46 protein-coding genes (1 of these 46 running past the window's edge) are annotated in these 57,671 nt (G+C 46.0%); 21 read left to right on the forward strand and 25 right to left on the reverse strand.

What is annotated here, in order from left to right:
- Positions 1 to 367: 367 nt before the first annotated feature.
- From EII32_RS07255 to EII32_RS07325, 16 genes are all read right to left on the reverse strand, one after another.
- Positions 368 to 2,203 (reverse strand): hypothetical protein, encoded by a 1,836-nt coding sequence (locus EII32_RS07255; RefSeq protein ID WP_125234772.1) that lies wholly within the window; start codon positions 2,201 to 2,203, stop codon positions 368 to 370.
- Between the two features lie 8 nt (positions 2,204 to 2,211).
- Complete coding sequence (locus EII32_RS12140) at positions 2,212 to 2,385, reverse strand: hypothetical protein (RefSeq protein ID WP_158611147.1); 174 nt, start codon at positions 2,383 to 2,385, stop codon at positions 2,212 to 2,214.
- A 534-nt stretch (positions 2,386 to 2,919) separates the two neighbouring features.
- Positions 2,920 to 4,224 carry a tyrosine--tRNA ligase gene (gene tyrS / locus EII32_RS07260; protein WP_125234773.1) on the reverse strand — a complete coding sequence of 435 codons (1,305 nt, stop codon included), beginning with the start codon at positions 4,222 to 4,224 and terminating at the stop codon, positions 2,920 to 2,922.
- A gap of 70 nt (positions 4,225 to 4,294) precedes the next feature.
- A complete protein-coding gene (gene yidD / locus EII32_RS07265) occupies positions 4,295 to 4,534 on the reverse strand; it encodes a membrane protein insertion efficiency factor YidD (RefSeq protein WP_125234774.1) in 240 nt (79 codons plus the stop codon).
- Between the two features lie 19 nt (positions 4,535 to 4,553).
- Positions 4,554 to 4,979, reverse strand: a complete 426-nt coding sequence (locus tag EII32_RS07270; protein ID WP_125234775.1) for a ribonuclease P protein component — start codon at positions 4,977 to 4,979, stop codon at positions 4,554 to 4,556.
- A gap of 18 nt (positions 4,980 to 4,997) precedes the next feature.
- The gene (locus tag EII32_RS07275; protein ID WP_125234776.1) at positions 4,998 to 5,744 is read right to left on the reverse strand and encodes a uroporphyrinogen-III synthase; all 747 of its coding nucleotides are present in this window, start codon (positions 5,742 to 5,744) and stop codon (positions 4,998 to 5,000) included.
- A gap of 4 nt (positions 5,745 to 5,748) precedes the next feature.
- Positions 5,749 to 6,831, reverse strand: coding sequence for a DUF4271 domain-containing protein (locus EII32_RS07280; protein ID WP_125234777.1), 1,083 nt, complete (start codon positions 6,829 to 6,831; stop codon positions 5,749 to 5,751).
- A 24-nt stretch (positions 6,832 to 6,855) separates the two neighbouring features.
- Positions 6,856 to 8,160, reverse strand: a complete 1,305-nt coding sequence (gene metK / locus EII32_RS07285) for a methionine adenosyltransferase (protein WP_125234778.1) — start codon at positions 8,158 to 8,160, stop codon at positions 6,856 to 6,858.
- Positions 8,161 to 8,357: 197 nt separating this feature from the next.
- Positions 8,358 to 11,183 carry a M16 family metallopeptidase gene (locus EII32_RS07290; protein ID WP_125234779.1) on the reverse strand — a complete coding sequence of 942 codons (2,826 nt, stop codon included), beginning with the start codon at positions 11,181 to 11,183 and terminating at the stop codon, positions 8,358 to 8,360.
- Positions 11,184 to 11,608: 425 nt separating this feature from the next.
- On the reverse strand, positions 11,609 to 12,514 hold the full coding sequence (locus tag EII32_RS07295) for a TraB/GumN family protein (RefSeq protein WP_125234780.1): 906 nt from the start codon (positions 12,512 to 12,514) through the stop codon (positions 11,609 to 11,611).
- Between the two features lie 18 nt (positions 12,515 to 12,532).
- Complete coding sequence (locus tag EII32_RS07300; protein WP_125234781.1) at positions 12,533 to 12,850, reverse strand: heavy metal-binding domain-containing protein; 318 nt, start codon at positions 12,848 to 12,850, stop codon at positions 12,533 to 12,535.
- Positions 12,851 to 13,061: 211 nt separating this feature from the next.
- Entirely contained in the window at positions 13,062 to 13,271 is a 210-nt protein-coding gene (locus EII32_RS07305; protein ID WP_125234813.1) for a helix-turn-helix domain-containing protein, read from the reverse strand.
- A 52-nt stretch (positions 13,272 to 13,323) separates the two neighbouring features.
- Positions 13,324 to 13,941, reverse strand: a complete 618-nt coding sequence (locus EII32_RS07310) for a DUF2975 domain-containing protein (protein ID WP_158611148.1) — start codon at positions 13,939 to 13,941, stop codon at positions 13,324 to 13,326.
- A gap of 304 nt (positions 13,942 to 14,245) precedes the next feature.
- Positions 14,246 to 15,298, reverse strand: coding sequence for a hypothetical protein (locus tag EII32_RS07315; RefSeq protein WP_125234783.1), 1,053 nt, complete (start codon positions 15,296 to 15,298; stop codon positions 14,246 to 14,248).
- 438 nt (positions 15,299 to 15,736) lie between these two features.
- Positions 15,737 to 17,227 (reverse strand): cysteine--tRNA ligase, encoded by a 1,491-nt coding sequence (gene cysS, locus EII32_RS07320; RefSeq protein WP_125234784.1) that lies wholly within the window; start codon positions 17,225 to 17,227, stop codon positions 15,737 to 15,739.
- Positions 17,228 to 17,341: 114 nt separating this feature from the next.
- A complete protein-coding gene (locus EII32_RS07325; RefSeq protein ID WP_233582343.1) occupies positions 17,342 to 18,343 on the reverse strand; it encodes an acyltransferase family protein in 1,002 nt (333 codons plus the stop codon).
- Positions 18,344 to 18,432: 89 nt separating this feature from the next.
- Here EII32_RS07325 and EII32_RS07330 point away from each other — a divergent pair, with 89 nt between their 5' ends.
- Complete coding sequence (locus tag EII32_RS07330) at positions 18,433 to 18,627, forward strand: hypothetical protein (protein ID WP_125234785.1); 195 nt, start codon at positions 18,433 to 18,435, stop codon at positions 18,625 to 18,627.
- Between the two features lie 43 nt (positions 18,628 to 18,670).
- Here EII32_RS07330 and EII32_RS07335 read toward each other — a convergent pair whose 3' ends face one another.
- Positions 18,671 to 19,717: a glycosyltransferase family 9 protein gene (locus tag EII32_RS07335; protein WP_125234786.1), complete on the reverse strand. Its 1,047-nt coding sequence runs from the start codon at positions 19,715 to 19,717 to the stop codon at positions 18,671 to 18,673.
- A 5-nt stretch (positions 19,718 to 19,722) separates the two neighbouring features.
- Positions 19,723 to 20,328, reverse strand: a complete 606-nt coding sequence (locus tag EII32_RS07340) for a DUF4254 domain-containing protein (RefSeq protein WP_125234787.1) — start codon at positions 20,326 to 20,328, stop codon at positions 19,723 to 19,725.
- A 219-nt stretch (positions 20,329 to 20,547) separates the two neighbouring features.
- On the opposite strand from EII32_RS07340, the gene EII32_RS07345 reads away from it, so the two are divergent.
- From EII32_RS07345 to rnc, 3 genes are all read left to right on the forward strand, one after another.
- Entirely contained in the window at positions 20,548 to 20,784 is a 237-nt protein-coding gene (locus EII32_RS07345; protein WP_125234788.1) for an acyl carrier protein, read from the forward strand.
- Between the two features lie 117 nt (positions 20,785 to 20,901).
- Positions 20,902 to 22,164 (forward strand): beta-ketoacyl-ACP synthase II, encoded by a 1,263-nt coding sequence (fabF, locus tag EII32_RS07350; protein WP_125234789.1) that lies wholly within the window; start codon positions 20,902 to 20,904, stop codon positions 22,162 to 22,164.
- Positions 22,154 to 23,203 carry a ribonuclease III gene (rnc, locus tag EII32_RS07355; RefSeq protein WP_125234790.1) on the forward strand — a complete coding sequence of 350 codons (1,050 nt, stop codon included), beginning with the start codon at positions 22,154 to 22,156 and terminating at the stop codon, positions 23,201 to 23,203. Before fabF ends, rnc begins: the two co-directional genes overlap by 11 nt.
- A 212-nt stretch (positions 23,204 to 23,415) precedes the next feature.
- Here the strand turns inward: rnc and EII32_RS07360 are convergent, their stop codons facing one another.
- Positions 23,416 to 23,769 (reverse strand): PAS domain-containing protein, encoded by a 354-nt coding sequence (locus EII32_RS07360; RefSeq protein WP_233582344.1) that lies wholly within the window; start codon positions 23,767 to 23,769, stop codon positions 23,416 to 23,418.
- Between the two features lie 221 nt (positions 23,770 to 23,990).
- Between EII32_RS07360 and EII32_RS07365 the strand changes: the two genes are divergently transcribed.
- On the forward strand, positions 23,991 to 28,478 hold the full coding sequence (locus EII32_RS07365) for a carboxypeptidase regulatory-like domain-containing protein (protein ID WP_125234791.1): 4,488 nt from the start codon (positions 23,991 to 23,993) through the stop codon (positions 28,476 to 28,478).
- A gap of 99 nt (positions 28,479 to 28,577) precedes the next feature.
- Here EII32_RS07365 and EII32_RS07370 read toward each other — a convergent pair whose 3' ends face one another.
- From EII32_RS07370 to EII32_RS07385, 4 genes are all read right to left on the reverse strand, one after another.
- Positions 28,578 to 30,752, reverse strand: a complete 2,175-nt coding sequence (locus EII32_RS07370) for a leucine-rich repeat protein (protein ID WP_125234792.1) — start codon at positions 30,750 to 30,752, stop codon at positions 28,578 to 28,580.
- Between the two features lie 134 nt (positions 30,753 to 30,886).
- Entirely contained in the window at positions 30,887 to 31,540 is a 654-nt protein-coding gene (gene trhA / locus EII32_RS07375) for a PAQR family membrane homeostasis protein TrhA (RefSeq protein WP_125234793.1), read from the reverse strand.
- 9 nt (positions 31,541 to 31,549) lie between these two features.
- Complete coding sequence (locus EII32_RS07380; RefSeq protein ID WP_125234794.1) at positions 31,550 to 32,356, reverse strand: hypothetical protein; 807 nt, start codon at positions 32,354 to 32,356, stop codon at positions 31,550 to 31,552.
- A gap of 105 nt (positions 32,357 to 32,461) precedes the next feature.
- The gene (locus EII32_RS07385) at positions 32,462 to 34,699 is read right to left on the reverse strand and encodes a ribonuclease R family protein (RefSeq protein ID WP_125234795.1); all 2,238 of its coding nucleotides are present in this window, start codon (positions 34,697 to 34,699) and stop codon (positions 32,462 to 32,464) included.
- Between the two features lie 150 nt (positions 34,700 to 34,849).
- Here EII32_RS07385 and EII32_RS07390 point away from each other — a divergent pair, with 150 nt between their 5' ends.
- The 8 genes from EII32_RS07390 to EII32_RS07425 all read left to right on the forward strand — a co-directional run bounded on the left by EII32_RS07390 (position 34,850) and on the right by EII32_RS07425 (position 45,778).
- Positions 34,850 to 35,842 carry an NAD-dependent epimerase/dehydratase family protein gene (locus tag EII32_RS07390; RefSeq protein ID WP_125234796.1) on the forward strand — a complete coding sequence of 331 codons (993 nt, stop codon included), beginning with the start codon at positions 34,850 to 34,852 and terminating at the stop codon, positions 35,840 to 35,842.
- Positions 35,843 to 35,849: 7 nt separating this feature from the next.
- Positions 35,850 to 36,809: a phosphatase PAP2 family protein gene (locus tag EII32_RS07395; RefSeq protein ID WP_125234797.1), complete on the forward strand. Its 960-nt coding sequence runs from the start codon at positions 35,850 to 35,852 to the stop codon at positions 36,807 to 36,809.
- 332 nt (positions 36,810 to 37,141) lie between these two features.
- Entirely contained in the window at positions 37,142 to 40,015 is a 2,874-nt protein-coding gene (gene leuS, locus EII32_RS07400) for a leucine--tRNA ligase (protein WP_125234798.1), read from the forward strand.
- Positions 40,016 to 40,057: 42 nt separating this feature from the next.
- Positions 40,058 to 41,035: a YitT family protein gene (locus EII32_RS07405; protein WP_125234799.1), complete on the forward strand. Its 978-nt coding sequence runs from the start codon at positions 40,058 to 40,060 to the stop codon at positions 41,033 to 41,035.
- A 5-nt stretch (positions 41,036 to 41,040) separates the two neighbouring features.
- Entirely contained in the window at positions 41,041 to 41,646 is a 606-nt protein-coding gene (locus tag EII32_RS07410; protein WP_125234800.1) for a non-canonical purine NTP diphosphatase, read from the forward strand.
- Entirely contained in the window at positions 41,643 to 42,548 is a 906-nt protein-coding gene (locus tag EII32_RS07415) for a glycosyltransferase family 2 protein (RefSeq protein WP_125234801.1), read from the forward strand. Before EII32_RS07410 ends, EII32_RS07415 begins: the two co-directional genes overlap by 4 nt.
- Positions 42,549 to 42,580: 32 nt before the next feature.
- Positions 42,581 to 44,713 carry a two-component regulator propeller domain-containing protein gene (locus tag EII32_RS07420; RefSeq protein ID WP_125234802.1) on the forward strand — a complete coding sequence of 711 codons (2,133 nt, stop codon included), beginning with the start codon at positions 42,581 to 42,583 and terminating at the stop codon, positions 44,711 to 44,713.
- 21 nt (positions 44,714 to 44,734) lie between these two features.
- Positions 44,735 to 45,778 (forward strand): acyltransferase family protein, encoded by a 1,044-nt coding sequence (locus tag EII32_RS07425; RefSeq protein ID WP_125234803.1) that lies wholly within the window; start codon positions 44,735 to 44,737, stop codon positions 45,776 to 45,778.
- 56 nt (positions 45,779 to 45,834) lie between these two features.
- On the opposite strand, the gene EII32_RS07430 is transcribed toward EII32_RS07425, so the two are convergent.
- Positions 45,835 to 47,208 (reverse strand): hypothetical protein, encoded by a 1,374-nt coding sequence (locus EII32_RS07430; RefSeq protein WP_125234804.1) that lies wholly within the window; start codon positions 47,206 to 47,208, stop codon positions 45,835 to 45,837.
- Positions 47,209 to 47,936: 728 nt separating this feature from the next.
- On the opposite strand from EII32_RS07430, the gene nadA reads away from it, so the two are divergent.
- The 8 genes from nadA (at position 47,937) to EII32_RS07470 (ending at position 56,666) form a co-directional block, all read left to right on the forward strand.
- Positions 47,937 to 48,926, forward strand: a complete 990-nt coding sequence (nadA, locus tag EII32_RS07435; protein WP_125234805.1) for a quinolinate synthase NadA — start codon at positions 47,937 to 47,939, stop codon at positions 48,924 to 48,926.
- Positions 48,927 to 49,017: 91 nt separating this feature from the next.
- Positions 49,018 to 50,127, forward strand: coding sequence for an acyltransferase family protein (locus EII32_RS07440; RefSeq protein WP_158611150.1), 1,110 nt, complete (start codon positions 49,018 to 49,020; stop codon positions 50,125 to 50,127).
- 94 nt (positions 50,128 to 50,221) lie between these two features.
- On the forward strand, positions 50,222 to 50,866 hold the full coding sequence (locus tag EII32_RS07445) for a hypothetical protein (RefSeq protein ID WP_125234807.1): 645 nt from the start codon (positions 50,222 to 50,224) through the stop codon (positions 50,864 to 50,866).
- 5 nt (positions 50,867 to 50,871) lie between these two features.
- On the forward strand, positions 50,872 to 52,374 hold the full coding sequence (gene rpoN / locus EII32_RS07450; RefSeq protein ID WP_125234808.1) for an RNA polymerase factor sigma-54: 1,503 nt from the start codon (positions 50,872 to 50,874) through the stop codon (positions 52,372 to 52,374).
- Positions 52,374 to 53,003, forward strand: coding sequence for a phosphatase PAP2 family protein (locus EII32_RS07455; RefSeq protein WP_125234809.1), 630 nt, complete (start codon positions 52,374 to 52,376; stop codon positions 53,001 to 53,003). The genes rpoN and EII32_RS07455 overlap by 1 nt, the downstream gene beginning before the upstream one ends.
- Before the next feature lie 36 nt (positions 53,004 to 53,039).
- Complete coding sequence (purE, locus tag EII32_RS07460; protein WP_125234810.1) at positions 53,040 to 53,546, forward strand: 5-(carboxyamino)imidazole ribonucleotide mutase; 507 nt, start codon at positions 53,040 to 53,042, stop codon at positions 53,544 to 53,546.
- 1 nt (position 53,547) lies between these two features.
- Positions 53,548 to 54,945: a (E)-4-hydroxy-3-methylbut-2-enyl-diphosphate synthase gene (gene ispG / locus EII32_RS07465; RefSeq protein WP_125234816.1), complete on the forward strand. Its 1,398-nt coding sequence runs from the start codon at positions 53,548 to 53,550 to the stop codon at positions 54,943 to 54,945.
- A 71-nt stretch (positions 54,946 to 55,016) separates the two neighbouring features.
- Positions 55,017 to 56,666, forward strand: coding sequence for an RluA family pseudouridine synthase (locus EII32_RS07470; protein WP_125234811.1), 1,650 nt, complete (start codon positions 55,017 to 55,019; stop codon positions 56,664 to 56,666).
- 359 nt (positions 56,667 to 57,025) lie between these two features.
- On the opposite strand, the gene EII32_RS07475 is transcribed toward EII32_RS07470, so the two are convergent.
- Positions 57,026 to 57,671, reverse strand: partial view of a hypothetical protein gene (locus EII32_RS07475; RefSeq protein ID WP_125234812.1) — the 3' portion only. Its footprint extends 125 nt past the window's final position; only the last 646 of its 771 coding nucleotides appear in the window; the start codon falls outside the window, past its right edge; it ends in the stop codon at positions 57,026 to 57,028.

Here is a 57,671-nt window from a genome sequence, read left to right on the forward strand (position 1 = left end):
TGGCTGCGCAGATGGCAGCAAGCGGGCTAAAGCAGTTGGGAAGCGTAACGGCAATGGCAAATCTAAGCAAATGCGGTCTAATGACCGATTTGGGTTAAATGTAGAAAAGCATTAGTACAAAACTTTATAATGGCTCATAATCCCAATAGATGGGGGGGGGATTTTCAGATTTCTTTTTGAATATTAAGCCTGTAATTCCGAATATCATAGTTTTTGGTGTAATGGACATTTGGTAGGCTGGCACTTCCGACCTACCAAATGTCCATTACACCAAAAATACCAAGAAAAAATGCACTCCTAACCCGAACCGGAGTATTTACACCAACCTTTAGGCAGTTAAAAATATTTGCACAATTCTTGAACACTTTTAGAATGCAATGACAGGACGGGCTGCGTAGCCATTTTCCTGTGTACTTCCTGCAGTTTTGCTTAAATAAGTGAAACTGATTTCCGTATCTGTAATGTGCACACAGCATGCAGAACCATCACTTTTTGCTTCATCGCAGGCCCATAAATACCAATCTATCTGTCCTTGATACGGTAGATAAAAAGTAGCTTGTGGTATATAATTGTTGTTATAATACCAATTAAGAATAGGATTGTCGTAACTATTGCATTTATTATAAAAATCACGCAAATATGTATTTTTTTCTTCTGAATTACGGAATAGCCAACTCATGGAATAAATATCACCATAACCATTATTGGCTCTATTGAATACCAAATTATTCGGATTTAATCCTGCAAGTTTCGTAAAAATAAGATACCATTGTCCGAGGCTTGGCAGATACCAACCACTGGTATGTGGAGGTGCAGGTACATCAACTTCAACATCGGTATAAGCTCTTCGCCATGCACTACTCCCATACTCCATTGCAACGGGTATTGCTGCAGTTGGTACACTGTTATCATAATGAGCATTCCAACCATATCCCTTTAAATATTTATTATTTAAAGTTTCACACAGAGTCAATCCATCCAAATTATTCATCATTGTAAGTGGTGCAGTGGCTTGGATATTTTCAAACAAATTGGGAGCTTCTTGATAATCATTATAATCTGGCCCCCATGCAGTAGGCCATGCAGCATCACGCAAAGCCATTGCATATCCATGTACAAAACCTTTCTGTCGATCTGCGAGACTTGTATAATTACTGAATATTATCGCTACAGGATATTCACCATATTTGGAGTATTCTAATGGTCCCCATGTTCCATCACTATACAAATAGTCGCCAATGACAGGTACTCGCTCTGCCGGTTCTCGCAACTTAATACTTTTAACTTCCACCATCTGTGCGGCAAATAGTTTGTTCTTTAATTTGATATTTTTGCGGTATGCCACACCTTTGTTATCCTTGACTTTAATGGATAATTCACCAGTAAGTTTATCGTTTATTTGGTGTGGAGGCAGAACGGCATATACTTTATTACCCGATGTATAGATGTCAGACAACGTGAGGAACGTATTACCTTTATAACTATTTGTTTTTTCGTTTTCTCCGAACTCGAACGATACAGTCTCGGCAAACACACTACTTTGAGTAGAAGTGATGGGAACAAAACTAAAAGATACCTCCGAGAGTTGCCTTCCCAATTTTGTACCATCGGTTTGGAAATCCAATCGCATCACACACATCTGATGGGTAAAACAAAGAGTAGAGCCCGCATTTCCTTTTGCATAAAGAAGATCGTATTCGGCTATACCTGCCGCCGTACCTTTTTGCCCTTCAAGGTCTACTTCAACTTTCAGTTTGTTGGCATCCACTTTGGTTGTAATTTTGCTTGTTTTATTAACAGCGTAGAGTGTGCTGTGATTGAATGCTTCTGCATCTTGCGAAGTTTCTACTTGCCCGGTAAATGTTGCAGAGTTGCCTTCTTTACTTTTTACGGTAAGTTCAGCCGTTTTCATTGTTCCATTGCTCGTATAGGCTACTGTAAGTTTATCGTTATCATTCCATGTAGTTTTTAGACCTTTTGAAATATCTTCATCCACTGCGACACGCGTCATGGAGTATTTTGGCGAGATAGACGAATGGGCATCTATCTCTACATTGAGTGACACTTTATAACCCTGTTTATCCGCTTTTCCAGTTTCTACCATATCATCTTGATTGGAACAAGCTGAAAACACTAATATTATCAATATGAAGCCACATATCAATGTTATTCGCACAATTTTTGAATAATTCATTAATTTCATAAGTTCATTTATTTACTGTTACTTGTATTGTTGTCATCATTCCATTCATCATCGCCAGACCGATCTTCATGCAGATTCCAATCTTGAATATCTCCTTTTGTGGGTGATGCACAAATAAAACTCTCATTTTCTACTACAATAATCTCTGTCGTAGGTTTCTGATACTTATTTCTTTTTATCATTGTTATATAATTAATTAGGTAAGATGAAAAAGTATTTCTCCATAAATTGTTCACCTATTAATAAAATTGGACGCAAAGGTAATAAAAAAATGGAATCGGACAAAAATATTATTGTTTTTTGCATTGCAATAAATTCCAATAATCTCATTATATAGTCGTTCCTTAAAAAGCCCACTTCACCGAAAAGTTATTTCAATCTAACTTTTCGGTGAAGTGGGCTTTTTAAGGAACGACTAATTACTTATCCCGAACCGGAGCATCAAATACAATCAACTGCGGAAATTGTCGTATCTTTTATGATTGTTTTGAAATTCAATTAAGATACAAACAAAATCCGCTGTGATTTACAATAACGGTGTTATTCGCCGGCTCAAGGAAGCCGGGGATTGTTCCGTATTGTCCCCGGAATTGAAAAATACCAAACATTGAACCGGATAAAAACAGTTTTACCTTTCTGTGATGACAAGCGAAAAGCATTGCCTTAACATAATGGGTAGACTGTCCGAGAACGAGTTCATTCAATAAGTCGTAGTGTCAACCTTTTACCGTGAGCAGGAAATAGTTCTTTTTTCCTTTCTGCACGAGCAGGTATTTTCCGTCAATCAGGTCATCGGCTGTCACGATACGGTCAAAGGTTTGTAGTTTTTCTTTGTTCAGACTCACTCCTCCTCCCTGCACCATCTTGCGCATTTCACCTTTTGACGGGAATATAGGAGCAGCCTGCGTAAACAGTTCCACCGCCGGCAATCCCAGCTTATCTGCGGAGATGTCGTAGTGCGGCACACCGTCGAATACATCGAGGAATGTCTGTTCGTCAAGTTTCTGCAGTCCCTCTTTCGTGGCTTTGCCGAAAAGAATGTTCGATGCCTCCATTGCCGCATCAAGGTCTTGGCGCGAGTGTACCATTACCATCACCTCTTCGGCGAGCCGTTTCTGCAGCATTCGCCTTCCCGGGTCTTGCTTGTGTTCTGCGACAAGCGTCTCTATCGTGGTGCGGTCGAGCGAGGTAAATATCTTGATGTATCGTTCTGCATCGTCGTCGCTGGTGTTGAGCCAGAACTGATAGAAGCGGTACGGGGTTGTTCTTTTGGGGTCGAGCCATATATTTCCGCTCTCCGTCTTACCAAATTTCTTGCCGTCTGCCTTTGTTATTAGCGGACATGTCAGCGCGAACGCCGGTTCGGATTCGCTACCGAGTGTTCGTCGGATTAGTTCTGTTCCCGTCGTCATGTTTCCCCATTGGTCGTTTCCTCCGAGTTGCAGTCTCACTCCGTTGTTCTTGTATAGGTGTAAGAAATCGTACCCTTGCAACAGTTGGTATGTAAATTCGGTAAACGATAATCCGTCTCTTGCCGTTCCGTTGAGTCTTTGTTGCACGCTTTCCTTTGCCATCATGTAATTCACGGTGATATGCTTTCCCACCTCGCGTGCGAAATCAAGGAAAGTAAAATCCTTCATCCAATCGTAGTTGTTTACGAGTTCGGCTCTGTTCGGAGCATCGCTATCAAAGTCAAGAAACTTGGCAAGTTGCTTTTTGATACACTCTTGGTTGTGCCGTAGTGTCGCCTCATCGAGCAGGTTGCGTTCAAGATTTTTCCCCGAGGGGTCGCCTATCATTCCCGTCGCACCCCCCACGAGTGCTATCGGTTTGTGTCCGCAGTGCTGCAGGTGTCGCAACATCATCACTCCGCACAGGTGTCCGATGTGCAACGAGTCGGCAGTGGGGTCTGTCCCCAAATATGCCGATACGAGGTGGTCGTTGAGATATTCTTCTGTTCCCGGCATTATCTGTGACAGCATGCCGCGCCATTTCAGTTCTTCTACAAAGTTTTTATTCATTGTCATGATGGGTTATTGGTGTTATAGGGAAGATTTGTCCGGAGTATTCCGTAGAGACGTCTTTATCGTGTCACGGAACCGGGTCGTAACCGCTTCCGCCCCAGGGGTTACACCTGAGAATGCGCCACACGGCGAGTGCAAGTCCCTTTATCGGACCGTGTTTCGTTATCGCCTGCCGTGCATACTCGGAGCATGTCGGCACGAATCGGCACGAGGGCGGTGTGTATGGTGTAACGAAATGTTGGTAGAATATTATCGGACGTGTAAGCAACCATGACAAAGCACGGGATATGTCTTTCAGTAGTTTCATCTTGTTGAGCCTCCTACCCTTATGCCTTCGGCATCTTCCCGTTCGATATTCTTTCCGCAATGCGTTCCAATATGTTCCGCACTTTACGATGCACATGTGCCGAAGTGTGCAGTTTGTCGTCTATCCATATAAATGCCACGAGCAATTGTTTGTCGGCAATATTTTCAAGAACGCCTGCCAGTACTTTCTTGTTTAGGCGGTATGCCTCGCGCACCTGTCTTTTCACCCGGTTGCGTTTCACGGCTCTCTTGAACATTCTCTTCGACACGCTGACCATCATTGCCGCCTCGGCATCTCCTTTTTCTCTCGCCATTACGGCATATACCGCCCTTAGCGGGAAGGCAGACATCGATTTGCTGTGCCCTCCTCCGAAGAGACGGTCTATTTTTTTCTTACTACTGATCCGTTCTCCCTTGCCAAGTGTAGGAGCATCGGTAATTGCCATTTTCGTTTCCGGTCTTTATTATTCTTCGCACTCCAGCAGGTAGTGTCTCAGTGCCCCCGTCATCGACGGGTATTCCTTTGTCGGTGCTTCAATGGCCACCGACAGTCCCGCATCATGTGCAGCCTTTGCCGTCGAAGGACCGAACGTCGCCACCGATATGCCGTTGAACTTGTCTCCGAAATTCTTCTTGAAAGCCGTTATTCCCGACGGACTGAAGAATACTACCATGTCATAATCGAAAGCAGCGGTTTCTTCTTCCGTGAAATCGTTGCTTACCGTACGATACATTATACACTCCTTATGGTTCAGTTTCTTCGAATCGAGCAATTCCTTCACGCTGTCGTCGTGTACGTCGCTCATCGGTATGAGATACTTTTCTGTCTTGTGTTTTACCATGCTCGGCACGAGGTCGGTTATTTTTCCCGTGCTTCCGAAGAACACTTTGCGCTTGCGGTACTGCACATATTTCTGTATATAGTGCGATATTGTCTCCGTTACGCAGAAATATTTCATGTCCTCGGGTATCTCTATGCGCAGTTCGTTTGCCAGTTTGAAATAGTTGTCGATGGCATGCCGCGACGTAAATACCACCGCCGTATAGTTTAGCAGGCTCACTTTCTGCTGCCTGAACTCCCTCGATGAGAGTCCCTCCACTTTTATGAAAGGGCGGAAAACGAGTTCTACTCCGAAATCTTCGGCAATGTCGTAGTATGGCGATTTTTCGCTTGAAGGCTGAGGTTGTGATACCAATATCTTCTTTACCATCTGTCTAATAATTTATTTTCAAATTGTTTACAATCATCATCATTCCTCCGACAAGGGTCAGAAGGGGTACTATTTCAAGCGTGCAAAAGTACAAAAAAATCTGCAATTTAAAGTCGTTATTCCGAAAAAATGTTACATAACACTTGTAAAAGGATAGCATTTTGAAAAGGAATAACACCGTGACAGTGTAAATCAACATTGTCTGTACAGGTATGTTGAAATAGATGAGCAACACAACTGCCGGGAAGAGCAGAACTCCCGCCATCCCCGTCAGAAAGAGTTGCGACTTTATCCATGCTACATTGGAAGCCCTGTCGAAAAAGACAAGGTTCACCATAGAATAGAGTGCCGCCTTAAACAGGAAATAAGTTAGGCACAATGCGAGAAAAATTGCTATCAGCGTGTAATGTGATTTCAGAATGAGTGGGTTGCTCACAGTTTCTTCCACATAGAAAAAAGCGAGCAACGATAGCAGCAAACTCGTTACGAATACGAGGAAAAACTGGAAGCGCAGTTCCGAAGTGGTCTCGTTCTCGACTGTGGTGTTGCCACGCCTGACACGGAAAAAATTCTTCGCTTGTCGGAAAATGAAATCACGCGAACGCGAGAATGCTATCATTCCGAGAATGAAACATGCGAGCAACAACCCCGTTATCAGGTCGTCTCCCCGCATATTGTATGGCACGGGGTCGCCGGACACTCCGTATCTTCCACCCGACAGTTCTGGGTGAAACATTGAATCGCGGTCGAAGAACGACTCTTCGAAGAACGGTTTTTGTTCGTCTTTTGCCGCAATCGAGTCGAACGGCATTCGCAGTGTGTCCGGACAAGTGCTCAGGTGTTCCCTTGCAGGCTTGAAATGTGCTTGTATTGCCGAGTCTTGTTGTGCCGGCGTGGCATTTTCCGGGAGGCTCTGCAACACTTGTCGTGGTGTCAGTTCTGTCGTGACAGTGTTTCCTTTCTGCCCCTCCTGCCTGTTTTCCGTCACCTCGCCTCCTATGTGTTGCCGAACGTTATTCAAAGAGTCTGCCTTGAACACCATGCTTTTTTCCCGCCTATATATAAGTCCTGAATTTTCGAACCGCATGTTCTCGGTTCTTCATTCTCAATTCTAAATGAGGAATTCTCTCCTTATCCTCTCCACCTGATCAAGTTTTTCCCAAGTGAACAGTTCCACGTCGACGGTCTTGTCCTCATGGTATCTTGACGAGAAAGTCTTCTTTACAATCTCGCTTGCACGTCCCATGTGACCGTATGCTGCGGTTTCCAAGTACATTGGCTGCCTCAGTTTAAGTTGTCGCTCAATGGCTTTCGGTCTCAGGTCGAACATCTTTTCTATTCTCTCTGCTATCTCTCCGTCGGTCATGTTTACGCGCGCCTTGCCGTAGGTATTTACATATATGTTGAGCGGTTTTGCCACTCCTATGGCATAACTTATCTGTACCAGCATCTCGTCAGCCACTCCGGCTGCCACCATATTCTTTGCAATGTATCGTGCAGCGTATGCCGCCGAGCGATCAACCTTGCTGGAGTCTTTGCCCGAGAAAGCGCCTCCGCCGTGTGCGCCTTTGCCTCCGTATGTGTCAACTATTATCTTCCGCCCTGTCAGTCCGGTGTCTCCGTTGGGACCTCCGATGACGAATTTACCCGTGGGATTGACGTGATATATGATGTCGTCTCCGAACAATTCGAGTACTTTCTCGCTGTGAATATCCGCTTTCACACGCGGCACGAGTATGTTTTTCACGTCCTCGCGTATGCGTTCGAGCATCAGTTCGTCTGCTTCTTTTTGGCTTCCTGCCTGTTCTGCGGACATGAACTCGTCATGCTGTGTGGATACCACTATCGTATGTATGCGCTGCGGTATGCCGTCGTTGCTGTATTCCACCGTCACTTGGCTCTTAGAATCCGGACGCAGGTATGTCATCTCCTTTCCCTCGCGCCTTATCTTTGCCAGTTCGTAAACCAGTCTGTGTGCTATTTCGAGCGATACCGGCATGAAGTTTTCTGTTTCGTTCACGGCGTATCCGAACATCATTCCCTGGTCTCCGGCTCCTTGGTCTTCGGCGGTTTTTCCTTCTTCTTTCAGTTCTCTGTCAACACCTCTGTTTATATCTCCGCTCTGCTCGTGTATGGCGGTCAGTATTCCGCACGAGTCTCCGTCGAATTTATATTCACTTTTGTTGTAACCAATCTTGTTAATCGTTTTTCTCGCAATAGTTTCCAAGTCTATGTAAACTTCACTACGCACCTCGCCCATTATAACCACCTGTCCCGTGGTTACGAACGATTCTATGGCGCAGCGGGCTTTTTCGTCATAGGCCAAAAATTGGTCGAGCAGCGCGTCAGAAATCTGGTCGGCCACTTTGTCGGGATGTCCTTCCGAAACCGATTCGGATGAAAATAAATATGCCATCGCTTTGCTTAATTAAAAAACAGTAAATTAATTTATCGGGTGCAAAGGTACAAAAAAAACGGCACAAGGTTGTTATAAGTTATGAGAAATTAACTTATCAGGGCAAAGTGAGATTTGCAAAAATGTAGATTGTTTGTTCAAGTAGTCAGGTGGTTAAAAAAGAAACCGACCGTTTCGGCGGTCGGTTTCTTTAAATCTTACTTCTCAGGAGTCATTATGACATTAATCTCATTGCCTGCCGCAAGGAGTTGTTTGAGGAAGTTTGCTATCTTTTCAGTTGTAAGGTCATTAACAATCTGCTTGTAGTTGTTTTGCAGATCGACACCCGTCCACACATACTCATCAATGATATCCAGCCAGTGGCTGTTGCTCTTCGCGTTTATGTCAGCATTCTTGAGCATGTTTTCTTTTACCTTGGCAACCTTGTCTTCATCAACTTTCACAGAGTTGTCGGCAATGCCTTTTGCCAAGAGTTTGATTGCCGTCTCAGACTTTTCGGGATCCATCGGACAGTAAGCCTGCATCACTGCGAATGCTTTGTCACACTGACGGTTCAGTCCGCCACCTGCATTTACCGAATAAGCCGCACTCGCATCTTCGCGTATATCTTTCAGATATACCATTGAGAGAACCTGTCCCGCAGCGTCGGCGAGAATGCTGTTCTCAAGAGTATAAGGCATCGGAGCGTGCCAGAACTTGAATGCAGTGGCTTTCGGAGTCTGCATATTGCGTGTAAACTCGTTCGAAATCTTTCCGGTCGGATAGGTTTGAATCGGCTTCCAGTCTGCAACTTTCTTTGTGGATGGCAGCGAAGCGATGTATTTCTCGATTAGCGGACGCAGGGTTGCCTCGTCGTAGTTGCCCACGAAATAGAACACAAAGCCGCGTGCATTGCTGAAACTCTCTTTCCATATCTGCATGATACGGTCGTAGTTTATTTGTGGCAGGTCGGTCTTGTCGCCGGGTGCGAATCGCGGATTATGTCCGTAGATTGTAACCATCAACGAGTCGCTATATACGGCTTCCGGTGTAAGTCCCTTGTTGGAGAGCATCAGTTCGAGTTGCTGCATCATCGAGTTGTAAGACTCCTCGTCCTTCGATATTTTGGTGAAGTTGAGGTAAATGAGCTGCATCATGGTCTCTATGTCCTTCGGCACGCTGTGTCCGGAGAGAGACTTGAAGAAGTTGCTCATGCCGATACCCACAGAAGCCTGTTTTCCGTAGAGAGCTTTCTGCAATTCGGTGTTAGAGAAGTTGCCCAATCCGCTCTGTGCAATAACGCCGTCGAAATATCTTAGATTCACGAAATCTTTCTCTCCGTAAACAGAGTTTCCACCCTTTGCAATGGCTTGGAAAAGAATTTCATCATTCTTGAAATCGGTCTTTTTCAGAACAACTTTTGCACCGTTGCTCAGTTCGAGTTCCTTATATCCGAGTACGCTGTTTTCCTTCTCTTTGACGATTTTTCCTGCCTTCGGCATGTTCTCAGGCAATATAAGCGGTTCGTTCTTGGTGTTATCCACGTAAGCCTCAAGTTTCTCGGCGCGTACTTTGCCTATGGCTTCTGCCATCTGCTCTACGTTGGGATAAGTTTTTTCTTCTTTCTCGCGTGCCATTACGAGTACCACAAGGTTCGAGTCCTTCTCGCTGATGAGTTCCTTGGCATACTCATTGATAATATCCACGTTTATCATAGGCGAGCCGAGGAGTTGGCTCATAACCTGATATTTCGTCTCGATAGACGGTATCGGCTCGTTGTCGAGATAGTTGTCACGGTAAGCATTGCCGAATGTAGCATTGTTTACTTTGTCGCGGTTGTTGTATTCTTTCTCCAGCTGGCTGAGATATTCTGCCTTAACACGGTCGTATTCGCCCGGTGTGAAACCGAACTGACGCACGCGTTGAGCCTCGCGGTACAGTACCGACAGCACGTCGAGGTCTTTGTCATCTCTTGCAATGGCTTGCAGTTCGAAGCAGTCCTTCGTCTTGGAAAGGATATACTGTCCGTCGCCTGCCGATGCACCTACGAACGGGCAGTCTGCTTTCTTGGAGAGTTCTTCGAAGCGTATGTTGAGCATCATTGCTATCATTCTCTTTGCATACTGGTCAAGCAGGTAGCCCATGTCGGCTTTTTCATTGTCGGCAACGGGGTCGTGCTTCATCATTATGTTAACGATGGAGTACTGCTGTTCCTTGTCTTTCTCGAAGATATATATTGCCTCGTTGTTGTCGGGCACGGGTTCTGCCACCACCTGAGCGGCATCTGTCGGAACGACCACTCCTTTCCAAAGTTCTTTGATAAGCGCCTCTACGCGGTCAACGTCAACATCGCCCACAACGATAATAGCCTGATTGTCCGGGCGGTACCACTTGCGGTAGTATGCGCGGAGCACCTCCGGTTCGAAATTATCCACAATTTCCATCAGTCCGATGGGCAGACGCTCGCCATACTTACAGCCCGGATAGAGCCGTGGGAGTATCTTCTGATACATGCGCTGACCGGGACCTTCGCCCATCTGCCATTCCTGATGTATCACACCACGCTCCTTGTCGATTTCCTTGGTGTCGAGAGTGAGACCGTTGGACCAGTCCTTCAATATGAGGATACACGAGTCAACGGCAGTGGCGCGAGCTGTCGGCACATTGCAAATACGGTACACCGTCTGGTCGATTGAGGTGTAAGCGTTGAGGTCGCTGCCGAACTCCACACCCAGCGAGCGGGTATATTCCAACAGTGTTGAATCGGGGAAGTGTTCCGAACCGTTGAAAGCCATGTGCTCGAGGAAGTGCGCAAGACCGCGCTGGTCGTCGTTCTCCTGAATAGATCCGACTCTCTGTGCGATGTAGAAATTTGCCTTGTGTTCCGGCCAGTTGTTGTTACGGATGTAATAAGTCAGTCCGTTGTCCAGTTTGCCAACCCGCACTTTTTCGTCCTGCGGGATTTGAGGAAACATCTGAGCCATTACCGCCGTGGCACTTGCAACGAATAGAGCCGCGGCAAAAAAGATTCTTTTAAGTTTCATACTCTTAGGTTATTAAATAATATGATTTCAATTAGTATCAAATTTCAATTATGTTTGCAAAATTAATAAAATATTCTTTAAGCATGTGTTTTTTACACTTTTTTATTATTAAAAATCATTTATATTCAAGTAAAACAGCCGAATTTGCTTTTCAATTTCGCCGAAATTACCAACCAATTTCGGCGGTTTTGCAATACAATCTCGGCGATATTGCCGTAAAACGAGATGTTTGTCTGTCTGCATACGGGTGTTTTACATACCTCTATAGCATACGCCGAAAGTTGCAATCGCCTGTGAGGACGGGGGTGGGGAGGATAGGCGATATTACTGTTCATGGTATTATTATAGTGGCAACCGCACAAGTGTGTCGCCCATACCTCCTGCAATCCCATACCCTTGTATTCCTTTTACTTGCATAATGTTTGTCATTTCACGCTCTCTACCGTGTACCCGGCTTTGCGGAGACCGGCAAGCACGCCCTTGTCTCCCACGAGATGCGCTGCGCCGACGGCAAAGAAAGTAGGAGTCTGCCTCATTATCAACGGCATCATTGCCAGCCAGTTGCGGTTTCGGTCGTATATAAGACGGTTGTTTTCCTCTTCCGTCGCATCGCACGCGGTGTTGAGTTTCTCTTCCACCAAATTCTTTATTTCTTTGAGATCTTGGGCAAAATATGCTTTTGTCAGGCGTTCTGTCACATTTTGCATGTAGTCGTAGTTGTCGCAGAAACATATAAGTTGCTCCGTCTGTCGCTCCATTGTGCTACCTTTGTACAGTGTCTCTGTCTGAAACTCCATTGTCTCGAAGCCTTTCACCGGCTTTCCTTCCTGCTGTGCGAGTTTCTGGAAATAACCGTCGAAACTGTTTGAAATGTCGAAATTCGGATTGCTCTTGAGGTTCATTATCATTGTAAGTTGCATAAGCAATGCCTTCGGGGTAAGTGCGTCCAACTGCGACTTCACCATGGGATTGGTGAGGTCGGCTCCCATAAGGTTTCTCAGCACGATGTTCAGTTTTGCCTGCTGCCCTTCGTCAAGCAACGTGGTAAGCGTCTTTCCGTCTCCCAGCATCATCGCTTTCTGCATCTCCATGAGTTTCTCCGGCTTCATCATGTCTGCCATGTCTATTTCGCCATACACCTGTGTGGTCTCGGCGAAGGCTTCTTTAAGTCCTGCAATGCTGTCGGCAAACGATACGGGGGCGAGATGGTGAGTGCCTATCACATAACTTTCCTTGTCGAGACCGTTGCCCGATATGCGGTATAACACCTGTGCTTTCGCACCTATGACAACTGCTGTCACAAGTGCCATTGCAAGCATTAGTTTCTTCATTTTCTTTCTGTTTTTGGTTTATATTATTACTGCCGTACCGCTTGTTGCCACCATGAGCATTGAGCCGTTTTGTCCTACCGTCTCATAGTCTATATCCACTCCGGGTATGGCGTTTGCTCCAAGAGCCTCTGCACGCCGGCTCATCTCTGACAACAAGATCTCTTTTGCCTCGATAATAACTTTCTCGTAGGAGCCTGCACGACCTCCCACAACGTCGCGAATGCTTGCCAAAAAGTCCTTGAAGAAATTTGTTCCGACTATTGTCTCGCCTGTAACCACTCCTAAATACTGTTTCACCGGAAATCCCTCTAATGTGAGTGTCGTACTGATAATCATAATACTTTTATTTAACGTTAAACTTGTTGTTATCAATCATTATTTATTTTGAATGTAAATTTTATGTAAATACTTTTTCTTTTAGGTAAACATCTACCGCCACTTCACAATTATTTTTTATGCCGCGTGAGGCAAGTTTCATTTAAAATGAATATAATTTACGGTAAGTTGGCATTTAATTTTTTATTATTTTGTATTCATAATTTCATGTTCATTCGTCACGGTATTCGAGAATGTCCCCGGGCTGGCATCCCAATTCGTGACAGATGGCTTCAAGGGTGGTGAAACGCACGGCCTTGGCCTTGCCCGTCTTCAGTATCGACAGGTTTGCCTGCGTAAGTCCGATGCGCTCGGCAAGTTCGCCCAGTCCCACCTTTTTCTTCGCCATTTCCACGTCCAAGTTCACTATTATCTTCCCCATGTCTGTTCCGTTTTCATTCTTGTTCAACTGTATTCCACTTGTCGCTGCGGCATTATACCACTTGTTCGAGTTCTTCCTTCTGTTTCAGCCCGATGCCGAATATTTGCGCCATGAGCAGCAACAGCAGTCCGGGGAGCAGCGACGGGATTTGCTCGATGGCGTATGAATAATCGAAAATATAACCTTTTGGCGAGAGCCACCTTGACGGGTCGTATATCAAATAGAATGTGGAGATGATGCAAAATGCGTTGGAAATGAGTGTTGTCCAGCCCGCCGTGCGCAACAGGCGTATCGTTTTCCATGTGAAAACCTTGCCCTTGTTTATCGCAAAGACCAACTTTACAAGGTATATCACAAACATTATCCACGTAACAAGACTAACCAACGACAATGGTATAAGCACCAACAACTTCATCACAAAATCCTTTGGAGAAAGAATGCAGGAATCTACCACGATTACCTCTTTTATCCACGCCCTTACCGCCGTGCCGGTATTGTTGTCGATTAGCGTAATATTGTTATCATCGCCGAAATGTGACGGCTGCACATTCAGCATCGTGACCGGCTCTGTGTTCTTGGCTGAGAAGAACAGACCGGAAAACTGTGATATTGTCATTGCAACCGTGAAAATGAGTATCACGATGCACAGAATGTTCATTTTTTGCTTCACTGATGTATCTTATTACAATTAAAAATTATTGTTTAAACAACTATATTTATCGTATTTCGATATGCAAAAGTATAACGAATATATGAAACTCACAAATATTTTACAATATATTTTTATCGAAAAACAATAATTTAACTTTAAAAAACAATATCAACATGTTTGCACCTTATTATATATGGAGAAATAGCAGGCATTTTCGCCATATCGGGAACATGCCGCCGGGCACAACAAAACAGGCACGGAGAACGTATGAAGCGTTTTCCCCGTGCCTGTTAAACATATTGTTTTGGGTTCTTAAAAATTGTCATTCTTTCACCATTGTGAAGTACAATTTGCAGCCATCATCATTCATGTATACTTTGATTTTGTTGTCTCCAATCTTTTCTACGTTACAATTCACCTTCTCTTCACCGTCTGTCAATACGAGACTTGAGCCGTTGTAGGAATACGTTCCAGTCAATACTTCATCCGTAAAAATGGTAAACGTGTTGTCTTCTCGCAGGATCAGTTTCATATTTTCCGCTTTATGGATGTCTGTTTTATCTACTTTCCAAATACAGCCGGAGTCGTCATAGCTGAAAGATATGGTGCGCCATTTACCTATTATATACGAACTTCCGCCATCGTTGGAATAACTTGATTGCACTTCATCGCCTCCAGAATCGGGTATTGTGCTTCCGTCGTCGTGGTTACCGCTGCTTTTCGGACGTTCGTTCTGCTCGAACCATTGTCTGTTTTTGTTTGTCACCCAGTCGCGGTAGTCTTTAGACGATTTTTTGTCTCGCCCCATGAAATTGCCCATGTTGTCTTTCCATACATAGCAACCGCGTTCCCTGTCCCACACTTTTTTCATGTACGGCGACTTATCCACATCGTCTCCGGCATATACATATTTGTCCATCTCGTGCATCGGACGTGCATTCTCCACATCTGCCAGCACGCTGCCGGAGCCGCTCTTCCACACCATTTTGCCGAGTTTTTTGTCATACTCCTTGTGTACTCCCGGCGCATTCATGTTGACGTAGCATATATTGTGAGTCTTGGCATACAAGTTTTGTCGCTCCGACAAGGTTACATCACGCCATTTGTAACAATTGTTATCCTTGTCCCATACTTTCTTTTTCATCTTGAAAGCAGGGTCGAGAAAAGCGCGTTCGTCAAGGTCTTGGAGAGATTTCACTTTCCCCGCCTCGCCCAACACTCTGCCCCTTGCATTCTTCCACACTTCTTTCCCGAGTTTTTTGTCATACTCCTTGTGTATTCCGGGGGCATTCATGTTGATGTATATGTCTGCCGGCAACGGTGCCGACAGCATCAACATGAATATAGTAATGAGAACTAATCTTATTCTGTTCATAGCCGAAAAGTTTTTATGGTTTAACGTTCTTGTTTACAAAGATAGTGAAAATACTGTTAGGTTCAAAAATTAATTCCCCAAAAAACACCTGCTCAGTAAGAACAGATGTTTTTTTGGAATTAAAAAAGAGGACGATATGAATCTCTCACTTCGGCCTCCTGAAAACTTCAACGTACGTTACTCTTGCCTGATGTAACGATGCCAAGCATCGTAAAAATAATCGCAACAGTAAACATTACGCATGTTTCAAAATCTAATAACATAATCTTTACCTTAAATCTATCAAACTACTAACCTATGAAAACTTTTGGGATGTATTCTCACGAACACATTGCAAAGGTAAGCAGTTTTTTCGTATTCTGCAATAGAAAGTGACAAAAAAATGCCATATATAGTCATTATTTTGACATAAATCAACATTTTTACCACAATTGCTTTCTATTTATTCAACCGCCATGTGGCACCGTCTTTGGTATCTTTTACCTCGAAACCGGCGGCGGCAAGTTCGTCGCGTATCTTGTCCGACGTTGCCCAGTCTTTCTCCGACTTTGCTTTTGAACGCAGTGAAAGTACCATGTCAACCACCTTGCCGTACGCTTCTTCCCGGGCGGCATTGTCCGTGTTTCCCGCCGCTTTCAGTCCGAGAATGTCGAAAGCGAAAAGGTTCATGGTCTCTCTTAGTTCTTTAAGGCTGTCCTCGCAGATGCTTGCCTTGCGGTCGATGAGCGAGTTGATGAGGTGACATGCTTCGAAAAGATGGCTTATCACTATCTGCGTCTGCATGTCATCGTTCATTGCATCATAACATTTACTGCGCAATTCGTCAATGGTCTTTTTCGTCTGCGGGTCGCATTTTGCAGATACCGGCACCCGGTCGAGATCTTTTATGCCCTGCATTAGTCTTTCAAGACCTTTCTCACTCGCTTTAAGAGCATCGTTCGAGAAATCAACCGTGCCGCGATAGTGCGCACCGAGAATAAAGAAACGTATCGTCATCGGACCGTATGCCTGTTCGAGCGAGGCGTGGTTGCCGGTGAAGAACTGTTCGAGCGTTATGAAATTGCCGAGCGACTTGCCCATCTTCTGCCCGTTGATGGTTATCATGTTGTTATGCATCCAGTACTTTACCATTTCGTCGCCCTGCGATGCCGCCGCCTGTGCTATCTCGCATTCGTGGTGCGGAAAGACAAGATCCATGCCGCCGCCGTGTATGTCGAAATGGTCGCCGAGATATTTCTTGCCCATCGCCGTACACTCGCAGTGCCATCCGGGGAAACCTTCGCTCCACGGCGAACGCCACCGCATGATGTGTTCGGGCTGTGCTTTCTTCCATAATGCGAAATCCACTTGGTTGCGTTTCTCGCCCACCCCGTCGAGTTGTCGCGAGTTGTTTATCACGTCGTCGAGGTTTCTTCCGCTGAGTTTTCCATAGCAGAATTTCTTGTTAAACTTCTCTATGTCGAAATAAACCGAGCCGTTGCTCTCGTAGGCATAGCCGTTGTCCATAATACGCTGCACGAGTTCCTGCTGCTCGATGATGTGCCCCGTGGCATGCGGTTCTATCGACGGTGGCAGCACGTTGAGAGCATTCATCGCCTCGTGGTAGCGGTTGGTGTAGTGCTGTGCTATCTCCATTGGCTCGAGTTGTTCGAGCCTTGCTTTCTTCTCTATCTTGTCATCTCCCTCGTCGGCATCGTGTTCAAGATGCCCCACATCGGTAATGTTTCTAACGTAGCGCACCTTGTAGCCCAAATGCCGCAGGTATCTGAACAGGACATCAAACGTTATCGCCGGACGGGCATGACCGAGATGCGGGTCGCCATATACCGTAGGACCGCAGACATACATGCCCACGTTGGGCGCATGCAGCGGTTCGAAACGTTCTTTCTGCCTGTGCAGGGTATTGTAAATCAAAAAAGTATGTTCCATTGTCTCTGTCGTTTATCAGGTTGCAAAGGTAATAAAATATAATGAATAACTGTAATGTGATGTGCGTTTTTTATTGTTTGCCGTACTCAATGCGGTTCGTTACGACAAACAATCTCATCGAAAAACTTTCTCCTTCCCGAAAAACAGCGGCGAGATGTGCAGGCGGTCGGAGGCGTAACCCAACAGAAAACTGCCGACGACTGCCATGGTTACCGTTACCATACAAAACAATATGCCCGAAGGGTCGAAAGAAATGAATAGCGACAGGTATAGTTTTGACAAAGCGGTAAAAACCGGAGAGAAAAGCAGCAGAAGAAGAGTGTTGCTGCCCACGAAGAGCAACGAACGGCGAACACTACCGCGAGTGAAACGGTATATATATAATATGAAAGAAGTAGTAAGATAAACCATTGCGATGCCTCCGGGCGTGGCTCTGTCGAGTTGTGACGGCATGAAAACCACTATCGGCACTACCGGCAGTATCGACCACCATGCAGGACGAAACGCAGCGAGGAAACTCACCCCGGTTTGCCTTAACACCGCGCCCGCCATGAAATAGAGAACGTTGGGAACACTCATCAATCCCGCGGCGGCAAACAGAAGACATCCTGCCACGGCAAACACGAGTCGCAATGCCGGTCGGAGGCGAGTCAGACGCATGGCAAGAAAATATATCACCGAACACAACACCCATGTATGCAGATACCAATAGGGACCGAGAGGATGTAGAAACAACTTGTCGAGCATCAGTGCGGGGGTAAGTGTGTCTATGTGTTCGCGTATGGGCAGCACCGATGCCATTAGCACATAGCCTGTCTCCATGACAAGATACGGTATGAAAATCCATTTCATCGACCTGAAGAACACCCGTCCGTCCTTAGATGTGTTGCACAGATAACCCGAAACCATCAGGAACGCCGGCATGTGGAAAGTATATACGACACGTTTGGCAACATCGTAGGTGTCACCGATATACACGATGTGGAACGTTATCATCAGCAATATGAGTACACACCGCAGAAAGTCTATCTCTCTTGTTCTCCGTTGCATTTCTTTCATGGCATTTTTACGCATCGACAATCGTTCTTGCGAGTATCTCGCCGCCGTGATGTTCATTTAGGGTTATTCCTCATTCAAATACACGAATACGCCACACGGGGTTCCCGTTTTATATCATGGCAGGCATGAGATATGTCCTACACAAAATGCTTACACTCCGATCTTTCACGAAAGCGGCATCAAAGCACATCCCCGTATTGAAAATTCCGGAGGTATATTGTCCGTCATCCGGTTCGCCCGCATGCGCAAAACATTTACAACAATACAGTGAGCAGGAACGGCATCATCGCTTTTCTTTCAATCGTTACGAGGTGAATGCGGCATCGCAGCAGCATTTTTGAAACATGTATGACCGTATAGGTGAGCGTCGTTTCGTCCGGATACTTATTTCAGGAAATCCTCGATGCGTGCAACGATGCTCTCCGGCGCGATACCGTTGAGACAGGCATAATCACCACGGTGGCACGGCATGTTTCCGAATATACTGCACGGACGGCATGGGAGATCGGTCTGAATGAGATTTTCCCAGGGTTGATTCCAGCCATTGAAACCGGCAAACGGATGTGTCGCACCCCATATACTTACCACCGGTGTTGCCACAAGCGACGCAAGGTGCATGTTAGCACTGTCCATCGACAGCATCACGTCGAGGTGACTCATAAGTATCAATTCGTTACGGAAACCATGCAACAATCGCGGCACAACGCCGCACTGCGGCATCGCGGCAGCCCATTCGTCCATTATTCCGACCTCCTTCTCGCCTCCTCCGAACAAGAATATGCGTGCCGAAGGGTACTTTCCGAGCAACATTTCGATTACCTCACGTGTCTTTTCCAAGGGATAAACCTTGCCTGCATGAGCGGCAAAAGGAGCAACGCCAATCCATTGCCGGCACTCCTCTTTATTACCCACGGCACTCTCTATCTCCGCCATCGGACATCCCCCGGACGGGAAAAGCGAGTCGAACTTCAATTCCACGGGGTAGCCCAAGCGTTCCAACACATCGGCATATTTCTCGAACGACGACTTCTGTTGCACGAGTTTCTTTCCGTCTTTCCTTGTCAGTTCACGCCTTCCACGCCTGTTCTTGTTGATGTGTTCCACGCGGTATCGGTCAGCGTTGAACCTCATTCTCAGATAATTTGAGCGTAACACATTGTGCATGTCGGCAACGGCGGTAAAATTTTTCGCCACCAAACGTCTGTACAATGCGTTGAGTCCTTTTATCCCGTGATATTCCTTATTAAGGTCGGCACCCATAAATCCCACGTTCGGTGCAATATTCTCAAACAACGGGCGCATGAAAGAGCGACTCAGAACGGTGATGCGCAAATGCGGATATTGCCGTGCGAACGAACTCACCACGGGCACCATCATCGCCACGTCTCCGAGCGCAGAGAACCTTATAATCAATATATGTTCGGTTCTCATCAGCCTTATTTCTTGCCGTAGAGCACCGGGTTAGTGGCAGGGTCGTTATACATCTTCATCTGCCTATATACCTTCATGTATTTCCTGCCTGCCTCGATGTCCTCCAACAGTTGGTCTATGGCTGTTGACAAATCCACCTGCTGCTCCATCAGAACAGCCAGTTTCTGCGCGCATGTCGCCAAATGTTCCTGCGATGCGTCGTCTCGCTCTGCCTGTTCTCTCATGTGGTATATCTTCAGTGCCAATATGCTGAGACGGTCTATTGCCCATGCCGGACTCTCGGTATTCAGCCTTGCATCTTCCGAAGGCTTTACCTTGCCATATAATTGACGAAAATAACTGTCTATCTGTTCCACGAGATCGGTTCGGTCTTGGTTGCTCTTGTCTATCCGTCTTTTCAATAGCAATGCCTCCGCCGGGTTGATGTTCGGGTCGCGTATGATGTCTTCGTAATGCCACTGCACGGTATCAATCCAACACTTCAGGTACAGCCTGTTTTCGATTGAATCGTGTTCATACGGATTGTTGATCGGCGTATCAACATTGTCTGCAACATGGTAATCATCGATTGCCTTGTTGAAAATCTCGTTAGCGAGTTGTGTAAATGACATTTTTGATGTTTCTTTAGATTTGATGCAAATTTAAATATTTATTTCCAAACGGCAAAGTTTTTCGGTAAAAACATCAAATAGTTGCACACATTGGGGGGATATGTGCAAGAGAAACGGTTTTTTTCATTGAAATATTTGCACAAATGAATAAAAAGTTGTTTCTTTGCAGCCGATTTTCAGATATAGTGAATATTATTAACATTAAAAAAAATTACAGTTATGTCAGAAATTGAATCTAAAGTAAGGGATATCATCGTTGATAAACTCGGTGTTAACGAGGAAGAAGTTAAGCCGGAAGCAAGTTTTACAAACGACCTTGGAGCAGACTCTTTGGATACAGTGGAGTTGATCATGGAGTTCGAGAAAGAGTTCAACATCTCTATTCCTGACGATCAGGCAGAGAAGATTGGCACCGTTGGCGATGCCATAAAGTACATCGAGGACAACCAGAAATAAGATTATTTTCAATCTGATTGATAATTGATAATTGACATTTGATAATTCATAATGTTGTACACTGTGCAGCAATGCGTCAATTATCAATTATCAATTATCAATTATTTTTTTATATAAATGGAGTTAAAAAGAGTAGTAGTGACCGGACTTGGTGCAGTGACACCGGTCGGACTTAATCCCGAGGAAACATGGAACAACCTCGTGGCCGGCAAGAGCGGCGCAGGCCCCATCACTCATTTTGACCCTTCCAAGTTCAAAACCCAGTTTGCCTGCGAGGTCAAGGGTCTCGACGTAAACCAATACATCGACCGCAAAGAGGCGCGCAAGATAGACCGCTACACACAGTTGGCCCTCATCAGTGCAATTCAGGCAGTAGATGACAGCGGCATGGATTTGGAAAAGGTCGATAAAGAAAAGGTAGGAGTTATATTCGGAGTTGGCATCGGTGGTATCCAGACCTTTCAGGACGAAGTGACATACTACGGTAAGAATTTCGAGAACGGACCCAAGTTCAACCCGTTCTTCATTCCCAAAATGATAAGCGACATCGCTGCCGGTCACATCTCGATAAAATACGGTTTCCACGGTCCCAACTATGCCACGACCAGCGCTTGCGCATCTTCAACCAACGCACTTGCCGATGCTTTCAACATCATACGTCTCGGAAAAGCCAACGCAATAGTTGCAGGCGGTGCCGAGGCAGCGATATGTGAGTGCGGATTAGGCGGGTTCAATGCCATGCACGCACTATCTACACGCAACGATTCGCCCGAAACGGCAAGCCGTCCGTTCAGCGCAAGTCGCGACGGATTCGTCATGGCAGAGGGTGCAGGCTGCTTCATTCTCGAAGAATTGGAGCATGCAAAAGCACGCGGAGCGAAGATATATGCAGAGATGGTTGGCGAGGGAATGAGCGGAGACGCACACCACATCACCGCATCACACCCCGAAGGTCTCGGTGCAAAACTTGTCATGCAGGCAGCACTGAAAGACGCGAACCTCAAGCCGGAGGACATAGACTATATCAACGTACACGGCACATCGACACCCGTGGGCGATGTATCGGAGGCAAAAGCCATAAAGGATGTGTTCGGCGATGCGGCGTATAAACTGAACATCAGTTCAACCAAGTCGATGACAGGTCACCTTCTCGGCGCAGCCGGCGCGGTGGAAGCAATGGCAACGGTACTCGCAGTGAAGAACAACATCATACCGCCGACGATAAATCACAGCGATGACGACAAGGACGAGGAAATCGACTACAACCTGAATTTCACGTTCAACACGGCGCAGAAACGCGAAGTGCGTGCCGCAATGAGCAACACTTTCGGTTTCGGCGGACACAACGCATGTGTTATCTTCAAGAAATATGCTGAATAATCTGATAGACAGGATTAAGCTCCCTTTCCGCAAGGAGAAGGAGCTTTTTTCGGCTCTTTACGACATTATCGGCTTCTATCCCCGCAATATCGAACTCTACAAGACGGCACTGATGCACAAGAGCATGCGCAGCCGCAACGAGAAAGGGCGACCCATGAACAACGAGCGGCTCGAATTTCTCGGTGACGCCGTACTCGACTCGGTTGTGGGGCACATCGTATATAACCATTTCGCGCGCAAACGTGAGGGCTTCCTCACCAACACACGCTCCAAGATTGTACAGCGTGACACACTTAACCGACTTGCCGAGGAGATGGGGATAAACCGCCTGATAAAATCCTCCCACACAAACACGAGCCACAACAATTACATGGGCGGCAACGCTTTCGAGGCTCTCGTGGGCGCAATCTATCTGGACAGAGGTTACGATGCCTGCATGCGTTTCATGGAAAAGCGCATATTGACACAACTCATAAACATCGACAAAGTGGCATACAAGGAAGTCAACTTCAAGTCGAAACTGATAGAATGGAGTCAGAAGAACAAAGTAAAATTGGAATTTAAACTCGTTACCGGCAACAAGGACAAGGACGGCAACCCCACGTTCTGCTACAAGGCGGTGCTGGAAGGTGTGGATGGCGACATGGGGAAAGGATACTCCAAGAAAGAGAGTCAGCAACAAGCAAGCAAACTGACACTCAACCGCTTGCGGAAACAACCATTGTTCATAGACTCGGTGTTCGCAGCAAAGTCGGAACGAACAAAGATGGAGGAAATGCCGGTGGGAGTACCGGAGCACGAAACGAAACCCGATTTCATAATATCGAACCGTAATACTGAGACCGAAAACAATGTCGACACGGCATCCGGGAAACTCACCACACCTCATGACGAGACACGACAACACGCCGCAAAGCGTAAGGAAAGGCGGGAAGAAGAGAAAGAGTTCGACCTCTCCGACGTGTCAATAAAGGACACAGACGATGACTACGAAAAAATCATCGCGGCAGCAGAGGCGGCAGCATTTGCCGAAAACTGACAGGGAGTCGACGGTCTGAAACAAGACAAAGAACATCATTGCGCACGGCAAAACCGCCGAAATTGAAAAGCAAATTAGGCGAATTTGGTTTGTAAAACCGCCCAATTTGCTTTTCAATTTCACCGATTTCGATAATATATACATGGCGAAACATCTGCCGTTACACAATCGGATACACGCAGATTGAAAACATGTTCCGGCACAGCCTCGTCCTACTCCTTGTCGCGGTCGTAGTGCGGCATGTCGTCCGGAAGCACAAACGAGAACTCAACCAGTCCGCGCACCTCGCCGTCCTCGCGCCACGGTGTTTGGAAAATCAGTTTGCGCCGTCCTTTCTTCGTGATGGTATAGCAGTGCGGTTTGTTCTGCCCGAGCATCTCGCGCATTATTTCTTTCGACCGCTCGCTGTGGCAAGGCATCATGCTCTTTCCCACCATCGTTTCGCCGGGTTTGTTGAACGTTTCGCGCGAACGCTTGTTCATGAATATCACCTTACCCTCGGTATCCGAGACCGTTACTGCTCCTTCAATGTCTTCTGCCCATGAATATTGTTCAATGTCTTTCATAAAAGATTTTATATTTGTACGTAAAATTTTAGAGTGCAATATTACGAATAAATAATGTAATAAGCAAATTATTGCAAAGATATAATAAGGTTTCACAAAACGCGTGAGGCATAATCAAATTTTTATCCGTGTGCGGCGTTATGGTAAAGCCATGTTTTACGCCATGAATTGAGACAATATTTTATTATTATAATCATCAAACTTAAAACACTTTTTTCAACATGAGAAGATTTACTTACTTAATGCTTCTACTGTGCCTCACGGCGGTCTGTCCGCAAGTTAATGCACAAGAAGTTTACGGTTGGAATCGCAACGACTCGCAGACGCCGGAAAACACAGGGCCGTGCAAGTTCGACGTGGGCAATCCTTCATCGTTCCAACTTCTGCGAACGCACGATTTCAGCATCCGAGCCGGAGCATTTGCCGGCAAGAAGTACTATGTGCAGACATGCTCGAAAACGGGCAACGCCCCTGCTCCCATCGCTTTCGGCATCTACGATTTCGCCACCGGCACGTTCACCAAGATTGCAGACTGCGGCAGCAACGGCAAGCCGTTCTACGACATGGCGTACGACTACAAGAACGGTATAATGTACGCCTTGGGCAATGCCGGACGTGTAAGCGTTCTGCTGAAGGTAGATCTCGCCACCGGCGCAGTTACAGAAGTGGCAGAACTATACCAAGAATTCGTGGCAATGGCAGTTGACCTGCAAGGGCAGATTTACGCCGAAAACCCGTACAGCGAACTCGTGAAACTCGAAACCGACGGCAGCGAGGAGACACTGAACAGTTGTGACTACTCGGTAAAGAGCGAACTGCAGTCGATGGGGATAGACCACAAGAGCGGAAAACTATGGTGGGTAGTGCCGACAACTCGCGAAGGAACGCAACTTTTGGACATCGATCTAAACAGCGGATACAACGACAGCAACACCGAACTTGCGGGCGAAAAGCAGATTGTGGGACTTGATTTCCCTTTCTCAACCGTAAAAGAAGGGGCACCGGGAATGGTGGAAAATCTTGAGATTGTACCGGTGAGCGCAGGCTCGAAAGAGGTAGGCATAAAATTCAATGCTCCCCGTAATACCGTGGCGGGAGGAACTCTCGGAACGTTCAAGATACACTTGCTGCGCAACAACAAGGAAATATTCACAAAGGACGATGCCGCACCGGGCGAACTCGTTGTCACAAACGAGACACTCGCCGCCGACGACCTATATACATATAAGGTGTATGCCTCGAACAGCGAGGGCAAAGGCGAAGAGACGGTGAGACAAGTGTTCGTGGGCGAGGATATTCCGGATGCCGTAACCGACATACGCCTTGAAAAGCAGGCAGACGGCAAGAGTTGCAAAATATCATGGACTGCACCGGACAAAGGAATAAACGGTGGATATATACCCAACGACATAAAGTATGACGTGACACGACTGCCGGACAACACGGCAGTGGGCAAAGGCATCGGCGAAACAACGATTACGGACAACACCGTGACACGGCTCGCACGCTATCAATACCAAATCACACCTGTGGGACGCGACAAAGGCAAGACGGCATTGTCGCCATACGTCATTCTCGGAACGGCACACAACACTCCGTATATGTGCAAATTTACCGATGAGGAAATGCCGCTATGGACAATCATAGACCGCAACAACGACGGCACGACATGGAAACAACGCATGTCGAAAGAGGGAATATACTGCAGTTACAACGAGGAAAAAGCAGGCGATGACTGGATAGTGTCGCGCCCGGTGGCACTAAAAGGCAACACCAAATACAAAATTGTGGTGTCTGCTGCGGCAGCAAACCTCGAACTGACAGAGAAAATGAACCTCTTTTTCGGCAATGGCGACAAGGAGGAAAACTTGTCAAACTACAAGGAAATCGGTAAATTCGAGGTGGCAAACGAGGAGGGGAAACGTGCCGACTATGTTGCATACTACACTCCCGATGCCGACTGCAACGAGAATTTTGCAATACAGATGAGCTCCGAGCCAAACAAATTCCAACTCGAAGTGTTCAACATCATGATAAAAGAGGCATCCGAAGGAACACTGCACGGAACGGTAAAACATGAAGGAATGCCACTGCAAGAAGTGCAAATAACGCTCAAAGGCACAGAATTTGTCGCCAAAACAAATGCACAAGGGGAATGGAACATAACTAATATACCCGAAGACGACTATACGCTTGAGGCACGGAAAGAGGGCTATGCACTGCATGAACAAAACGTAAGAGTGTCGGCAGAGGAAGATGCCGACATAGAAATATCGCTCAAAAAAATAGAGAAAATAAATGCCGAAGGCAAGATAACGTATTCCGGAGGGAAAGCTCTGAAAGACGCAAAGGTGGCAATGACCGCCGTAAACGGCACCGCGGCACAAAATGAATATGTGGCATACAGCGACGGAGAAGGCAGATATATATTTGAAAACATATACGAGGGTACTTACCAACTAGTTGCAAAATGCCCGGGACTAACAGTCGAACAGCGACAGATAACCATTGCGAAAGATGCAGCAACACTGCCCGCCATAGAACTGGAAGACAAGGCCGTGGCACCACGAATGGTAAAAGTATCGGAGCATGACGGTGCGACAGAAGTGAAATGGGACATGCCGATAGACGCAGATTCTCTTTCATATCACAAGGGAGAAGGCGTGGCACACATCGGCGTTTTCTCGTTTACCGAGCGCAGCATAGTGGGCACGGTGTTCCGCAAAGACATGGCAATAACGGCCGTGAAATGGCAGACCGACGAGTTCCGCGGACCACACAAGAAGGTTGACCTTGTGGTATTCGCTCTCGATGGCGAGGGAAATCCCACAAACAACATCATCTACGAACAGAAAGATATTGCCAACACCGACAACAAATGGTGCCGATACGAACTGCCGCAGCCGCTCGTGGTAAAGGGTGGCGCGCTCGTATCGTTCCGCTACAACGGTTTCTTGAGCATGCTTGCCGATGGCGGTGAGAACGCAGGACTCGATTTCGAGCCGAACGTACACGTCGTTAACAGCGACTACCAAAACGCCGAATTCGAATATCTCGACCGGCACGACATGAAGAAGAACCTGCTGATAGGGATAGAATATGCCATGCTGAACGCCGAGGGTACGGCGATGGCAAACACCATGCAGAGGCAAAGCGGATACAAGGTGTATCGCAAAGCGGAGAAAGAAGGAGGAGAATGGCAGCATATTGCATCTACCGACACTAACGTGAGGGAGTATAAGGACACCCAGTTCGGCACGCTGCCAATGGGCTATTACAGATATGCCGTGACAAGCGTGGTGACGACGGACAAAGAGTCGGACAAGGCCGCATCGAACGTTATGGGAAAGAATATCCTCGCAAACATGACTTTCAAGCTAAAAGCAAACGCCGCAATGCCGGCATCGGCACCGGTGATAACACTGCAAGCCGACAACGAAGACGGCACGAAATTTACCGCAACGAAGAAAGAAAACGGCGAGTGGGTCATCGATGGACTGGCAAAGACGAAATACAATCTGCATGCCGAACTCGACGGATTTGAAGACATCAGCGAGTCACTTACCATAACGGGAGAAGAAACGGAGTTCCAACACGAACTCGATTTCACCGAAAGACTGCTCCCGCCATATAACTTGAAAGCGGAGAAACAAGACAAAGCCGACAGCAGATTGCTATCGTGGAATACCGATAACTATGTGTTCGACGATTTTGAATCATACGAAGCGTTTACCGTGGAGCCGGCAACGACTGAGACAAACTGGATATATTGGGACATTGACAAGGAGCCTACGGTGGAGTTTGATAACATAACGTTCAAGCACATGGGCATTCCCATGACGTTCATGGCATTCAACCCTTACGAGACGACACCCGCACTGGCATTCTTCGATGGCGGTTCGCTGCCTTATTCGGGAAGACAGTATCTTGCGTCTTTCGGCAACCGCGGGAAGGCAAACAAAGACTTGATATTCTCGCCGGTAATCAATTTCACGGGCAAGGCCGATTTCAAATTCGTTATAAAGAACTTCACGAACGCCCTCGGGGCTGCCGTAATAAGAGTGGGATACACCGAGAAAGAGTACCCTAAGACGATTGACGACATCGAATGGACAAGCGATAAGATAAACATCTCTGACCAAAAATGGCAAAAAATGTCGTTCGATGTACCGGAGAAAGCAAAGAGAATGGTGCTGCTAAACGAGACACCGCTGGGCTATTTCCTGATGATAGACAATCTTTTCGTGGGAGAAGAGGCTCCGTATGCCGACGGAACAGTGAAGAAACCGATGGTTGACAGAGCCACATACGAGGTGAAACTTGACGGAAACATAGTCGATGGCGTTGACCGGACGGGGAAAAATGTAATGCTTACGGAAATGAAAGCCGGACGGCACATTGCCGAAGTGACGGCCGTATATGAGTCGGGACGCTCGCAAACCAAGAGCATCACATTCGTAACAGAAGCCGTAACGGGCATCGACGAGGTGGGTGCGGACGGCTGTCTCGATGTGTATCTTGCCGGCAGTGGGAACACAATACATACCGGCAATGCCGTTTGCAACTGGTCGCTCTTCGACTTCAAAGGCTCGCTCGTTAAGAAAGGAGACGCTCACGACATTGACGCGACCTCACTTCCGAACGGTGTCTATATCATACTGCTCAACGGCAAGACAGGCAGCAGGAGCGTAAAGATAGTAAAGAGATAGACTTACGATGCCGAAAACATCGGTAAATGACGAAAAAACGAGCAGGAATCGCCATCGACTCCTGCTCGTTTCATTTTTTCGGACTTGTTTTCCGATGCCTTATCTTACGACAAATTTCTTCGTTGCAGAAGATGCCTTGATTACATATACACCCTTTGCAAGACCTGCGGCGGCAAAGGAAACAGTGGTGCCGGAAACCAATCTACGACCGACAACCCTGCCGTTGGCATCATAAAGTACGACCTCTGTACCTGCCGAAAGACCGGATACGTCTATCGAAGAGGCGGAAACTGCAAACGACATTGTCGCATTGTCATTGTCGACAGTCTGTACTCCGGTGACGAAATCATCGTACGGTGTAGGTGCAACCACTCCGTAGTCATCTATGTTCATTGCGAAAACAGGCCAACCCTTGTCCTTTGCAATCTTCACATCGGCCGTGGTTGCCACGTTCTTTTCAAGTTTCGGGTCTTTCTCCATGAGATAAAGTCCCTGCGGGTTCATGCCGAACCAATCATCCCACTCGTCCGAAGAGTATGCCACATAGTTTGGCAGTGCCTGCATGAAAGCGGTCATTTTCTCTCCGTTTATGTTGTTGCGCTGTATTTCTATGTTCCTCATATCGGAATTGTCAGCCAATTTTATTTCAGTGATTGCGTTGTTGTAGCAGTTCACCTCGCGCAGTTTCGCATTACCGGACAGGTCAAGTGTTCCGTTAATCATGTTGTCCCGGCATACGAGCGATACGAGTTCGGGATTCTTCGAGACATCTATCGAGTTAATATTGTTGCCCCAGCAACTGAAATCTTCCAATGCTGAGAGTCCCTTAAGGTCAATGTCTCCGAGTTTGTTGTTACCGCAATAAACCGTTTTCAGGCTCTTGCTCTTGCCTAATGACAGTTCGTCGAGTTCGTTGTCATCGCAGTACAATTGTTCAAGATCTGTCGCTTTCGACACCTCGAGTTTGGTAAGTTTGTTCGACGAACATTCCAACTTTGACATGGCACCCGTTATAACGATGTTCTTGTCGGTTATTTTGAAAGAGCCCGGCGAGTCATACTCTGCACCCGTTATCTCGACTTCTTCCTCCAACTTCATGTTGAGAGCAATGTATTCTCCAATCTCTCGCGCCGTAGTCATTGTCACCTGCGGCATGTCTTCCTCGTTATACGAAATGAAAGCGTCGTTCCATTCTTCTGCTTCTTGGTATTTGCTGAGACTTCCCGTGGGTACATAAAGGTTCATTTTGTAATTTGGGAACATCACTCCGAATGCTCCCGTCTCCACTTCCGGCGGCGTTGTAGCGCGTACATGCACCTCGTTAAGTTTTGGACAGTCGTCCATGCAGCCTACTTTCATCAACGTTACCGTTGACGGAATATAAAGTTTGAGCAGAGCCTTTGCTCCGTAACACATGCTTACTGGGAGCGTTTCCACCCCTTTGCTTATCCTCAACACCTGTAATTTCCATGCACAGTCGAATGCCGCTTTGTATATGGTCTTTACCGTTTTCGGCATGATGTATTTCACGCGTGGGTCTGCCTGCGGATATGCCACGAGTGCCGTTTCATCGGCAGTGAGAAGCACCCCGTCAACCAGTTTGAAACTTGTGTTGCCTTCTTCTATCTCGAACGATTCGAGATTCAGGCATCCTCCGAATGCCGATTCACCAATTTTGTTCAACTGTGCGTTTAGTTTCACCTTGGTTATTAACGTGCCGTAAAACGATGTCGCACCGATAGACTTCAGCGACGACGGCATGACGAAATTGCTTATCGGCGCCCTGTAAAAGGCTCTGTCCAAAATCTTCTCCACGGAATTTGGCAAATTAACCGCGGTAAGCATCGGGCAACTCATGAAAGCCCCCTTGCCAATCGTCTTCAAACCTTCGGCAAATACCACTTCTTCCAATAACGAACACTTGTTGAATGCACTCTCTCCCACTTTTTTCAAAGTGTTGGGCAACACCATTTTCTTAAGTGTTTTGCATGAATAGAACGTGTAATCCGGAAATATTCCGGTATCGTTCCCATCGTCATCTACTATGGTTACCCCCGCCATGTCAAGGTTTGCGAGGCTCGTTGTCTTTAAGAAAACTCTGAAGTCGGAGGCATTCATCTTACCGGTTATTGTAAGGTCGGTAATTGTTGCCGCCTCATCCCCCAACAGTGTGGATAATGTTCCGGGGGTGGAAACATCGACCGTCTTCGAAGTTTGTGCAATAACGGCAACAGAAGTTACCAATAACACAAGCAAAGCGTAAATATTTTTCATAAAACTTAAATACTTAAGGTTAATAATTTGTTATTCATAATACGGTTTCAAAGGTAATAATATTAATTTTATATGCAAAAAACGAAAATGCATTTAACCTTTTTTGTATTCAAGAACAGAACGGGCAGTAGTCGTTAAAGATAGTCGATAAGCATGTCCCACACTGCAATTATATGACATACGGAGCCGACAAGGACAAAGAAATGGAACACGGTGTGCATGTATTTGCGCTTGTTGAGACTGTAAAAAACGGCACCCGTGATATAGGCTGCACCCTCGACAATGAGCCATATAACCGATGTGGCACTAACGCTGCGTACAAGCGGTCCGAAAGCGACAAGCACCGACAGTCCCATAAGTACGAAACATACGGTTTCCACGATACTGTGTTCTCTCAGTTTGCAGAAACTCACAATCGTTCCGGCTATCGCGGCAAGCCATATAAACGAGAAAAGTGTCCAGCCCCAGTAACCTTCCTGACGCAGTGCCACCAACGTTATGGGCGAATAACTGCCTGCTATGTGCCAATATATTGCGGCATGATCCCATTTTCGCAGCCGTTCTTTCCATTTCGACCATGCACTCAGACTATGATATACCGTGCTCGCGATGTATGACATCAACATTCCAAAGAGATACAGTATTATGCCTGCCGTTGCCCACCCGTTGCCTTTTGCAAAGCACATATACAGGAATATGCACCCCGTGACGATACCTATAAAGATGCCGGCGGCATGGCTCCAACTATTCCATATCTCTTCTTTATGGTTAAAGAAAATTCTTCTCATTCTTCTTTTTTATGGCGATGCCGGTGCAGTGGACGGCTGTTCGGAGTTTGTTTCGACCGCCGGAACTTCGTGTGTTGCCGCAGGTGTATTGTTCGGCGTTGGTTCCGTCTCGTCGTGCTCACTCTCTCCCGTTGTACCGTCGCCCTCTTCTTCTGCCGCCACATACTTGTTTGCTCTTATCGCTTCCTGTTGTTTCTCGCGCGACAGTTGCTTTCCCGACTTGTCGAAACCGAGCAATGCGCGCCGCTTTCCGGTCGTTTTGTCAATCACGGAAACGAAGAAGAGATCGCCCTCGCGTGTGACATACCCTTGTGCCAGTGCTTCGATGGTAAGATTTACGGTGTTCATTCTGTACAAGCCCTGCATCGCCTTTCCGTCCTGCCCCGTCGGCATCACCGTCGCGGTAAGTATAATAAACTCGTTGTCCGGCGACAACACAGCCTCGTTTATGCCTGCATTTATGTCGTTGTCGTTGTAGTATATCGCGGTTTCCTCCGTCAGACTGCCAAACGTTACCTCATCGAGACGTTTCGTTACGCCGTCAAACTTGTAAAGATGTCCTCCGTTAAGGTAGAACATACAATGCCGTCGTTTGTCTGGAAACTTTGCCACGAAACCCGTTCCCGATGGCAGTTTCTGTTCCATGCTGTCAATTGCCCCGCTCACGGCGAGCGACTCTCCTTTGCCCGTTGTTCGCGAAGAACATGTTGACAGCGCGACAATCATTATCGCGACGAGCATGCACGCCGCCGCCGTTACGCCTATAACCCACAGGCGTTTTTCCCCTTCTTTCCCTTTAATTTGCTTTGTGTCCATTTATTTTGATTTTTGTGATCCTTGAAGATACCGCTTACGCAGCAATACCATCGTTACATGCAGAAACATGTTATGCTCCGGCATGGTCGTCATCGGCATTCAATGTCAGTCGGCTATTGTAAAATCGAGTTGTCGTTTCTCGATGTTCGCTCTTGACACCATTATGCGTATCGGGTCGCCGAGTTGGTATTTGTGATGCCTTCTGCGTCCCACGAGCATGTAGTTTTTCTCGTCGAAATCGTAATAATCGTCGTCAAGGTCGTGCATTGAAATCATTCCCTCGCAGTGGTTCTCGTCTATTTCGGCATATATCCCGTAACTCGTTATTCCGCTGATGTGTGCATCGTACTCGTTTCCTATTTTGTCTTCCATGAACTCAACCATCTTATATTTGATTGAGTCCCGTTCTGCCTGCTGTGCCAGTGCTTCCATGTCGCTTGCGTGCTCGCACAGTTCCTCGTAGTGATCTTTGTTTGCCGAGCGCGCACCCTGTTGGTAACGTGTAAGCAGTCGGTGTACCATCAAGTCCGGAAAACGTCGTATCGGCGATGTGAAATGCGTGTAGTGGTCGAATGCCAGTCCGTAGTGTCCTATGTTATACACGCTGTACTTTGCTTTCATCATCGCCCTAAGTGCCACCATCTCTATTACATTCTGCTCCCGTTTTCCGCTGATGTCGTCCATCAGTTGGTTCAACGAGCGCGATATTTGCCCTTTCGTTCCCGCCGTCTTTATCTTATATCCGAATTTGGTTATAAACTTCGACAGGTTATCCAGTTTTATCGGATCCGGCCGGTCGTGTATTCTGTACACCAATGTCTTGGCTTTCTTTACTTTCTCCGTCTTCCCTATGCTCTCCGCCACTGTTCTATTGGCAAGCAGCATGAACTCCTCGATGAGTTTGTTTGCGTCTTTCGATTTTTTGTAGAACACCTTTGTAGGTTTTCCTTGCTCGTCAATATCGAAATGAAGTTCCTCCCGGTCGAACTTTACCGCACCGTCCTTGAAACGCTTTTCACGCAGTTTCTTTGCCAGTGCGTCGAGCAACAGCAGTCCGCATGCAAGTTGTGGAGACACCTTTACATCGCCGCAATCTACCGGTTTGTCGGTCTTTGCCTCCGCAAGGTTTATCACTTTTACCGGCGATGGTTGTCCCGTTCCGTCCTTCACTCCGTTCTTCTCCAATATGTCCTGCACCTCTCCGTATGCGAAACGGTGGTCGCTCTTTATCACGGTGTGTACCAGTCGCCACGATTTTATTTTCGCCTCGTTGTCGAGCACGAACACAACGCTGTAACATAATTTTTCCTCTCCGGGGCGCAGCGAGCAGATAAAGTTGCACAGACGTTCGGGAAGCATCGGTATCGTTCGGTCAACGAGATATACGCTCGTAGCCCTCTTGAATGCCTCTTTGTCTATTATCGAGTTTTCCCTTACATAGTGCGACACATCGGCAATGTGTACTCCCACTTCCCATCCGTCGTTAGTCTGCCTTATGCTCAGCGCGTCGTCGAAGTCTTTGGCATCGTAAGGGTCTATGGTGCATGTCATTACATCGCGGAAATCCTCGCGGCGTGCAATCTCTTCGGCACTTATTTCGGCATCTATTTTTACTGCCGCATTCTCCACGTTCTTGGGATATTTGTAGGGAAGTCCGTACTGTGCGAGTATTGCGTGCATCTCGGTGTTGTTGTCTCCCGCCTTTCCGAGTACGTCAACCACCTCTCCCACGAGGTTTTTATCGTCTTTCGAGGGCCAGTGTGTCACTCTCACAACCGCCTTGTCTCCTGTCTTTCCCCCTTTCAACTTTCGCTTCGGGATAAATATGTCGTGTACGAAAATGTTAGAGTCGCTTATAAGGAATGCGAAATCCTGCTCTACCTTGAGCCGTCCCACGAACTCGTCGTGTGCGCGCTTTATAATCTCTATTACCATCGCCTCTTTCATGTGCCTCTCCCGGCGTGCCATCATCGTTACCTTAACGCGGTCGCCGGTAAGTGCGAACATCGAGTTGCGTTCCGCCACGAACACCGCCTTGTCGGAACCGTCGGCAATGAACGAGTTTTTGCCGTTGGCCTTACGTACAAACGTTCCCTCCACGGTCTGTCCCTGCGTGTTAAGCCGATACGAACTGTCCGACACTTTACAGAGATGATCGTCCCACGCCATCTCCTCCATTATGTCTATCGCGAGCATCTTCTCGGGATGATTCTTAAGATGCAGTAGTTTGAATATCTGCTTGAAACTGAAAGTTTCGTTAGGATTTGTGTTGAACAACGTGGAAAGCATTTCCACCAGTCTCCTCTTGGTAAGACGTTTACCTCTCTCTTTTCCATTTGCCATAAGCCGATATAGTTGATAACCAAATGCGAAGTTAATGATTTTTTCCGACTTCGTGACAAAACATCTAATTTATTTCACTTTTTCCCGAAAAAAAAGGTGTTTTTAATGTTATTGCAACAAAATTGATTTTTTATAATTAACTTTGCAGCCATGAAAATTCTGATAACAGGAGCAACAGGGTTCATAGGAAGTTTCATTGTTGAAGAAGCATTGAGCCGGGGCTTGGAGACATGGGCTGCCGTGAGAACGAGCAGTTCAACAAAATATCTTGCCGACCCGCGCATCAATTTCGTCACGCTAAATCTCGACAGCGAGGAACAGATGCGCAAAGCACTCGCACCCCACCGTTTCGATTATGTGGTGCATGCCGCCGGAGTGACAAAGTGCATCGACCGCAACGACTTCTTCCGCGTGAACACCGAAGGTACAAAGAACCTCGTGAGGGCACTCATGTCGCTCGACATGCCGTTGAAGAAATTCGTATATCTCAGCAGCCTGAGTGTGTTCGGACCGGCACGCGAGGAACTTCCCTACCGGGAGATAACCGCCGCCGACACCCCCGTGCCAAACACCGCATACGGACAGAGCAAACTGGCGGCAGAGCATTTCATCGAACAGCAGTCGTCGCTGCCATACGTTATACTGCGCCCGACGGGAGTATACGGCCCGCGCGAACGCGACTACTTTATGATGGCAAAAAGCATAAAGAACCACATAGACTTTGCCGTTGGCTACCGTCCGCAGATAATCACGTTCGTGTATGTGTCCGATGTGGTGCAGGCAGTGTTCCTCGCAATGGAACGCGGAACGGCAGGTGGCAGATATTTCCTTACCGACGGATGTTGCTACTCGTCGCAAATGTTCAGCAACCTGCTAAAAAAACATCTCGGCGTAAACGGTTTGCTGCGCATCAAGGCACCTCTGGCCGTGCTGCGGGCGGCAACGTTCATCGGCGAGAGATACGGCAAAATAACAAACAAAATAACAGCCCTCAACGATGATAAATATAACATAATGCGGCAACGCAACTGGCTATGCGACATAAACCCGGCACGCGAAGAACTCGGATACCGTCCCTCGGTGGAACTTGACGAGGGGGTACGCCGCTCGGTGGAATGGTACAAGGAGAATAAATGGATTTAAAAAACAGATGAACAAAATAAAGAAATACCTCTCCACGGAGAAACCGCTCAAAGGACTAATGGCGGTGGAATGGGTGGTAACGGCATACCTCGTGCTTACCACAATAGTGATACTCTTTTGCTACACCGATGCAGTAAACCCCGTGGCAATGCTCACGGGACGAGCGCGAGTGGTTGCAACGACCGCCGCGCTGTGGTTCATATACAGACTGTGGCCGTGCCGCATGACACGCTTTCTGCGCATTGCGGCGCAGATGGCACTGCTCTCGTGGTGGTATCCCGACACCTACGAGATAAACCGCATGTTCCCCAATCTCGACCATGTTTTTGCCGAATGGGAGCAATCGTTGTTCGGATTTCAGCCCGCCTTGCTGTTTCACGAAGCGATGCCGGGGAGCATCTTCAGCGAACTTATGGATCTCGGTTACGCCTCTTATTACCCGATGATATTCCTCGTGGTGCTGTTCTATTTCGTGGCACGTTACGACGAGTTTCACAATGCGGCGTTCGTGGTACTCGGGTCGTTCTTCCTTTATTACGTTATTTTCATCTTCGTGCCGGTGGTGGGACCCACTTTCTACTACCACGCCGTTGGTATCGACCAAATCTCCAACGGCATTTTCCCCGACCTCGGCACCTACTTCAACAACCATCAGGAATGTTTGCCGTCGCCGGGAGACACAGACGGAGTGTTCTATCGCTTCGTGGAGTCGGCCAAAGAAGCCGGCGAACGCCCAACGGCAGCCTTCCCCAGCAGTCATGTGGGGTGCAGCACGGTGTTGATGTTGCTGGCATGGCACTCCAAGAAGCGATGGCTCGTGTGGACGCTCATGCCATTCTACGTACTGCTGTGTTTCTCAACGGTATATATACAGGCACACTATGCCATCGATGCCTTTGCCGGTCTCGCAACAGGCGTTGTCTTCTATTTCATGCTTTACGCCCTGTCAAAACGCGTATGCAAATGAAAGGCAACGCCGCATGGCACATGCGGTAACGCAATTTCGGCGGTTTTGCCGACCAAAACGGGCGAAATTGCAAAACAAAACCGCCGAAATTGATAATCAAAACAGGCAGAATTGTTTTTGAAAAAACAACCTGTGGTGTTTTCATTGGCAATAAACGGAAAAAGAGGAATAGTCCAAATATATTTACGATTGTCACACACCGCCTTTGCAAATATGCTGAAGCGTTGGTTAAAAGGTGGAAATTAAGAAAGAAAATCCTTTGTTTTTTTCCTTATTTACACTATCTTTGCAGGCAGATTTGTAAAGAACAAAGAAATAAATCATAACGATACATGACGGAATACGATTTCAGAGCCATTGAAAAGAAATGGCAGGCGCGATGGGTTGAACAAAAAACATATCGTGTAACGGAGGATAAAGACAAGAAAAAACTATATGTACTCAACATGTTTCCGTACCCGTCGGGAGCGGGACTTCACGTCGGGCACCCCTTGGGATACATCGCAAGCGACATATATGCACGCTTCAAGCGTCTCGAAGGTTTCAATGTTCTAAACCCGATGGGATATGATGCCTACGGACTTCCTGCCGAACAGTATGCCATACAGACAGGACAGCACCCGGCAATAACGACCGAGAACAACATAAAACGCTATCGGGAACAACTCGACAAAATAGGATTTTGCTTCGACTGGGAGCGAGAAGTACGCACCTGCGAGCCGGGGTATTACAAGTGGACACAGTGGGCTTTCGTCAAGATGTTCGGCTCTTTTTACAGCAATCGCCCTCTTGACGAGAACGACAGTGACCACACACCAAAGGCAAGGGACATGGGCACGCTGGAAGAATATTTCCGAAAGCACGGCACCGACGGACTGGAAAAGTATGGCGTGGCATGTTCGGAAGAACAGGAATTTACCGCCGACGAGTGGAACGCATGGGACGAAAAGCGACAGCAGGAAGTTCTGATGAACTACCGCATAGCATATCTCGGAGAAACAATGGTAAACTGGTGCTCCGAACTCGGCACTGTGCTTGCCAACGACGAGGTTGTAGACGGCGTGAGCGTGCGCGGCGGCTATCCCGTTGTGCAGAAAAAGATGCGGCAGTGGTGTCTGCGTGTGTCGGCATACGCACAAAGACTGCTCGACGGATTGGACACCGTGGATTGGACAGAGGCGCTGAAAGAGACGCAAAAAAACTGGATCGGGCGCAGCGAAGGAGCCGAGGTGGAGTTCCGGGTGAAAGACTCCGACCGCTCGTTTACCATCTTCACCACACGCGCCGACACCATGTTCGGCGTGACATTCATGGTACTTGCTCCGGAGAGCGAACTTGTAAACGTACTTACCACCGACAATCGGCGCAAGGAAGTGGAAGAATATGTGGCATACGTAAAGAAACGCACCGAGCGCGACCGTATCTCCGACAAGAAAGTTACCGGAGTTTTCTCCGGCTCGTATGCCGTAAACCCGCTTACCGACGAACCCGTACCGATATGGATTTCGGAATATGTACTCGCCGGATACGGCACCGGCGCAATAATGGCAGTACCGGCACACGACTCTCGCGATTATGCTTTCGCCCGACATTTCGGGCTTCCCATATTGCCGTTGATAGAAGGAGCGGATGTGTCGGAAGAGAGTTTCGACGCAAAGGAAGGCATTGTGTGCAACTCCTCGTCGGAGAAACTGTCGCTCAACGGACTTACCGTTAAGGAGGCTGTCGAAAAGACAAAGCAATATGTAACGGAACATGACATGGGACGGGTGAAGGTGAACTTCCGCCTGCGCGATGCAATTTTCTCGCGGCAAAGATATTGGGGCGAGCCGTTCCCGGCATACTACAAAGACGGCATGCCGTACATGATACCCGAAAAATGCCTGCCGCTGGAACTGCCGGAAATAGACCAATATAAACCCACCGACGATGGACAACCGCCTCTGGGACGTGCCAAACGATGGGCATGGGACACCAAGTCAGATTCCATAGTTGACAATACGATGATTGACAACACCACGGTTTTCCCGCTCGAACTGAACACCATGCCCGGATTTGCAGGCTCAAGCGCATACTATTTGCGATATATGGATCCGTCGAACAACAACGAATTGGTGGGCAGGAAAGTCAACGAATACTGGCAGAATGTTGACCTTTATGTAGGCGGAACGGAGCATGCCACGGGGCATCTGATATACTCCCGGTTTTGGAATAAGTTCCTTTTCGACATCGGGGTGTCGTGCAAGGAAGAACCATACGACAAACTAATAAACCAAGGAATGATACAGGGACGAAGCAACTTCGTTTATCGCGACAACACGGCAACTGCCGAAAAGGGGCATCCGGTGTTCGTATCGCTCAACCTGAAGAAAGACTGCAAGGACGTTACACCAATACATGTTGACGTGAACATTGTATCGAACGACATTCTCGACACCGGGGCTTTCAAGGCATGGCGACCCGAATATGCCGATGCAGAGTTTGTTCTCGAGGACGGGAAATATGTATGCGGCTGGGCGATAGAGAAGATGTCGAAGTCGATGTACAACGTTGTCAACCCCGACATGATAGTAGATAAATACGGCGCCGACACGCTACGGCTCTACGAGATGTTCCTCGGACCGGTGGAACAATCGAAACCCTGGGACACAAACGGCATCGACGGATGCCACCGTTTCCTGAAAAAATTCTGGAATCTTGCAGACAACGTCATCACCGCAACAGAGCCTTCCGCCGCCACGAAGGAATCGATGAAGAGTCTGCACAAACTGATAAAGAAGGTTTCGCAGGACATTCCGCTCTTCTCTTACAACACGAGCATCTCGGCATTCATGATATGCGTGAACGAACTTTCACAGCAAAAATGCACCGATCGCGAAGTGATAAAAAGCCTCGCCGTGCTAATTGCACCGTTCGCACCGCACATCGCAGAGGAAATTTGGGAACGGCTGGGACAGCAGGGAAGCATCTGCGATGCGGCATGGCCTGCGTTCGACGAGAAATATCTTACGGAAAGCAGCGTGACAATGGGCATCGCTTTCAACGGCAAACGACGCTTTGAGATGCAGTTTGCTGCCGATGCCGGCAACGATTTCATAGAAGAGACAGTAAGAAACGATGAGAGAACGGCGAAATACACCGATGGAAAGAAAATCGTAAAGGTAATCATCGTACCAAAGAGAATGGTCAACATCGTTCTCGGATAAACTGTATAGAAAAAACGGAAATAAATAAAAAAAACATAAACAATGATGATGAACAAAACACTAATAAGGGCAGAGATGAGGGACTACATAGGAATAACCCTCGCCCTCATACTGTATTCCTTCGGGTTCACGTTCTTTCTCATGCCCTACAACATAGTTACGGGTGGCGTGGCGGGTATCGCCGCAATCGTGTATTATGCCACGTCGTTCCCCAACTCGTACACATATTTCCTCATCAATGCATCATTGCTGATAATGGCATTGAAGATACTCGGAGTGAAGTTCCTTATGAAAACGATATATGCCACGTTCATGCTGTCGTTCCTCTTGTGGCTAATGAAGGACATAGCACCCGTGGATGAAGCCGGCAACATGATAAAGATACTCGGCGAAGGACAGGATTTCATGTCGCTGCTCGTGGGATGTCTCATGACGGGAACGGCACTCGGACTGACATTTCTGTATAACGGCAGCACGGGAGGAACAGACATTATCGCGGCATCTGTCAACAAATATCGCGATTTCTCGTTGGGAACGGTGCTCATATTCGTGGATTTCATAATCATAGGCAGTTGTATCTTCATACCAAAGTTCGGTCCTTTCATTGACCGAATGACAATGGTGGTATTCGGTTTCTGCACCATGATTATCGAGAACTTCATGCTCGACTATATAATGAATCGCCAGAGACAGTCGGTTCAGTTTATGATATTCTCAAAGAAATATGACGAAATATCCAAAGCACTTGCCGAAGAAACCGACCACACGCTGACACTGCTCGACGGTCACGGGTGGTACACCGGCAACAAAGTAAAGGTAATCGTGATGCTTGCAAAGAAGAGCGAGAGCGTGATAATATTCCGAATAGTGAAAATGATAGACCCCAACGCATTTGTAAGCCAGAGTGCCGTGATAGGCGTTTTCGGTGAGGGATTCGACAAGATAAAGGTAAAAATAAAAAAGAAACATCTTGAAAAGAGTTCCAAAACGCTTGAACAAGAAACAGAACAAGAAGACTGAATGATATGAAGATAGTATTCGCCACGAACAACAATAACAAACTTTCGGAGATACGCAGAATACTCGGCGAAGGCTTCGAGGTGGTGTCACTCGCCGAGACAGGGTGCCGTGAAGACATTCCCGAGACGGGAGATACGCTTGAGGAGAATGCCGTACAGAAGGCACGCTACGTCTTCGACAAATACGGATACAGTTGTTTTGCAGACGACACCGGACTCGAAGTCTATGCACTCGGCGGCGAACCGGGAGTGCATAGCGCACGTTATGCCGAAGAAACCGACCACGACAGCAATGCCAACATGGAGAAACTGCTGCGAAAATTGGGCGACACAACCGAGCGCAAAGCACGTTTCCGAACAGTAATAGCACTGTTGGAAAAGAAAGAAAAACAAGAGAACGGGACACAGGAGGCAACGTTGCACATTTTCGAAGGTAAGGTGGAAGGCTCCATAATCACGGAAAAACGAGGCAACGAAGGCTTCGGTTACGACCCCGTATTCGTGCCGGAAGGGTATGACAAGACATTCGCCGAACTCGGCATGGACATAAAGAACAATATCTCACACCGCGCAAAGGCGGTCAGAAAACTTGCCGACCACTTGCTTAAATGAAACATGAACTCTCCGTTTTGATACCTGTTTTCAACTGCCGATGCCGGGATTTGACAGAGTCCCTGCATCGGCAGTTGCGCGTTTTGCCGGTAAAATATGAAATTATAGTTGCCGACGATGGTTCGACAGACACACAAGTGATTGCTGAAAACAGAAGCATAAAGACATTGGAGAATGTCAGACTAATAGAACGGAACATAAATTCGGGACGTGCAAAAATAAGAAATTTCCTTGCAAGAGAAGCACAACATTCCAACCTTTTGTTCCTCGATGGCGACATGAGTATTGAAAAAGACGATTTCATTGCCAATTACATCAAACACGACGCACCTGTGGTATATGGCGGATACGACATAACACACAACGACGAAACACTCAAATCAAACCTGCGATACAGATACGAACGCAAAGCGGAGGGCAACCACAGTGCCGCAATACGCAGCAAAAAACCGTACAACGATTTCCACACGAGCAACTTTATGACAACGAAAGAGATAATGACCCGCTTCCCTTTCGACGAGCGTCTCAGACACTACGGCTACGAGGACGTGCTGTGGGGAAAGACACTTCGAGACAACGGCATTGTCATAAAGCACATAGACAACCCACTGACATTTGCAGACTTCGAGACAAATGACGGTTTCGTACGCAAGACAGAGGAAGGACTGCGCACACTGCGCATGTTCAAAGACGAACTGCAGGGTTATTCATCGCTGCTCGAATACGAACGAATAATACGCCGGTTGCATCTTGTTCCGCTGATGCGCCGCATGTTCAGACTGTTGCGTAAAACTCTTTTGCACAACTTGGAAAGCAATAATCCAAGCATTTTCAAGTTTAATATATACAAACTCCTATATTTCCTCAACGAAGAACGAGGAAACAACAAGGAGACAAAATGATTGATGATAAGATAATTAAAACAACGGTTTCTATGAGGAAATACATATTATTAGTTGTCGGAATGATTGTTTCGGCAACGAAAGTTTCGGCAAGTGTGGGACAATGGAATGCCTACATGGCATACAGCAAGATAACCGATATAGAACCATCGGGCAAAAAAGTTTATGTACTCGCAAGCAATAATCTTTTCTCATACAATCCGAACGACAACAGCATCGAGACATACGACAAGATAAGAACTCTGTCCGACACCGGAATTTTGCACATAGCATGGTGCAAAGCGGCAAAAAAACTCGTAATAGTATATGACAACCAGAACATCGACCTCATGCAAAATGACGGCACGGTAGAGAACAACAGCAGTTTATACAACAAAATAATGTCGGAGAACAAATCGGTGTCGTGCATAACGATAAACGGAAAGAACGCATATCTCGGCACCGATTTCGGAATAATAAAACTCAATGTGGCGGACAACGAGATTAGTGCGACATACAATTTCGGGGCAAAGATTTCAAACATAACAATAAAAGACGGCATAATTTTCTGCAAAACAAACAAGGGAGAGAAGCGCGGCGACATGAATGACAACCTTCTCGATCCGGCATCGTGGACACCGCTGAAAAGTGGCGAGAAACCGGACTATGTAAACGAAAACACCATAATACAAAACTCTGACAACGGATATACCGAACTGATTGCATTCGACAGTAACAACAAATGCTATTGGAGTACGCAGAAAGACGGAAAACTGCAGTCATGGAAACTCAACAACGATGGAAGCAGAACAATTACAGCAAGCGGCATACTGCCCGAAGGACCAACATATAACTACTTTACCACGATGCGTTTCTACGGCGACAAACTATACACCTGCGGAGGAAGTTTCACACGGTGGGGCGATAAACTGAGACCGGGTTGCATACAGACATACGACGGGAAAGAATGGTTCAACTATGAAGATAATCTCAAAGAGAAAACGGGAATACCTTATTACGATTTGATGGACTTTGACATCGACCCGACATACACCAAAGGCGTGCGCCTGATGGCAGGGGGAAGAACCGGACTATACGAGTTTATAGACGGAAAATTCATGAAACTATACAACACCGACAACTCGTTGCTGCAAGCCGCTTACACGGTACTTAAAAACAGTTATGTACTCGTATTAGGCGTAAACTTCGACAAAAAAGGAAATTTGTGGCTGCTCAACGGAATGGCATACAACGTGTGCCTGCTGAAATACGGAGCCGACGGAAAATGGAATACATTCCCAAAGAGCGAACTGATACAGGACAAGAACGTGGTACTGCACTATCCGTCGCACTCGTTCATGGACCGCAACGGACTGCTATGGTTTGCCAACGACTATTGGCACATGCCTTCATTCTACTGCTATGACACCGAAAAAGACATACTCGTTTCATACAAAGAGCCTTTCAAAAACCAAGACGGAACGGAGTATGCAGTGAACGCCATCGAGTCGATAATGCAAACCAGGGACGGAAATATATGGATAGGAAGCAGCGGAGGACCAGCATATCTGCCAAAGGAAAGCATAGGAAAAAATGACAATACGCTCATTCAAGTAAAGGTGCCACGCAACGACGGAAGCAATCTTGCCGACTATCTGCTCAACGGTGTCAACATAAACTGCATGGCAGAAGACCCTGCCGGTCGCAAGTGGTTCGGCACCTTCCACGATGGTGCATATCTTATTGACAGTGACGGCATAACCGAACTGAAACATTTCACGGCTCAAAACAGTCCTCTGTTGGACAACGAAATAGAATCCATAGCGATAAATGAAAAAACCGGAGAGGTTTTCTTCGGTACAAACAAAGGACTTTGTTCGTACATGAGCGATGCCTCGAAGGCAAACGATGAAATGAACGAAGACAACGTATATGCATATCCAAACCCCGTGAAACCCGAATACGACGGACTGATAAGCGTGGTGGGACTGACATTTAACGCAGATGTCAAGATAACGACAAGCAACGGGGTACTCGTAAGTCAGGGACGCAGCAACGGTGGTATGTTCACATGGGACGGTCGCGATCTCAACGGCAATCGGGTGGCATCGGGCATATACATGGTACATACTGCAACAGCCGACGGCAAATCGGGCATGGTGTGCAAGATTGCCATAATAAACTGACATACCGCTATTACTCCGAAAATGGAAAGAAAACAATGGATAGACACTCTGCGAGGCATCTGTATGACCGCCATATTGCTGTTTCATACGGAGATGTACTATTCCGGCGACTACATCATTCCATACGGTTGTTATGTCCACAACGCACTGGCGACCTTTTTCTTCGTATCGGGCTATCTCTTTTGCGGCAACAGTCGCGACGGTCGGGAATTTGATTTTGCACGCAAGATAAGGTCTGTATTCAAGACACTGATAGTGCCTTATTTCATCTTTACCACCGTTATCGGAACAATAAAGATTGTTGCAAACCATGCCGAATCCACCGAAATTCTGCATAACATTATCCTCGGCAAAGCATCATGGTTCGTTGCGGCACTGATTGTTGCAGAACTTTTGCTTGCCGTGACAATGTTCATAACACGAGGAAAAACCGTGTTGTTATCCATCACGGCACTGTTATCTTTTATCACGGTATTCGTAATAGGCAACAAACACAACCCTTCTCCACTCTTCAACGAACAAAATTCATGGTATGTCAACGATGCCTTTCTTGCCATGGGAATAATGATTTGCGGCATTTTCTACCGTCGTCACGAAGATTTTTTCAACCGTTTCAACACAATATTATATACATCATTGCTTTTCATATTATTATTAATTATAAAAAACATTATTATTATATATCAAATAAACACTGTGTTGGGAAGTATAGAAGTATCTAACATCCCGATGTTCCTTACCGACATCGGTATCGCAATTCTATTCCTTGTAAATCTTAGCAAACTTATCAATAAACTGCCGTTGATAAGTTGGACGGGGGCACATTCGCTTGTTTATTATTTTTTTTGTGGTGCAGTTCCTGCAACGGTGACATTTTTATTCAACAAAATAGGATTTCAATACAGCCATTATTGGCAAATTATCGTTATGTTGACAGCAGTATATTTTATATGCACTGCCATCGCTTTTACAATTTACAGATATACCCCTTTCTTGGTTGGTAGAACCAAGAAAAATTATTTTCTCCCGTTAATAATGATGCTTATTACTGCAACCGGGACATAAAATAACAAACATTAATAGACATATAACTGCCCCGAATACATCAATTATAAAGGTATTCAGGGCAGTTTTTTGTTCTCGTACAACTCCGTTCTAACACCCATTTTGCCAAACTGTTTTACCATTCGGTAGTTGCGGTGTATAAGGTCTATGTCCTCATCGGGAAGATTGAACACGTTGGAATAGAACACATATTTTTCCTTTCCGGTGAAATCTGCCCATTGACGGTGGTCGCCATTCAAATCAACACCATCTATTTCTCCGTTGTTTGGAAAGAAAGTGGCAACATCGGCAATGTCTATGCCCCGTTTGTCTATATACTCAATCATGTCACGTCGCACTCCCCAATAGTTGAGATGTGCAAGTGAAGCGTCCCAACCTTGCGACATCTTGTCCGGATATACAATGAAATTGCCGGCTGCAAGTGCGACGAACATCACCACATACACAATATGTCTGTGAACATACTCACGAAGCATTGCCACGGCAAGCAATGCAATCAACATATAACTTACTGTGAAATAACGGTGTCCTATCGGATTTACTATGAACAGACTTATGCCCCATACCACGGAAGTGGAGCCTGTGGCAACGACAAACATATTCCGATATTTCTTGTTTTTCCATCCCCCACGAAAGAAAAGTACGAATGTAACGAAAAGCAAAAGCACAATTCGCCCGAAATCGGTGAACCGCTGACCTATTACTGCTACGTTCCAAGAGAAATTGGTGAAGAAACCGGCAATAGAGCCATATCCCGTGGCATCGCCCCAAGTGCTCTCCGGATTGGATATTATCCAACCCTTACATGTTAATCTCCAAACAATAAAAACAACGGCGGGAAGACAACCCAAAAGATATGCTTTCCACTTGATGAAAACACGGTTTACAAACAAATCAACCAAAAACAACCCTCCGCAAAGCATCATTCCACGCAAAGACACTATACCGAGGAATGCCAAACCCGTTGCCTTGCGCCAACCGCTGTCGCGCAACATTCCGTTCAATGCGAGCATGAAAAAGAACATCAGCGGCACCTCAGTGGTGACAAGGGTCATCTGAGACAATAACGTCGCATCTGCAATCATCAATACAAATGCTGCCACGGCATCGCTCTTTTTCTTGAAATAGAAACAACATAAATCCCACGATTGCCACAATATACCGAAAACAAAAGGAAGAAGTACCAAATGAGACACCAGCAACGACCGTCCGAAAAGTTTCCACGAAGCAGCCATCAGTGTGGCAATAAATGGCGGATGTCCCGGATCTGTTGCCGCGGGAATATTTCCCCACGCCATTATTCCGTTTTCATACAAGAAATTTCCCATTGCAGACACAAACGTGGTGTTGTCCCAGAAAATACCGGTATGTAAAGCAACAAAACCTATAAACAAGGTAAGTAATATAAAAATCAGTGTTTTTCTTATCATTTAATTTCCCAATGTTTCTTCAAATTGCAAAATTAACAAATTAATTTATTAAATGAAATAATACAACCAAAATAAGCAAACGTCAGTCATATTTTCAAAATTTAAAGTACATGTTCATTGACATTTAACTTTGAACAACCGCTTAACAAAAAACATTCAGTGACATGACAAATACTTGAAAAGTACTTTATGATTTACAATTTAGTCTGTTTTGATTTACAATTGAAAAACAATTTCGGCGGTTTTACAGAACAAATTAAGCGAAATTACTTTCATCATGTATATTAAAAATAAATCGTTTTTAGTCTTTTATGTTTATATTTTCTTGCGCAACATTATTCGTTACAACCTTTAATATTATGTGGAAAACTATGTTGATAACCATGTTTAAAACCGTCATGATATTAACACAAGACATTTAACGAAACAAACAATGTTGATAATAAAAATCTTATTTGTGTGTTTTAAAAAACTTTTCCACATAAAATGTATAGAAAAAGATATAAACTTATTAATTTTGCAGGCATCAAAATAAATCGTGGATAAACCACTTAAACAACTAATATATAAATAGTAATATGGTTGATAACATGTGTATAAATGCGAACAAGATGTGGATTGCTTAAAAAGAAGAAAACAAACAAATAGTTTTCAACATTTTCAACACTACATCATACTCATATTCTATTTTTATTTTTAAAAAAGAAATAAAAGAAATTAATAATATTATGTTGAAAAACGAATGGAAGGATAAAGGCTTCGTCGACGAACCTATAGCGGAAGGAACAAATCTGAAAGCAGAGATAAGACATCTCTGTAAGGAAAAGGATGCCATTATCCTTGCACACTACTATACCGTTGGCGAGATACAGGAGGTTGCCGACTTTATAGGCGATTCGCTTGCATTGGCACAGAAAGCGGCACGGACAGATGCAAAGATAATAGTGATGTGCGGTGTGCATTTTATGGCAGAGACCTGCAAGATACTTTGTCCGGAGAAAACGGTTCTGTGTCCCGACTTGAATGCAGGATGTTCGCTTGCAGACTCTTGTAATGCCGATGATTTGAAGAAATTCAAGGAGGAACATCCGGGATATAAAGTAGTAAGTTACGTTAATACTACGGCTGCTGTCAAAGCATTGACAGATATTGTCGTTACGAGTGGTAATGCAAAGAAGATAATAGACAGTATGCCGAAGGACGAGAAGATAATATTCGGTCCCGATTATAATCTCGGTTCTTACATCAATTCGGTAACCGGAAGAAATATGCTGCTTTGGAACGGTGGCTGTCATGTTCACGAACGTTTCTCGGTGGAAAGTATAGTAAGACTTAAAAGAGAACATCCCGATGCTTTGGTACTTGCACATCCCGAATGTAAAGGTCCGGTACTTGCGCTTGCCGATGTGGTGGGTTCTACCGCAGTAATACTTAAGCATTGTATTGAAAGTGACAAAAAAGAGTTCATAATAGCAACGGAGTCCGGAATATTGCATGAGATAGAACGTTGTTGCAAAGGTAAGATGTTCTATCCCGTTCCGCCGGAAATGAGTGAGGATACTCCCGGTTGTTCTTGCAATGAATGCAATTATATGAAACTAAACTCTCTAAGCAAGATATACAATACTTTGAAATACGAATGGCCTGCCGTAGATATTCCGGAGAATATACGCCGTAAGGCAGTGAAACCCATTGATAGAATGCTTGAGTTGAGTTAAATATATTTGAGTAGGTTTTCAAAATCAATTTTATTTTCTTATATATAACGGAATTACCGAAAGACAAACGTAAATATACAGACAATTAATTTTGAAAACTTACTCCACATATACGGGCAGACATATAGAAAGTCTTGATTTCCTTAAGGCTTTTCTAATATTTACCGTACTTGCCGAACATTATTTTGGTACGGTATGTTTTGATAATGTAAACAAAGAGAGTTTTCCGTTGCTTTTTTGGTTTAGCGAGATAATCAATGCTTTTTTTAGAGGTCAGAGTGTGCCTGTTTATTTCTTCATTTCAGGTTATCTCTTTTTCCTCGGCGGTAATTTTTCGTTGGGAAAATATTTCAATAAGGTAAGAAACAGAATAAAGTCGTTGTTGATACCTTACGTTATATGGAACAGCATTGCCATAATAATGTTACTAATATTGCTGTCATCGTCATTCACTTCCATGATGAGATATGGCGATTATATTGATTTCTCCGTATCCAATCTGCTTTCATGTTATTGGATATACGACGGCAATCTTGCAGGGATGAATATTCCTTCATCAACTGCTCCGTTGAACATGCCGTTGTGGTATGTCCGCGATTTGATGCTTCTTATTGTCATTTCTCCCGCAATTCGTTGGTTTTTGAAAAATACGGGGGTGGTATTTCTTATGATTGCCTGTGGTTTATGGATATATACTTCGGTTGAAACACCGCAAATATATTATCCTTGGGAAGGTATGTTCTTTTTCTCATCGGGTGCTTATTTTTCAATTAACGGCAGAGAGATAAGTACTGTTGTCGGTCGAAATCTTATTCCCTACTCGCTATTTTACTTTGTTTTCAGCATAGCGTTAACCATAGGCGGATATTATGATGTTGATAACATCTTCTATATCAAGTTTCCGAATATAATATTAGGTTTATTGTTCTTCGTTTCATTTTTCGAACGCATTTCTCATGGAAACTTAATAAACAGAATGAGGAAATATTTCGGATGTGCTTTTTTTATTTATCTTTCGCATGGATTGATAAACAGTAAGTTCATAAAGATGATGATATTTGCTGTCAAACCCGACAACGACACAGAGTGTATTTTCGTTCTTTTATTTTCCTATTTTTCAAACATATTGCTGCTTTATGCCATATACAAATTGCTTGAAAGATTTTATCCCCGTGTTTTGAATTTGATTACAGGACGCTGACATAATGTAAAAATAAGGTATGATACTTTTTTTTCGTATATTGTTTTCTGATTATACAAAATTTGTATAACTTTGTATGCAAAAGAAAAAGGTTATGGCAAGGGACTGTTTATGGCATGAAGAATATTGGCTTTTGCTAATGCAACTTTATCTGAAGAAACCTGTGGGAGTGAAAGCAACATACAGTAAACCGCTGGTTGACTTGAGTATCGAACTTCATATACCGCCGCAGGTGTTGCGCAAGAAGATGTTCAAACTGCGAAGCATTGACACACCGAGGATAAAGAGATTGTGGGAGAAATATGGTAAAAGTCCGAACAAGCTTGCCGATGGAGTGAGGAAACTACGCCGAATGACCGGATTCAGCAATGCCGAGGAATTTTATGACGGAGTGGAGATAAACGAGAGTTTCGAAAAATATTTCCGACCGATAGACAGAAGACCGGAATTGAAACCGGTGATGCTGGTAATGATTCTTAACCTTTATTTCCGATTGACACCTATAACAATGGTTGAGGAAACACCGGAGGTACGGCATCTTGCAAAGATGATGAAGATAAGCCCCGATACTGTGGTAGAGGTGATGGAAATATTCCAAATATACGACCCTTACCTTAATCGCGAAGATATGATTTTCAGTACACTGCTCGCTCCGTGCCAAGAATTGTGGCAGCGTTTCGGGAATGACAAACTTGAAGAACTATCTGCACTTTCGGCACAGTTGGTTGAGTATTTTTGATAATTATGTCACAAAGGTTGATACAGACTCAGGAGCAGAAATTGGTACAGCAACAGAAACTTACGCAACAACAGATGTTGCAGGTGAAGTTGCTGGAAATGCCTATTGCCGAACTCGAACAAAGCGTGCAAGCCGAGATAGACGATAACCCGGCACTTGAAATTGCCGCTACGGATAATGACGATTATACTGTTGAACCGGCGGATGTTGACTTGTATGAAGATGACACTGATTTCGAACAAAGCACGGAACGTGAAGAACGCAAGGACGAACTCGACAATGTGTTGAAGAACATGGTTGGCGATGACGAGATGCCGGAGCCGAGCGGTGCATCATTCGGAAATTATGGCAACGCCGATTATGAAGAGATTACATACGGCGACCGTAAATCTTTCTACGACAGACTTAACGAACAGATTGGCGAACTTGACCTGAATGAACGAAAGAGAGAGATAATGGAATATATAATAGGTTCTCTCGACAATGACGGACTACTCCGTAAAAAAATCGACGACATAGTAGATGAACTTGCCATATATAATAACATATATACCTCTGAAAGTGAGGTAACGGAGATATTGGAAGATATACAGGAGTTTGACCCTGCCGGTATCGGGGCACGGACACTGAAAGAATGTCTGCTGATACAGATAGAACGTAAAAAGGCAAACCCTATGAGACTGATGCTTCATGACATTATAGAGAATCACTACGATGATTTCATGGGAAAACACTGGGACAAAATAGTGCAGACCATGGGTATCGGAGAAGACGATGTGACACTGCTGCGCGAAGAGTTGCGACGGCTTAACCCCAAACCCGGTGCTTCTCTTGGCGAAGCGGAAGGAAGAAACATGCAGCAGATAACACCCGACTTTGTTATAGATACCGCGGAAGACGGCACCGTGACATTCTCGATAACAAAGGGGCGAATACCGGAATTGTATGTAAGTGAATCTTTTACAGATCTTGTAAAGACATATAGGAAAGACAAAAGCAAACTCGGCACGAAGGAAAAAGAGGCTCTTATATATGCCAAAGAGAGAATAGACCGCGCAAAAGGGTTTATCGAGGCGGTGAAACAACGCCGACATACACTTTATGTCACAATGCGTGCCATAATAGACATACAGAGGAAATATTTTGTCAACGGCGATGAGGGAGAACTTAAACCGATGATATTGAAAGACATTGCAGAACGTACCGGACTCGACATAAGTACCGTGTCGAGGGTAAGCAATCAGAAATATGCGCAAACAAGATGGGGAACGTTCCGGCTTAGGCATTTCTTCAGTGACAGCATAAAGACCGACAGCGGTGAAGAACTGTCAACAAGAAAACTGAAAACGGTACTGCGCGAGATAATAGAAAGCGAAGACAAGCGTAAACCTTTGGGTGACGATGCACTGAGCAAAGAAATGAAACGTCGCGGTTTTCCGATAGCGAGGCGTACCGTTTCGAAATACAGAGAACAAATGGGAATACCGGTTGCAAGATTGAGAAAATAATGACTGAGAAGAAACTGATACTTGTTTCGAGGGTGATAAGTTCGATAGTCACACCATTCTATTTGCCGATGTTCGGCATGATAGTACTGTTCATGTTCACATATCTCGGTATGCTCGATACTTGGATAAAGTTGCGTGTACTGCTGATAGTGTATGTTTTCACAGTGATACTACCCACCTATCTCATACGTTTCTATCACAACTACCACGGGTGGACACCGATACAGATAGGTTCCAAGGAACGCCGCATGGTGCCTTATGTTATAAGCATAGTGTGTTACTTTGTATGTTACTACATAATAAATCTGCTTCACATGCCGCATTTAATAGGTACGGTAATCATGGCGGCACTCGTGTTGCAGGTGGCTTGTGCATTTGTCAACTTGCGATGGAAAGTATCGACACACTCGGCAGCCATAGGCGGCGTGATAGGTGCGGTAATTGCTTTCTCGTTTCTTTTTTCGTTCAATCCCACATGGTGGTTGTTCGCGCTTTTCTTCATGTCAGGATTGGTAGGCACAAGTAGAATGATACTCCGTCAGCATACTCTCGTAGAAGTGGTAATGGGCTTTGCAATTGGCATTGTGTTGGCATTCCTTGCAGTTATATATTATAGGAACATCGTGTAAGAACATAATTTTAAAAACATAATAAATATATTATTTATGAATCCGTTGGTAAGTATAATCATGGGCAGTACGAGCGACATGCCCGTTATGGAGAAGGCAATGATATTTCTAAACGATATGGAAATACCGTTCGAGGTAAACGCCTTGTCGGCACATCGCACGCCGAAAGCCGTGGAAGAGTTTGCCGCTAATGCCGCGGGTCGTGGCGTTAAGGTTATAATAGCCGGTGCCGGCATGGCTGCCGCTCTGCCCGGAGTAATCGCTGCACAGACCACTTTGCCTGTTGTGGGTGTCCCCATAAAAGGTTCGGTACTTGACGGCATGGATGCGTTATACAGCATATTGCAGATGCCGCCGGGAATTCCCGTGGCAACAGTGGCAATCAATGGTGCCATGAATGCCGCAATTCTTGCCATGCAGATAATCGCTCTTGGCGACGAGAAGATGGCGAAACGGTTTTCCGATTATAAGTCGGGACTGGGCAAGAAGATAGAAAAAGCCAACAAGGAATTGGAGGAAATAAAGTTTGAATACAAAGTTTGACATGTCTCTGAAACGTAGATTAACATCGGTAACGAAAGTAGGCAACATCGAAATAGGGGGCAAAAACCCTGTTCGTATCCAGTCGATGGCAACCACAGACACCAACGACACCGAAGCATCAGTGGCGCAGGCAAAACGAATCATAGATGCCGGAGGCGAGTTGGTTCGCTTTACAACGCAGGGAATACGTGAGGCGGAAAACATGAAAAACATAAGTGCCGCACTGAAAGCCGACGGATATGATGCCCCGCTTGTTGCCGACGTACACTTCACCGCACATACCGCCGATGTGGCGGCAAAGTATTGTGAGAAGGTAAGGATTAACCCGGGAAACTATGTTGACCCCGGACGTACTTTCAAACATCTTGAATATACTGATGATGAATATGCCGATGAACTGAAGAAGATAGAACGGAAACTTGTGCCGTTTCTCAATATATGCAAGGAGCGACATACCGCCGTACGCATCGGGGTGAACCACGGTTCGTTGTCAGACCGTATCATGTCGAGATACGGAGACACACCGGCGGGAATAGTTGAGAGCTGCATGGAGTTTCTGAGAATATGCCGTTGCGAGAAATTCAACGATATTGTCATTTCCATAAAGGCATCAAACACGGTGGTAATGGTAACTACCGTGCGACTTCTTGTCCAGACAATGGACAAAGAAGGTATGCACTATCCGCTGCATCTCGGTGTTACGGAGGCAGGCGAAGGAGAGGACGGGCGCATAAAGAGTGCGGTAGGCATCGGAGCATTGCTCACCGAAGGCATCGGAGACACTATACGCGTGTCGCTCTCCGAAGAGCCGGAGGCGGAAATACCGGTTGCACGCCGTCTTGTGGAACTTATACCGGAATGCACCGAACTGCGACGGAATGCAGTGATAGAATACGGTACGCTGTATCTTGACCTTAATGCTTCGACATGGGAAGACTTGCAACTGAAAGCGGCAATGGCGGCAGGAGCAATATTGATTGACAAACGTGCCGGTGACCTGCGCATATCTTGTAAGATTGAGAACGGAACTCAGGCGGTACCTACAGCAGAGCAACTGACATCTCTACAAGATTCAATACTTCAGGCGGCACGCATAAAATTTACCAAGACAGAGTATATTTCGTGTCCGGGTTGCGGACGTACATTATACGATTTGCGCTCCACCATCGCACGGATAAAAGAGGCCACGAAAGGCATGGTGGGCGTGAAGATAGGTATAATGGGCTGCATAGTGAACGGACCGGGAGAGATGGCAGACGCCGACTATGGATATGTCGGGGCGGGACGCGGAAAGATAAGCCTGTACAAGAACAAGGAATGTGTGATGAAGAACATTCCGGAAGAAGAGGCGGTGGACAGACTATTGGAGTTGATAGCCGCCGACCGTAAGACCGATTGACTGCATTTTATTGTATTGTCGTAGTTCGTCTCGTTTGTTTTTTGTAAATTAAGCGTCAGCAAAATCATGGAATGATGAAGAACATACATACGCTGAACACCACCGCAACACCGCCGCCGCGATTTACATACCCGTTTTGTTACGAGCCGCACAAACTTTGTAAGGAGGCTGCTGCAATGGTGCGGGAATATATAAGGGATAACAAGGTGTTGCGAAAAGATGCCGACAGCGGAAAGATGTTCGGAGTATTGGTGGTGGAATTGCCATCGAACGACGGTGATAAACAGTCTTCCATTGCATTTCTTGCAGCTTACAGCGGATTGCTTGCCGGGCGGAACGACTGGGAATGGTTTGTGCCTCCGGTGTTCGATGCACAGCGGAAAGAAGGTGTTTTCAAAATGCGCGAGGTGGAAATTTCGTCTGTCAACAAGCAGATAGATACCATTAGTAACGATACCGAGACATTGCGTCTGCGTAGAGAACTCGCAACGCGTCGGGAAGAAGGGCGGTTGGCGGTGGAAAAATACAAGTCTGTAATGGAACAGGCGAAGAAAATACGCGACATGAAACGCATGCAACGCAACATCGAACCTGATGTTGCCACAGAACTGACGAGGGAAAGCCAGTTCCAAAAGGCAGAACTGAAAAGGATAAGGAAATTGTATGCTGCCGGTGTGGCTCGTGCAGAGGAGGCACTGAAAGATGTTGACAACAGACTTGAAAGTTTGCGACGGCATCGTCGCGAGATGTCTGAAGACTTGCAGAAATGGCTCTTCGGAAAGTATGAAATGCTTAATGCAAAGGGAGAGAAGAGAAACCTTGTGGATATATTCCACAATTTTAATGGGAAAATGCCACCGGCGGCGGCGGGAGATTGTTGTGCGCCTAAGTTGTTGCAATATGCCTATCTAAACAAACTGAAACCGCTTTGCATGGCGGAGTTCTGGTGGGGCGAATCGCCGAAAGCCGAGATACGCCGGCATCTAGCATACTATCCGGCATGCCGCAGCAGATGTCTGCCGATACTTTCGTGGATGATGCGGGGACTTGCCGTTGACTCTAATCCGCAGGAAAATACGGAAAGTCAGTTTTTGCCTGTAATATACGAGGATGACGATATATGGGTGGTTGACAAGCCATCGGGGATGTTGAGCGTACCGGGTAAGATAAGGCGTGAGTCGGCATTCGACATATTGAAAGCGAAATGTGTGCAAGGACACGAACCGCTCGTGGTACACCGGCTCGACATGGAGACTTCGGGGTTGCTGATATTTGCGAAGAATGCCGCTGCGCAGAAAAGTTTGCAGCGACAGTTCGAACACAGAATGGTTGAAAAGAGGTATGTGGCAGTGGTATCGCCCGTACCGAAAAAGTGCAGCGGAACAATTTCACTGCCAATGCGTCCCAACCCGATGGATCGCCCGCGACAGTTGATTGACATAGATGGAGGACGCGAGGCAATAACGAGATATGAAGTAATTGTTGAAGATGGGAAAGCGGCATGCGTGGCTCTTTATCCGGTAACGGGACGCACTCATCAACTGCGTGTCCACTGCGCACACCGCGATGGATTGAACTGCCCTATCGTCGGCGATGCTTTATATGGATTTCCGGACAAACGATTGATGCTGCATTGCGAGCGCATTACGGTGGTTTCTGCCTCAGGCATGCGACAAGAGTTTTTCTCGGAAGCACCTTTTACAATACCTCTGCAAAAGTAATTACCCACATTACTGTCTATACATATTTTTCACCGGCATATATTATGTTGCGAGTTGATAACGAGAATGTTTGTCATTCGCCTGAAACTTTTCGTCAATTTCACCGAAATTGACGAGTAAAACCGCCGAAATTGGTCGGTAATTTCGGTGAAATTGCAGTACGATCAAGTACAAATGAAAAGCAGGTTCGGGGTAAAAACGGTATAAACAGTTTGAGACTTCTGCAAAAAAACTAATTTTGCAGAAGTCTCTTTCCGTAAGTTTGTTTTCGTATAAATTAAAATGTGCCCCTGCATTTGAAATAATTGCAGGGACATATTGTTATTTTATATCGGCGTTTTACCACCGTTAAAATGTCGTCAGTTTGCCGGTTCCAAATGCCAACCTCTGCTACCGCTTGAATAAGAATTGTTGTTTACAGGCTCGTCGTAGTTATTACGTTTGCGTGTATTCGTTACTTTCTTCTTTGGTTTCTTTGGCTCTGCAGGTTTGGTGGTTGGGGTTTTCTTTGCGGGGATAGACGGTGTTTCGTCCACATTGTTTGTGGTTTCGTCTGTCATATTTTCGTTATTTCCGTTTTCTACCATATCTTCGATTTCCGTTTCGACATTCCCGTTTTCTACTTGGTTGTCGTTCTCTTCCAAACCGAATCCTTCCGTTTCTCCGGTATTGTCGTTGTCATTGGAAATCACATCGGTATCTTCTTCACCAATTGTAGAGTCTTTGTTCTCCTCAATATTTGTAATATCTGCGATTTTATCTTTAAATACAAAGAAATACAATGCTGTTCCACCACCGCCGATTAAAAGCAATACGGCAAGAAGTATGATTACTATAATCCCTGCTTTGCTCTTTTTCTTTGGTTTAACGTATGGCTGTGCAGGTTTTGGTTGAGCCGGTGCTGCTGCCGGTATGGGTTGTTGCGGAACCGGTGTTGCCGTTGGTACTGGTTGTTGCGGAGTGGGTGTTGCCGTCGGTACGGGCTGTGGTGGTACTTGAGGTGCT

The organism is Prevotella sp. OH937_COT-195 (assembly GCF_003932845.1).
Classification (GTDB): Bacteria; Bacteroidota; Bacteroidia; order Bacteroidales; family Bacteroidaceae; genus Prevotella.

What these genes read in the sequence shown, in the direction of transcription:
- EII32_RS12140 (WP_158611147.1), bottom strand. Translation starts at nt 2,385, where the DNA reads ATGATAAAAAGAAATAAGTATCAGAAACCTACGACAGAGATTATTGTA.
- leuS (WP_125234798.1), top strand. Translation starts at nt 37,142, where the DNA reads ATGACGGAATACGATTTCAGAGCCATTGAAAAGAAATGGCAGGCGCGA.
- tyrS (WP_125234773.1), bottom strand. Translation starts at nt 4,224, where the DNA reads ATGAATAAAAACTTTGTAGAAGAACTGAAATGGCGCGGCATGCTGTCA.
- cysS (WP_125234784.1), bottom strand. Translation starts at nt 17,227, where the DNA reads ATGGAACATACTTTTTTGATTTACAATACCCTGCACAGGCAGAAAGAA.
- EII32_RS07330 (WP_125234785.1), top strand. Translation starts at nt 18,433, where the DNA reads ATGCTTACACTCCGATCTTTCACGAAAGCGGCATCAAAGCACATCCCC.
- EII32_RS07430 (WP_125234804.1), bottom strand. Translation starts at nt 47,208, where the DNA reads ATGATAAGAAAAACACTGATTTTTATATTACTTACCTTGTTTATAGGT.
- EII32_RS07370 (WP_125234792.1), bottom strand. Translation starts at nt 30,752, where the DNA reads ATGAAAAATATTTACGCTTTGCTTGTGTTATTGGTAACTTCTGTTGCC.
- EII32_RS07335 (WP_125234786.1), bottom strand. Translation starts at nt 19,717, where the DNA reads ATGAGAACCGAACATATATTGATTATAAGGTTCTCTGCGCTCGGAGAC.
- yidD (WP_125234774.1), bottom strand. Translation starts at nt 4,534, where the DNA reads ATGAAACTACTGAAAGACATATCCCGTGCTTTGTCATGGTTGCTTACA.
- EII32_RS07270 (WP_125234775.1), bottom strand. Translation starts at nt 4,979, where the DNA reads ATGGCAATTACCGATGCTCCTACACTTGGCAAGGGAGAACGGATCAGT.
- fabF (WP_125234789.1), top strand. Translation starts at nt 20,902, where the DNA reads ATGGAGTTAAAAAGAGTAGTAGTGACCGGACTTGGTGCAGTGACACCG.
- EII32_RS07405 (WP_125234799.1), top strand. Translation starts at nt 40,058, where the DNA reads ATGATGATGAACAAAACACTAATAAGGGCAGAGATGAGGGACTACATA.
- EII32_RS07390 (WP_125234796.1), top strand. Translation starts at nt 34,850, where the DNA reads ATGAAAATTCTGATAACAGGAGCAACAGGGTTCATAGGAAGTTTCATT.
- trhA (WP_125234793.1), bottom strand. Translation starts at nt 31,540, where the DNA reads ATGAGAAGAATTTTCTTTAACCATAAAGAAGAGATATGGAATAGTTGG.
- EII32_RS07385 (WP_125234795.1), bottom strand. Translation starts at nt 34,699, where the DNA reads ATGGCAAATGGAAAAGAGAGAGGTAAACGTCTTACCAAGAGGAGACTG.
- EII32_RS07425 (WP_125234803.1), top strand. Translation starts at nt 44,735, where the DNA reads ATGGAAAGAAAACAATGGATAGACACTCTGCGAGGCATCTGTATGACC.
- EII32_RS07415 (WP_125234801.1), top strand. Translation starts at nt 41,643, where the DNA reads ATGAAACATGAACTCTCCGTTTTGATACCTGTTTTCAACTGCCGATGC.
- nadA (WP_125234805.1), top strand. Translation starts at nt 47,937, where the DNA reads ATGTTGAAAAACGAATGGAAGGATAAAGGCTTCGTCGACGAACCTATA.
- EII32_RS07275 (WP_125234776.1), bottom strand. Translation starts at nt 5,744, where the DNA reads ATGGTAAAGAAGATATTGGTATCACAACCTCAGCCTTCAAGCGAAAAA.
- metK (WP_125234778.1), bottom strand. Translation starts at nt 8,160, where the DNA reads ATGGCATATTTATTTTCATCCGAATCGGTTTCGGAAGGACATCCCGAC.
- purE (WP_125234810.1), top strand. Translation starts at nt 53,040, where the DNA reads ATGAATCCGTTGGTAAGTATAATCATGGGCAGTACGAGCGACATGCCC.
- EII32_RS07340 (WP_125234787.1), bottom strand. Translation starts at nt 20,328, where the DNA reads ATGTCATTTACACAACTCGCTAACGAGATTTTCAACAAGGCAATCGAT.
- EII32_RS07360 (WP_233582344.1), bottom strand. Translation starts at nt 23,769, where the DNA reads ATGAAAGACATTGAACAATATTCATGGGCAGAAGACATTGAAGGAGCA.
- rnc (WP_125234790.1), top strand. Translation starts at nt 22,154, where the DNA reads ATGCTGAATAATCTGATAGACAGGATTAAGCTCCCTTTCCGCAAGGAG.
- EII32_RS07410 (WP_125234800.1), top strand. Translation starts at nt 41,041, where the DNA reads ATGAAGATAGTATTCGCCACGAACAACAATAACAAACTTTCGGAGATA.
- EII32_RS07300 (WP_125234781.1), bottom strand. Translation starts at nt 12,850, where the DNA reads ATGATTATCAGTACGACACTCACATTAGAGGGATTTCCGGTGAAACAG.
- EII32_RS07455 (WP_125234809.1), top strand. Translation starts at nt 52,374, where the DNA reads ATGACTGAGAAGAAACTGATACTTGTTTCGAGGGTGATAAGTTCGATA.
- EII32_RS07305 (WP_125234813.1), bottom strand. Translation starts at nt 13,271, where the DNA reads ATGGGGAAGATAATAGTGAACTTGGACGTGGAAATGGCGAAGAAAAAG.
- EII32_RS07345 (WP_125234788.1), top strand. Translation starts at nt 20,548, where the DNA reads ATGTCAGAAATTGAATCTAAAGTAAGGGATATCATCGTTGATAAACTC.
- EII32_RS07395 (WP_125234797.1), top strand. Translation starts at nt 35,850, where the DNA reads ATGAACAAAATAAAGAAATACCTCTCCACGGAGAAACCGCTCAAAGGA.
- EII32_RS07445 (WP_125234807.1), top strand. Translation starts at nt 50,222, where the DNA reads ATGGCAAGGGACTGTTTATGGCATGAAGAATATTGGCTTTTGCTAATG.
- rpoN (WP_125234808.1), top strand. Translation starts at nt 50,872, where the DNA reads ATGTCACAAAGGTTGATACAGACTCAGGAGCAGAAATTGGTACAGCAA.
- EII32_RS07255 (WP_125234772.1), bottom strand. Translation starts at nt 2,203, where the DNA reads ATGAAATTAATGAATTATTCAAAAATTGTGCGAATAACATTGATATGT.
- ispG (WP_125234816.1), top strand. Translation starts at nt 53,548, where the DNA reads ATGTCTCTGAAACGTAGATTAACATCGGTAACGAAAGTAGGCAACATC.
- EII32_RS07295 (WP_125234780.1), bottom strand. Translation starts at nt 12,514, where the DNA reads ATGAAGAAACTAATGCTTGCAATGGCACTTGTGACAGCAGTTGTCATA.
- EII32_RS07290 (WP_125234779.1), bottom strand. Translation starts at nt 11,183, where the DNA reads ATGAAACTTAAAAGAATCTTTTTTGCCGCGGCTCTATTCGTTGCAAGT.
- EII32_RS07365 (WP_125234791.1), top strand. Translation starts at nt 23,991, where the DNA reads ATGAGAAGATTTACTTACTTAATGCTTCTACTGTGCCTCACGGCGGTC.
- EII32_RS07380 (WP_125234794.1), bottom strand. Translation starts at nt 32,356, where the DNA reads ATGGACACAAAGCAAATTAAAGGGAAAGAAGGGGAAAAACGCCTGTGG.
- EII32_RS07315 (WP_125234783.1), bottom strand. Translation starts at nt 15,298, where the DNA reads ATGAACAGAATAAGATTAGTTCTCATTACTATATTCATGTTGATGCTG.
- EII32_RS07420 (WP_125234802.1), top strand. Translation starts at nt 42,581, where the DNA reads ATGAGGAAATACATATTATTAGTTGTCGGAATGATTGTTTCGGCAACG.
- EII32_RS07470 (WP_125234811.1), top strand. Translation starts at nt 55,017, where the DNA reads ATGATGAAGAACATACATACGCTGAACACCACCGCAACACCGCCGCCG.
- EII32_RS07325 (WP_233582343.1), bottom strand. Translation starts at nt 18,343, where the DNA reads ATGAACATCACGGCGGCGAGATACTCGCAAGAACGATTGTCGATGCGT.
- EII32_RS07280 (WP_125234777.1), bottom strand. Translation starts at nt 6,831, where the DNA reads ATGCGGTTCGAAAATTCAGGACTTATATATAGGCGGGAAAAAAGCATG.